This window comes from bacterium, from assembly GCA_019695305.1.
GTDB lineage: Bacteria > UBA10199 > UBA10199 > UBA10199 > JAIBAG01 > JAIBAG01.
Window position 1 is genome coordinate 1 of record JAIBAG010000011.1, and the last position, 57,671, is coordinate 57,671.

56 protein-coding genes (1 of these 56 running past the window's edge) are annotated in these 57,671 nt (G+C 40.2%); 25 read left to right on the plus strand and 31 right to left on the minus strand.

The features are described from left to right. Window positions 1–209 precede the first annotated feature (209 nt). On the plus strand, window positions 210–362 hold the full coding sequence (locus K1X76_06535; protein MBX7148727.1) for a hypothetical protein: 153 nt from the start codon (window positions 210–212) through the stop codon (window positions 360–362). A 394-nt stretch (window positions 363–756) separates the two neighbouring features. Next, complete coding sequence (locus K1X76_06540; GenBank protein MBX7148728.1) at window positions 757–1,704, plus strand: prolyl oligopeptidase family serine peptidase; 948 nt, start codon at window positions 757–759, stop codon at window positions 1,702–1,704. A gap of 620 nt (window positions 1,705–2,324) precedes the next feature. Here the strand turns inward: K1X76_06540 and K1X76_06545 are convergent. Further along, window positions 2,325–2,645, minus strand: a complete 321-nt coding sequence (locus K1X76_06545) for a hypothetical protein (protein MBX7148729.1) — start codon at window positions 2,643–2,645, stop codon at window positions 2,325–2,327. A gap of 399 nt (window positions 2,646–3,044) precedes the next feature. Here K1X76_06545 and K1X76_06550 point away from each other — a divergent pair, with 399 nt between their 5' ends. The 3 genes from K1X76_06550 (at window position 3,045) to K1X76_06560 (ending at window position 5,170) form a co-directional block, all read left to right on the plus strand. Beyond that, entirely contained in the window at window positions 3,045–3,296 is a 252-nt protein-coding gene (locus tag K1X76_06550; GenBank protein ID MBX7148730.1) for a hypothetical protein, read from the plus strand. Window positions 3,297–3,544: 248 nt separating this feature from the next. Continuing rightward, entirely contained in the window at window positions 3,545–4,198 is a 654-nt protein-coding gene (locus K1X76_06555) for a hypothetical protein (GenBank protein ID MBX7148731.1), read from the plus strand. 546 nt (window positions 4,199–4,744) lie between these two features. Next, entirely contained in the window at window positions 4,745–5,170 is a 426-nt protein-coding gene (locus K1X76_06560; GenBank protein ID MBX7148732.1) for a hypothetical protein, read from the plus strand. Window positions 5,171–5,248: 78 nt separating this feature from the next. Here the strand turns inward: K1X76_06560 and K1X76_06565 are convergent, their stop codons facing one another. From K1X76_06565 to K1X76_06580, 4 genes are all read right to left on the minus strand, one after another. Beyond that, window positions 5,249–5,608, minus strand: coding sequence for a hypothetical protein (locus K1X76_06565; GenBank protein MBX7148733.1), 360 nt, complete (start codon window positions 5,606–5,608; stop codon window positions 5,249–5,251). A gap of 225 nt (window positions 5,609–5,833) precedes the next feature. Then, on the minus strand, window positions 5,834–6,418 hold the full coding sequence (locus K1X76_06570; protein MBX7148734.1) for a hypothetical protein: 585 nt from the start codon (window positions 6,416–6,418) through the stop codon (window positions 5,834–5,836). 47 nt (window positions 6,419–6,465) lie between these two features. Then, a complete protein-coding gene (locus K1X76_06575) occupies window positions 6,466–7,845 on the minus strand; it encodes a DUF4263 domain-containing protein (GenBank protein MBX7148735.1) in 1,380 nt (459 codons plus the stop codon). A gap of 24 nt (window positions 7,846–7,869) precedes the next feature. Continuing rightward, window positions 7,870–8,307, minus strand: coding sequence for a hypothetical protein (locus K1X76_06580; GenBank protein MBX7148736.1), 438 nt, complete (start codon window positions 8,305–8,307; stop codon window positions 7,870–7,872). 528 nt (window positions 8,308–8,835) lie between these two features. Between K1X76_06580 and K1X76_06585 the strand changes: the two genes are divergently transcribed. Further along, window positions 8,836–9,783, plus strand: coding sequence for a hypothetical protein (locus tag K1X76_06585; protein MBX7148737.1), 948 nt, complete (start codon window positions 8,836–8,838; stop codon window positions 9,781–9,783). Between the two features lie 149 nt (window positions 9,784–9,932). Here K1X76_06585 and K1X76_06590 read toward each other — a convergent pair whose 3' ends face one another. Continuing rightward, window positions 9,933–11,864: a hypothetical protein gene (locus tag K1X76_06590; GenBank protein ID MBX7148738.1), complete on the minus strand. Its 1,932-nt coding sequence runs from the start codon at window positions 11,862–11,864 to the stop codon at window positions 9,933–9,935. Window positions 11,865–11,984: 120 nt separating this feature from the next. Here K1X76_06590 and K1X76_06595 point away from each other — a divergent pair, with 120 nt between their 5' ends. The 4 genes from K1X76_06595 to K1X76_06610 are packed head-to-tail and all read left to right on the plus strand — an operon-like array spanning window position 11,985 to window position 14,811. Next, window positions 11,985–12,758, plus strand: coding sequence for an SDR family NAD(P)-dependent oxidoreductase (locus tag K1X76_06595; GenBank protein MBX7148739.1), 774 nt, complete (start codon window positions 11,985–11,987; stop codon window positions 12,756–12,758). A 36-nt stretch (window positions 12,759–12,794) separates the two neighbouring features. Then, window positions 12,795–13,520 carry a hypothetical protein gene (locus K1X76_06600; protein MBX7148740.1) on the plus strand — a complete coding sequence of 242 codons (726 nt, stop codon included), beginning with the start codon at window positions 12,795–12,797 and terminating at the stop codon, window positions 13,518–13,520. 3 nt (window positions 13,521–13,523) lie between these two features. Continuing rightward, complete coding sequence (locus K1X76_06605; protein ID MBX7148741.1) at window positions 13,524–13,910, plus strand: hypothetical protein; 387 nt, start codon at window positions 13,524–13,526, stop codon at window positions 13,908–13,910. Beyond that, the gene (locus K1X76_06610; protein MBX7148742.1) at window positions 13,891–14,811 is read left to right on the plus strand and encodes a hypothetical protein; all 921 of its coding nucleotides are present in this window, start codon (window positions 13,891–13,893) and stop codon (window positions 14,809–14,811) included. Before K1X76_06605 ends, K1X76_06610 begins: the two co-directional genes overlap by 20 nt. 49 nt (window positions 14,812–14,860) lie before the next feature. On the opposite strand, the gene K1X76_06615 is transcribed toward K1X76_06610, so the two are convergent. From K1X76_06615 to K1X76_06640, 6 genes are all read right to left on the minus strand, one after another. Continuing rightward, a complete protein-coding gene (locus K1X76_06615) occupies window positions 14,861–16,279 on the minus strand; it encodes a phosphoglucomutase/phosphomannomutase family protein (protein ID MBX7148743.1) in 1,419 nt (472 codons plus the stop codon). Window positions 16,280–16,389: 110 nt separating this feature from the next. Then, window positions 16,390–16,764, minus strand: coding sequence for a hypothetical protein (locus tag K1X76_06620; protein MBX7148744.1), 375 nt, complete (start codon window positions 16,762–16,764; stop codon window positions 16,390–16,392). A 115-nt stretch (window positions 16,765–16,879) separates the two neighbouring features. Next, entirely contained in the window at window positions 16,880–18,775 is a 1,896-nt protein-coding gene (locus K1X76_06625) for a hypothetical protein (GenBank protein MBX7148745.1), read from the minus strand. Between the two features lie 126 nt (window positions 18,776–18,901). Beyond that, window positions 18,902–20,746, minus strand: coding sequence for a carboxypeptidase-like regulatory domain-containing protein (locus K1X76_06630; GenBank protein MBX7148746.1), 1,845 nt, complete (start codon window positions 20,744–20,746; stop codon window positions 18,902–18,904). A gap of 180 nt (window positions 20,747–20,926) precedes the next feature. Next, on the minus strand, window positions 20,927–21,718 hold the full coding sequence (locus K1X76_06635) for an alpha/beta hydrolase (protein ID MBX7148747.1): 792 nt from the start codon (window positions 21,716–21,718) through the stop codon (window positions 20,927–20,929). Further along, window positions 21,715–22,098: a hypothetical protein gene (locus K1X76_06640; protein ID MBX7148748.1), complete on the minus strand. Its 384-nt coding sequence runs from the start codon at window positions 22,096–22,098 to the stop codon at window positions 21,715–21,717. Before K1X76_06640 ends, K1X76_06635 begins: the two co-directional genes overlap by 4 nt. Window positions 22,099–22,250: 152 nt before the next feature. Between K1X76_06640 and K1X76_06645 the strand changes: the two genes are divergently transcribed. Next, window positions 22,251–22,706: a hypothetical protein gene (locus K1X76_06645; GenBank protein MBX7148749.1), complete on the plus strand. Its 456-nt coding sequence runs from the start codon at window positions 22,251–22,253 to the stop codon at window positions 22,704–22,706. Between the two features lie 224 nt (window positions 22,707–22,930). Here the strand turns inward: K1X76_06645 and K1X76_06650 are convergent, their stop codons facing one another. Both K1X76_06650 and K1X76_06655 read right to left on the minus strand, forming a co-directional pair. Next, the gene (locus K1X76_06650; protein MBX7148750.1) at window positions 22,931–23,185 is read right to left on the minus strand and encodes a hypothetical protein; all 255 of its coding nucleotides are present in this window, start codon (window positions 23,183–23,185) and stop codon (window positions 22,931–22,933) included. A 153-nt stretch (window positions 23,186–23,338) separates the two neighbouring features. After that, window positions 23,339–25,045, minus strand: a complete 1,707-nt coding sequence (locus K1X76_06655; protein ID MBX7148751.1) for a hypothetical protein — start codon at window positions 25,043–25,045, stop codon at window positions 23,339–23,341. Between the two features lie 226 nt (window positions 25,046–25,271). On the opposite strand from K1X76_06655, the gene K1X76_06660 reads away from it, so the two are divergent. Together K1X76_06660 and ychF are read left to right on the plus strand one after the other, a co-directional pair. Beyond that, on the plus strand, window positions 25,272–26,933 hold the full coding sequence (locus K1X76_06660; GenBank protein ID MBX7148752.1) for a ribonuclease J: 1,662 nt from the start codon (window positions 25,272–25,274) through the stop codon (window positions 26,931–26,933). Between the two features lie 90 nt (window positions 26,934–27,023). Beyond that, entirely contained in the window at window positions 27,024–28,118 is a 1,095-nt protein-coding gene (gene ychF / locus K1X76_06665) for a redox-regulated ATPase YchF (GenBank protein MBX7148753.1), read from the plus strand. A gap of 24 nt (window positions 28,119–28,142) precedes the next feature. On the opposite strand, the gene yjjJ is transcribed toward ychF, so the two are convergent. Continuing rightward, entirely contained in the window at window positions 28,143–29,507 is a 1,365-nt protein-coding gene (yjjJ, locus tag K1X76_06670) for a type II toxin-antitoxin system HipA family toxin YjjJ (GenBank protein ID MBX7148754.1), read from the minus strand. A gap of 293 nt (window positions 29,508–29,800) precedes the next feature. Between yjjJ and K1X76_06675 the strand changes: the two genes are divergently transcribed. Next, window positions 29,801–30,772, plus strand: coding sequence for a hypothetical protein (locus tag K1X76_06675; GenBank protein MBX7148755.1), 972 nt, complete (start codon window positions 29,801–29,803; stop codon window positions 30,770–30,772). 11 nt (window positions 30,773–30,783) lie between these two features. On the opposite strand, the gene uvrA is transcribed toward K1X76_06675, so the two are convergent. Further along, window positions 30,784–33,606: an excinuclease ABC subunit UvrA gene (uvrA, locus tag K1X76_06680; protein ID MBX7148756.1), complete on the minus strand. Its 2,823-nt coding sequence runs from the start codon at window positions 33,604–33,606 to the stop codon at window positions 30,784–30,786. A 29-nt stretch (window positions 33,607–33,635) separates the two neighbouring features. Further along, on the minus strand, window positions 33,636–34,211 hold the full coding sequence (locus K1X76_06685; GenBank protein MBX7148757.1) for a hypothetical protein: 576 nt from the start codon (window positions 34,209–34,211) through the stop codon (window positions 33,636–33,638). Window positions 34,212–34,385: 174 nt separating this feature from the next. Here K1X76_06685 and K1X76_06690 point away from each other — a divergent pair, with 174 nt between their 5' ends. Both K1X76_06690 and K1X76_06695 read left to right on the plus strand, forming a co-directional pair. Beyond that, window positions 34,386–34,835 (plus strand): hypothetical protein, encoded by a 450-nt coding sequence (locus K1X76_06690; GenBank protein ID MBX7148758.1) that lies wholly within the window; start codon window positions 34,386–34,388, stop codon window positions 34,833–34,835. 3 nt (window positions 34,836–34,838) lie between these two features. Further along, entirely contained in the window at window positions 34,839–35,432 is a 594-nt protein-coding gene (locus K1X76_06695; GenBank protein MBX7148759.1) for a hypothetical protein, read from the plus strand. A gap of 4 nt (window positions 35,433–35,436) precedes the next feature. Here the strand turns inward: K1X76_06695 and K1X76_06700 are convergent, their stop codons facing one another. Beyond that, entirely contained in the window at window positions 35,437–35,928 is a 492-nt protein-coding gene (locus tag K1X76_06700; GenBank protein ID MBX7148760.1) for a hypothetical protein, read from the minus strand. Window positions 35,929–36,533: 605 nt separating this feature from the next. On the opposite strand from K1X76_06700, the gene K1X76_06705 reads away from it, so the two are divergent. Further along, on the plus strand, window positions 36,534–38,156 hold the full coding sequence (locus K1X76_06705) for a VWA domain-containing protein (GenBank protein MBX7148761.1): 1,623 nt from the start codon (window positions 36,534–36,536) through the stop codon (window positions 38,154–38,156). Between the two features lie 134 nt (window positions 38,157–38,290). After that, window positions 38,291–38,863, plus strand: coding sequence for a transcriptional repressor LexA (gene lexA / locus K1X76_06710; GenBank protein MBX7148762.1), 573 nt, complete (start codon window positions 38,291–38,293; stop codon window positions 38,861–38,863). Here the strand turns inward: lexA and K1X76_06715 are convergent, their stop codons facing one another. Next, the gene (locus K1X76_06715; GenBank protein ID MBX7148763.1) at window positions 38,864–39,916 is read right to left on the minus strand and encodes a hypothetical protein; all 1,053 of its coding nucleotides are present in this window, start codon (window positions 39,914–39,916) and stop codon (window positions 38,864–38,866) included. A 123-nt stretch (window positions 39,917–40,039) separates the two neighbouring features. On the opposite strand from K1X76_06715, the gene K1X76_06720 reads away from it, so the two are divergent. Then, window positions 40,040–41,611: an FMN-binding glutamate synthase family protein gene (locus tag K1X76_06720; protein ID MBX7148764.1), complete on the plus strand. Its 1,572-nt coding sequence runs from the start codon at window positions 40,040–40,042 to the stop codon at window positions 41,609–41,611. 15 nt (window positions 41,612–41,626) lie between these two features. Here the strand turns inward: K1X76_06720 and K1X76_06725 are convergent, their stop codons facing one another. Beyond that, on the minus strand, window positions 41,627–42,430 hold the full coding sequence (locus tag K1X76_06725) for a DUF4412 domain-containing protein (GenBank protein MBX7148765.1): 804 nt from the start codon (window positions 42,428–42,430) through the stop codon (window positions 41,627–41,629). A gap of 41 nt (window positions 42,431–42,471) precedes the next feature. Further along, the gene (locus K1X76_06730) at window positions 42,472–46,719 is read right to left on the minus strand and encodes a hypothetical protein (protein MBX7148766.1); all 4,248 of its coding nucleotides are present in this window, start codon (window positions 46,717–46,719) and stop codon (window positions 42,472–42,474) included. 324 nt (window positions 46,720–47,043) lie between these two features. On the opposite strand from K1X76_06730, the gene K1X76_06735 reads away from it, so the two are divergent. Next, the gene (locus tag K1X76_06735) at window positions 47,044–47,472 is read left to right on the plus strand and encodes a DoxX family protein (protein MBX7148767.1); all 429 of its coding nucleotides are present in this window, start codon (window positions 47,044–47,046) and stop codon (window positions 47,470–47,472) included. Window positions 47,473–47,586: 114 nt separating this feature from the next. Here the strand turns inward: K1X76_06735 and K1X76_06740 are convergent, their stop codons facing one another. Beyond that, window positions 47,587–48,204, minus strand: coding sequence for a TetR/AcrR family transcriptional regulator (locus K1X76_06740; protein ID MBX7148768.1), 618 nt, complete (start codon window positions 48,202–48,204; stop codon window positions 47,587–47,589). A 263-nt stretch (window positions 48,205–48,467) separates the two neighbouring features. Here K1X76_06740 and K1X76_06745 point away from each other — a divergent pair, with 263 nt between their 5' ends. Together K1X76_06745 and K1X76_06750 are read left to right on the plus strand one after the other, a co-directional pair. Continuing rightward, window positions 48,468–49,478, plus strand: a complete 1,011-nt coding sequence (locus tag K1X76_06745) for a putative zinc-binding metallopeptidase (protein ID MBX7148769.1) — start codon at window positions 48,468–48,470, stop codon at window positions 49,476–49,478. A gap of 6 nt (window positions 49,479–49,484) precedes the next feature. After that, the gene (locus K1X76_06750; protein MBX7148770.1) at window positions 49,485–49,862 is read left to right on the plus strand and encodes a hypothetical protein; all 378 of its coding nucleotides are present in this window, start codon (window positions 49,485–49,487) and stop codon (window positions 49,860–49,862) included. A 76-nt stretch (window positions 49,863–49,938) separates the two neighbouring features. On the opposite strand, the gene K1X76_06755 is transcribed toward K1X76_06750, so the two are convergent. Both K1X76_06755 and K1X76_06760 read right to left on the minus strand, forming a co-directional pair. Next, on the minus strand, window positions 49,939–50,274 hold the full coding sequence (locus tag K1X76_06755; GenBank protein ID MBX7148771.1) for an SH3 domain-containing protein: 336 nt from the start codon (window positions 50,272–50,274) through the stop codon (window positions 49,939–49,941). Between the two features lie 23 nt (window positions 50,275–50,297). Further along, complete coding sequence (locus tag K1X76_06760; protein ID MBX7148772.1) at window positions 50,298–51,137, minus strand: N-acetylmuramoyl-L-alanine amidase; 840 nt, start codon at window positions 51,135–51,137, stop codon at window positions 50,298–50,300. A gap of 20 nt (window positions 51,138–51,157) precedes the next feature. Here K1X76_06760 and K1X76_06765 point away from each other — a divergent pair, with 20 nt between their 5' ends. Further along, window positions 51,158–52,183, plus strand: coding sequence for a hypothetical protein (locus K1X76_06765; GenBank protein MBX7148773.1), 1,026 nt, complete (start codon window positions 51,158–51,160; stop codon window positions 52,181–52,183). Here the strand turns inward: K1X76_06765 and K1X76_06770 are convergent. Genes K1X76_06770 through K1X76_06785 form a run of 4 tightly spaced genes read right to left on the minus strand, consistent with a single transcriptional unit; the run spans window position 52,180 to window position 54,553 of the window. Continuing rightward, entirely contained in the window at window positions 52,180–53,043 is an 864-nt protein-coding gene (locus K1X76_06770; protein MBX7148774.1) for an alpha/beta hydrolase, read from the minus strand. The genes K1X76_06765 and K1X76_06770 overlap by 4 nt on opposite strands. Beyond that, window positions 53,040–53,348 (minus strand): hypothetical protein, encoded by a 309-nt coding sequence (locus K1X76_06775; protein MBX7148775.1) that lies wholly within the window; start codon window positions 53,346–53,348, stop codon window positions 53,040–53,042. The genes K1X76_06770 and K1X76_06775 overlap by 4 nt, the downstream gene beginning before the upstream one ends. Next, window positions 53,345–54,115 carry an exodeoxyribonuclease III gene (gene xth, locus K1X76_06780; protein ID MBX7148776.1) on the minus strand — a complete coding sequence of 257 codons (771 nt, stop codon included), beginning with the start codon at window positions 54,113–54,115 and terminating at the stop codon, window positions 53,345–53,347. The genes K1X76_06775 and xth overlap by 4 nt, the downstream gene beginning before the upstream one ends. Before the next feature lie 18 nt (window positions 54,116–54,133). Continuing rightward, a complete protein-coding gene (locus K1X76_06785; protein ID MBX7148777.1) occupies window positions 54,134–54,553 on the minus strand; it encodes a peptide chain release factor-like protein in 420 nt (139 codons plus the stop codon). A gap of 98 nt (window positions 54,554–54,651) precedes the next feature. Between K1X76_06785 and K1X76_06790 the strand changes: the two genes are divergently transcribed. Together K1X76_06790 and K1X76_06795 are read left to right on the plus strand one after the other, a co-directional pair. Beyond that, window positions 54,652–54,966, plus strand: a complete 315-nt coding sequence (locus tag K1X76_06790) for a hypothetical protein (protein MBX7148778.1) — start codon at window positions 54,652–54,654, stop codon at window positions 54,964–54,966. 128 nt (window positions 54,967–55,094) lie between these two features. Next, window positions 55,095–55,247, plus strand: coding sequence for a hypothetical protein (locus K1X76_06795; protein ID MBX7148779.1), 153 nt, complete (start codon window positions 55,095–55,097; stop codon window positions 55,245–55,247). A 1-nt stretch (window position 55,248) separates the two neighbouring features. Here K1X76_06795 and nth read toward each other — a convergent pair whose 3' ends face one another. The 3 genes from nth to K1X76_06810 form a co-directional block, all read right to left on the minus strand. Continuing rightward, complete coding sequence (nth, locus tag K1X76_06800; GenBank protein ID MBX7148780.1) at window positions 55,249–55,875, minus strand: endonuclease III; 627 nt, start codon at window positions 55,873–55,875, stop codon at window positions 55,249–55,251. Window positions 55,876–55,880: 5 nt separating this feature from the next. Continuing rightward, window positions 55,881–56,822, minus strand: a complete 942-nt coding sequence (locus K1X76_06805; protein MBX7148781.1) for a M48 family metallopeptidase — start codon at window positions 56,820–56,822, stop codon at window positions 55,881–55,883. 222 nt (window positions 56,823–57,044) lie between these two features. Continuing rightward, a protein-coding gene (locus K1X76_06810; protein ID MBX7148782.1) for an acyl-CoA dehydrogenase crosses the window boundary here: on the minus strand, window positions 57,045–57,671 show its end. 1,110 nt of this gene lie beyond the right edge of the window; only the last 627 of its 1,737 coding nucleotides appear in the window; its start codon lies off the right edge, out of view — the gene reads right to left on this strand; the stop codon is at window positions 57,045–57,047.

Below are 57,671 nucleotides of genomic sequence, written 5' to 3' on the forward strand. Positions count from 1 at the left end.
GGCCCCTAGCCTTTAAAATCGCGATCGTTTCTCGTTCAATTAAAGTAAATTGATAGTAGTTTTTACCCATATCCACTCAGAATACTCATCTATTCTAAGTGGTGCACTTGCTTATTGAACCCAGGAAGTCCAAAAATAAGATTAATGAGTCGGATTTTGAGACTCTGTGAGACTGGCAGCGGGGTTAAAGAGCAGCACTTGGGTAGCAAATGGTTCGCCTCATATCTAAAAAGATTCTTAATACAACCATGAATGGAGAAGAAGATCAGAAAGATCCTAAAATGAGCCAAGCACAAGACTTAGGAAGCAGATGGTTTAACGTGCATCTCAAAAAATTAAGGGAAAACCTGATGAAAAAGTAAAATTATTTTATTATTTATCAGTGGCTTCCGCGCGTGCCTGGCACCGGGGTTCTTTACAGATTATTAATGATCAGTTCGAAACTCCCTTTCGGGCAATAAAAAACCCCTTGATTTCTCAAGGGGTTAATCGATGCGTCCCTTACTCGAGGATTTTAGAACTGAGTGCTTGGCCCTGAGCCTGTCGAAGGGTTTGGCGATAGCGGCTTAAACAATCTACTGAATCAACTAAAACAAATAATAAAGGTTTTTTAGACTCTATTTTAAATGAGCGTTTCAATTGTTGTGAAAAGCTAAATAATTGATATTGGTATGTAAATTGACCTTTGACTTTTTTTATTTTAAAAAAGCTCTCTAAGAAAAGGAGATAATTATGAGTAGAATTTCAAACGAAAGAATGTCCAAAGCTATGAAACAGTTGGAATCTATTTCCAAAGAGGATCACGAAAAAGTTATGGCTCTGGCTAATATTGTTAAGCCCTTAAGAAGCGTTCTTCACAAAACTCCTGATGATTACGACATGAAAGGCTGGGAAGACATTTATTTCCAGTCCGATGACGGAATCCCCTTAGAAGGCTGGTATATCAGCGCAACAGGCGGAGAAAGTGATAAATTAATTATTTTCAATCATGCTCTACCTATGTGTCGTGCTGGTTTTCCTGGTCACCTTGGAGAGCCTTGGAGTCAGTTCGATGCCGTCGAAATCGACTTTGTGATTCAAATGAAACATTTTGCTGATGCTGGTTATAATGTTCTGGCTTATGACATTAGAAACCACGGAAATAGTGGCGCTGCCAATGGTGGGCTCTCTGGTATCGGCCAATGGGAGTGGAGAGACTGCGTCGGTGTAAAAAAATATGTCGATTCGCACCCACGATTATCAAAAATGAAAGTGGGTCTATATAGTCAATGTATGGGCGGCAACTCTCAATATGAGGCTATTTCACGAAAACCTGATCTCTTTGAAAATGTCTCTTGTATGTGCAGTCCAATGGTTGTTTCAATGTCAGCTATTTATTCGGCGTTTTCAGAGCTATACGGAGTGAGTCAGTATCAAGAATTAATTGATTTAGAGTTATTGAAAATGGGAGCCTTTGTCGCTGATGAAATGACACCTCATAAAGCGGCTCCAAATGTAAAAATGCCAGTTCTAATGGTACAAGTTTACGATGATGAGTGGACAAGAAATCCCGAAGATGCCCAAAAGACTTTTGATCTACTTGGAAGCGAAGAAAAAGAATTGTTATGGATAAGAGACACGACAAAAAGATTTAAAGATGGATACAATTATTTTGGAAGACACCCAGAAAAGATTCTTCCGTTTTTCGATAAATATATGAAGTGAGTATGAGCTGACACAAGCTCAACTTCAATATTGATTCAGCTACCATGTATTTTTACAGATTATTAATGATCAGTTCGAAACTCCCTTTCGGGCAATAAAAAACCCCTTGATTTCTCAAGGGGTTAATCGATGCGTCCCTTGCTCGAGGATTTTCGAACCGAATGTTTGAGATTAGCAGCTTAAACTTACAGACCGCTTCACAGCATACCATTCGATAAAGTCCTGATGTTTTGCAAAAAATTGGTAACATTATAAAATGATTTTAAATTAGCTAACCAATTGTATTTAATTGGTTATTTAAGATATTTTATCTTTTAACAACCTCGGTGCCAGGCACGCGCAAAACCCCATGATAATCAAATGGATTAGAGTCCGAAAATGAGACTCTTGAGTCCGATTTTGAGACTGTTACGGCACTATTGTGAGACTCTCCAATTTTATTTATCAATCATTTCAACAATTTAGACTTCCACGCGTGCCTGGCACCGGGGCTATAAACCTGTTTCATGAGTGGGAATTTGTCAAGAATTGAGAGTCAACTTCAGCAACAATACCTACCCCAATAGAGCAAGGAAAAACCTGATGGAAAAATAAAGTTAGTTTGTTTTTTACGATGGGTTCTACGCGTGCCTGGCACCGGGGCTACTGAGTGTATCAAGAACAGATTGAATGGTATCAAAAGGTTCGTCTTTATCTGTTAGCTGAATACAATTTACATCTTCCCATTTATAGGGCAATTTTAAAACGGTGCTCTTTTTAATATCGATAATAAAATCTTTACGATCACACATAAACTTCACAAGTTCATTGTTACATTGAAACACCACAATAAAACTTCCAAAGGCACTTTTATGATACTCATGAGCCGCTAAATCCCACTTAGACGCGTGATTCTTTTTGAGAAAGTTATAGAGCTTTTCAATTTGGGTGTCTTTATGCATAGGGAAAAATTTTAGATAAAGGGGGCTAAAAAAGAAAGTCTTTATTTATGCCTAACCCAGCATTTCCCGGCGCCAGGCACAGGTATATTCTCAGTTTAGTGAATACCATCATGAATGGAGAAGAAGATCAGAAAGATACAAACTGAGCCAAGAACAACATATGGGAAGCAGATGATTTGTCGCATATTTAAAAAAATAAGGGAAAACCTGATGAAAAAATAAAATTAGTTTGTTGTTTTACGAGGGCTTCGACGCGTGCCTGGCACCGGGGTTCAAGAGTTGACCCCGTTAACTTGGACTTTGTCCAATAAGTTAACAGCGTCCCTCATTCTTCTTGGAGTTACCCCCTCCGAATATAAAAATCTAAAGGGATTACAGCGAGAAAATCTGCGCGATCACATGACTGATTTGGAACTTATTTTTACTACGTTAGGCGAAGCCTCAACAACAGCCATTGCTCGCACCGATGATGCGGTGGGTTTTGAACAAAATAAATCAGCTGCAGTTCGAGGTGGACGTGTTGCCGGCAACGCCAGAAAAGAGTTGGAAACCCAAACGGGTAAAAATGTGGTAACAAAACAGAATTACCTGGGGTTGAAAGCAAAACCGGTTTTATTAAAGGAAGCTTTAAAGAAGAAAACTAAAAAGTAGTGAGACTGGCACCGGGGCTATTTAAAACGGTTATATGCGCGTTAGGCACCAGGACTAAGGACCATGTACCTCAATCTGGCAGTTTTACCCCCCAGTTTTAAAGCCCTCATCTTTTCACTTACATACAAACTACCTGAAATTATTAGCCTTATTATTCGTGGTAACTGGCCTTTGTTTTGCAAAATAAACAGCTGACAAGGGCTAGTTTTATACCAACAACCTTAGAAACTAAAAGAAAGCGATTTTTTATGAAAAATTTTATCCACTCATTAATAATGGCCACATTTATTTTTGGTATGTCCAATCAATCCATGGCTGGCTCGCAAAATGAAACTCCAAAAATGATCAAAACCCAAGGTTTTAGAACAACAGTCCCGGCAATTAATGGGGCTGAGCTAAGTCTTTATACCAACAATAAAAAGGTAAGTTGTGAGTGCGCCTATGCTATTGAAAGAACTTTTGAATGTGTAGTGGATGGTAGCAAATTTAATGATTTTAATAATACCTTTGGTTCAGATGTTATTAGTGGGAATCAAAATGAAAGCTTTAACAGCGCAGCAGAAGGTGGCTTTTCTTCTGTTACACTTGAATACAAAAAAGATGCAACATGGTTTGCAGTTCCTTGGGCAGGCCCTTTTTTGTATGAATATGGTCCTCAAAAACTGGAACATTTTACAATCGCTGGTTCGTGCAGCGATATTGGCTTAAGAGTTGATAACCAAGCCACTGGTTCCACTTGCGAATCGTGTCATACATCATGTGTTGCAAACAGCCCCGATAAAAAAGCTTATCAAAATGCCATGCAAGACTGCATAGCGCGTTACACTCAATTTTGTAATGCAGGCACCATTAAAATAAATACTGAATTTCAGGACAAAGTAAATAGTTGCTCGGAAGAATAAACGTGTGACAAGCAGGTACTACGCGTGCCCAAACCTGCTTGGCAGAGGGGCTATTTTTTTATCTGCGCCAACACGTATGGTTAAACAATAACAGATTCAAATAAAGGGTTAGTTTTGTCCCAGGTTTGAGCTTCTTCTAAGGTAGGTTTACGCAGCTCTCCTGTGGTAATCCATTGTGTTACCTAAGCATTAAGGGTCAACTCTTGAAACTTGAAAATCAATGGGCCTAGTAGCGAGGTAAACCTGTCCGCTGTCACGACCTGACCCCAATAATTACACGCCACACACCAGCTACCTGGCTTTGTCTACCAACCCCCAAAAACGAATGAAAATTTATACGGAGTATGTGACCACAACCGCTCCCCATGAAGCCGATGAAAAAGACCCAAAGATGAGTAATGAATTGGGAATAGGAAGCGATGCTTTCCTCGCCAAACTCAACAAAATCAAAAACAAAATGAAGCGAAAATTGAAGTAAAACTATTTAGTTTTCATGTGGTTCCACGCGTGCCTGGCACCGGGGTTTTTACCCTTTCAAAAACAATAATGCTTATTAACTGGAAGTTTGCCCGTAAAATGAACAAGCTTAAAAAAAGAAGAGGTCACTTTTGGCTAGACCGGTATAAATGTATTCCCGTTGAAAGCGATGAGTATTGTTTAGCACTGATGCGTTATATTAATCGCAACCCACTAAGAGCAAAAATGATTACTGAATGTGGCGAGTGGAAATGGAGTGGGTATCATTATTATGCAAACGGAGAACCCAATGATCTCATTACTCCACATACTTGCTACTTGGGTTTGTCGCGTGATCCCGAAAAAAGAAAAAAGGAATATACCAGCTTCGTTAATACAACCATGAATGGAGAAGAAGATCAGAAAGATCCTAAAATGAGCCAAGCACAAGACTTAGGAAGCAGATGGTTTAACGTGCATCTCAAAAAATTAAGGGAAAACCTGATGAAAAAATAAAATTATTTTATTATTTATCAGTGGCTTCCGCGCGTGCCTGGCACCGGAGCTATCCGCGCGTGCCTGGCACCGGGGCTATCATTGCTCTTGAATTAATCTAGTAATCTTTTTACTCAAAAAAGAAATCGCTACTATCCCGAGAAAAAAAGAAATCACAAACAGCGGCAAAGTAAGAGCTACAACTCCAATATCACCGGGATCGTCACAAACGTAGCCAAACATGAGGATTTGGCAGTCTATATTTAAACGTGCGGAAGCAACACAAGAGCCAAAATTAATAAGAAAATAAATTAAGAGAGAAAATTTTAAAAAGTTTTTAGAAATTACCTTATGCAAAAGCCATATACAAATTACAGCCAAGAGTGGACCAATAAATCCAAATAAGTAGTAGTGGATAAAATCGTTATACCAATAGCTTTGGCAAAGAAATTGAGTCATTAGGTTTTATAGTAACACGCTATTTATTCAATTAAAATCATTTAGTTTTCCAAGCTTCAAAAGCTACCCTCGTTACCCTTCAAAAAATTAAGGGAAAACCTGATGAAAAAATAAAATTATTTTATTATTTATCAGTGGTTTCCGCGCGTGCCTGGCACCGGGGCTATATCAGTGGCTTCCGCGCGTGCCTGGCACCGGAGCTATGGCACCGGAGCTAGTTACTTTTTATTCAGAATATACGTGAGTTCTTCTAGGCCATTGCATATTATATCCATGAAATCTTTTATTGATCTTATATAAATATGAGAAATTTTTTTCTAAAAAATTTAGATTAAATTCATCAGGAATAACTTCTAACCAATTACTAATAGAATTAATAAATTGTCCTAACTCATAATATATAATCTTTTGATCACATTTTCCGTCTAAAATTTCACTAGCAATTAGATTTAAAATTTGGGCCATTCTGTCAGTAGCACCTTGATCAATAGGACCTTCTGCAAATAAAGAAGAAAAAGGAAGTTCATGTATATCCATCCCCTCAGCATGCATAAAATGGCCATGTGAAGCTCCGCTTGACTCGGAACTTCCTTGAAATATTTTTTTCCATTCTTCTATGTCTTCTTTTTTCAACGAAGAGTAGAATAAATCGATTAGCTTTAAGCTGTTCTCCAATTTTCTTTGACCTTGTGCAGTAACATAAGTCTTATAGGCAATTATTGCTCCAATTATCAACAAGCTCGTTTTAAGCCAATCTTGTTCTATCAAAGATTTTAAATTAGAAAAAAAATTAATAAAAAAATGACACATAATCATCTTAACAAACTGAAGATGTCTTCGCCGATCAAATTAAAATGTTATTCAGAATTAATATTCTTTATATAGTCATCCGCAATTTGCAAAATTTCATCAAAAGTAAGAATTTCAATATTTTGTAAGCTATTTCTTAACTTTGTAAAATCCCGTTGTAATACACTCACCCGTTTTTTATCCAAGTCTCTTGAGGCCAGTTTAGCATGTGATGATATTATAATAATTCCACGTGGATGATACAGATTTTCTTCTTCGGTTGATTGAGTAATTTTTGAATTATCTTCTGGATTTTGGAAACGACGCTGAACAATAGCATCCATGTAGTTCATAGTTTGGATTATCGACCTGCTTAGTTCCGAAGAAAAACTGAAATTTTTATGAGATTCATCCCAACATACTGCATTTTTTAAATGTGTTTTAATTTCTATAATATCCAAACCATTATAGTGATTAATCCCTATAAAATCCGGATATTTTTTATCACTATGAATATTTACCAACTCTATTTTTGGATAAATTTTTTTATAAGAAAACACTAAATAAAGCAGATATCGTTCAAAATATTTCTGCCATATATTTTCTAATTGTTTAATTTCATTTGGGGTATCTGATATCTCTGCAATTATTTTTCTCGCCTTTTTGGATTTTATATCATTTTTCCCCAGCGCTAATATTTTTCGCCCCAAACGAATAATATCTCTCAATTTTTCTTTAATAAAATATTCATCAAGGGACTTAAGAAATTCTTTCGGAAAAACTTCATCTCTTATCATTTTTTCGGCAAGCCTAGACAAGTTTTGAATATCATTTTCATCTATATATTTCTCATAATCCTTTCTTCTTTTTTTAGTCTTTAAATTAAAGCGCTCAATTAGAAAAGAAAAATCACCCTTATCTGTAGTCGTAACCTCTTTAGGAATGTTATTTGTATATCTTACTTTTAATTTATTAATTAAATATGTCTCTAGCCTATTCTTGCTTGACTTGCCTTTAAAATAAACTTCTTTACTGTCATTAATAAGATTAAGGATAATTTCTTCTTGTATAACTAAAAATCCTCTTTTTGCATAACGTCTTATTTCAGATCCTATTTTAGTAATTTTTATTTTATGAAAAATTTCATCATTTATACTCAAAACTCTTTTGATATAATCAAAATATTTAAAGTCATAATTGATTCCTCGCTTTGCATATATCAGTTTTAATAGATCTATTTCTGAATCAATCTCAAAAGTTGGCCTATTATTTCTTTTTTCATATTTATTATCTGCCCTATTAAAGAAAATAATATTTAATATATACTTATTATTTTCTTTAATAAGAAGATCACCTGCGGGGCAAGAAATTCTATCCGATTTAAAAACTATGCTTGGCCAGCTTAGCCCTTCAAAAAATTTCCATATCTCATCTGATTGGCCTGGCATAGTCATTCATCTTTATTAAAAAAATTATTTATTACGTACATTAAGTTCGTTTAAAATTTCTTTTTTAACTTCCTTTATTAACATGAGTACTTCATTTTCGTCTTGATATTCTTTATTACTTCGCCAATTTTCTTCCCCTCCACCGGACATAATAATGCCTCTTACAATTTTCAAATCTTTCCACTGATCAATTTGATACGAATACCTACCATTATACTTAAAAAGACCATGGTCGATATAGTTTCGTCTTTTATGAATCGTGGCAATAGCTAATTCTTTTAAATGATTAATCGCATCAAATTCTCTTTTATAATCATGAATAAATATGCGTGCAATACATTCACCAGCTCCTCCAGAAGAAAGAACACATTCTAATAAATTTTCTTTAACCCATTTATGGATAGTTGCAATATATCCATCCCTCTCAAGGGCATCTATTTCTTGAAAATTATCATCAGTCATTTTTATTTATCCTTGGAAACAATCTATTCAAACTCCCAAAACCTCATCCCCCACAAACCTTACAAGCCACACCCCCACGCCGATAAGCTTCACTCCGCGAAATAACAATACAATTCCGTGTGCATTTTTGTCCCCAATGGCAACTGAGTTTATGCACTTTTCCATTACTCACATTAAAATAAACCTGTGTATCGGTTTGCGCGGGAATTGCCGTAAAAAACGTGGCTAATAAAACCCAAACAAATATAATTTTGCGAGCATGGTTTAGCATGTTGCCCCTCACCCCAAAGCTCTAACCTGCCCTCCAAAAATATCAATGTAAAATTAGTAGAAATCTCTTTTATTTTTAAGCAGTTGGATAATTTTTTATCCTAGAGGATTATACTTACTCAAAGGGGCTTGAATGGCACTTATACCAACATATCCATTTACATTTTTACTGTAATTTCAAATAACTACTTTATGCATTTAAAAGCTATTCCCTTATACCGGGGTTCTCACCCGCAGCCCATTACAAATTTATTTTGCATGCTTGGCAACGTAAAGGAAACACGGCTTACAGCATGCCTGGCTTATCTTATTGCTTTGTACCCTAAACACATTGGCAAACTGTTTACACCACCTCAAGAAACCATTCAAAAAATTAGTGTAGAAATTAAAGAAAACGAAACCGATCGATACGACATTGTAATAGAAACCAATTTTTCTCTTATTATTTTAGAAGCTAAACTTGGCCTTAACCAATTGAGCCAACAAATTACGCGTTACATTAAAAATTTAAAAAGTAAGAAAAAAATTATTTTATACCTTTTAGATAGCGGCTCACACGGCGCTAATACTTGGATTAGACATCTCCCTAAAAAAACAAAGCAACTGTCAATACTGTGGAGCGATGTACATGCTTATCTTGTAGATTTTTTAAAAACAAAAACTGCAAAACAAAACACCATTGGCTGGGCTTTAGCACAAGAATTTTTAAAACATTTGGAGGCAAACGCTATGACAGCACAAAATACAAAAGAAGTTTACGTAAGAGATATTAGTGGAGAATCTATTTCGATGCTTTTTAAAGATAGAATCTACCGTTGCCAACCCCAATTTTATGCCTCGGCCTTGGGTAACCGTTACTTTGCCCCTTACTTTACAACCAATGCCCCTCAAGATTTTTCTAAAAATTCGTTAATTAGAATTGAAAAAGGTATTTCATGGATGTTTCCCATTAAAGAAATGCAAAAAATTAGAACAAAAGATGTTAAAAGCTTTTTAAAAGAACAAAAACATCCACATTATAATGAGGTTGGTAAAAAAGCCGTAAAAGGTCACGCCTACGAAGATATTCTTGTGTTTATATTAGGAGAACCTTTTTTAGTGTTCCCTACACCCATTCCAAAAAATAAGCTTAAAATTAAAGGCGCTATGGGATCACGTACTTTTACTTTTGAAACGCTCTTTGGTGCCGCTAGACGCGGGGAATAGGAGAGCATTATTATTTGCACGCTTCAAGAGTTGCCCTGTTCACTATATTATTGGAATGGGTATTTTAAATTTAATTGGAATTTGGGTGTGGACAATAGTGCTGTATATTCTGCTGCAAGCTGTAGAGGTGGAATAATATTTAAAGTTTCTTATCTTACCCGTAAAGCAACACCGCACCCGGTTTGCCATTGGGTAGGGTCCATAAAATTAAAACCGGCACTGCATTCAACACTTAGGGCTTTGTAGTTTGTGCCAAATGTAATTTCGTCCATAACCATAAAACGCGCTGCATCGGCAATATCAATAGAAATTGAAGGCCCATTTAATAAATAAAAGCCACCTGCATCATGAAATGCATGCGAATAATAACCGCCTTTTATATCAAAACCTAAATCTAAGGGAGATTTATCATCTTTAGCAGGATTATACTGATGAAACGATAAATCCACTCCAGTACTCAACATACCTTCTACTTTATGATTTAATTTTGGACCACTGCTATAAAGCCTATAGGCCATTTTTAAATCTAACAAAGGTCTATCTAGCTTTGTATCGTAAGAACCGCCCACGTAAAACATTCCTTCATGCTTGGTACTTTGGCCCTCTACCTCTTCCTCTTGAGAAGCACTGGTATCAATATCCAAAACACTTTTTAAGTGCTTTGCCAAACTAGCATCGGTAGTACTTCTAATAATTTCTAATAAAGCAGATTCAACGTAGTTTTTTGCCCCTTGTGCAATTTGGGGATCAGCCATCAATTCTTCTAAAAACAAAACCCAGGTAGCATCGGCCTCACCTTTTAAAAAACTTTCGCTCACCATGGTACAAAAATTGCCAACAACTGTGTAAAAATTATTATAGCCGCTCTCATCCTGATTATTTTGAGCACTCGCTTTAACCCACTTTTTTAAAACATCTCTTACTTGGGGATTACTAGAGGTAAGAGCTGGCTTAAAGGATAAAGGATTTAAATTTTTCCATCGGTTATCTACCGCTGGCGCCTCAACACGGGCTAAAGCCAAAATAACTTCTTCTGAAAATATCCCCCTTACGCGAGAGGTATTATCCAAAATTTTTTCCGCTGCTTTTTCCTGCCACACCGGAGGAAGCTGCGGAAAAATTTGCACTAATAATTGAGTTTTTGCCTCAACATCATCGTAGTCTAAAAATTGTAGTAACAAAAATAAATGAATGGGTTTTAAAGGATCGGTTTTAATGGTTTCTAGGGAATACTTTGAGGGAACATCATTGTAATCTAAATTACACACGTCCATCAGACGCGTAAGCACAGCGGCATCTTCTTCTAAATTGCATCCCTCCATCCATTGTTCTAAAGCCGGCATCAACTTTTCGGGTGTAAAAAGTCCATTTATTAAATCTGTAGCAATGCTCTTACTTAAAAGAAAATCGTTTAGAATTGAATCAAGAATATTTAAATAGTTATCGTCTCCTCCTGTTGTATAATAATGGTTTTCGGCTACATATTCTTGCTCGGTAAAACAAGCATAGGGAATGTCTTGTTTTAATACTTTTAACTTTTCTTTTTCTTCTTCTGTTAACGGTACTTCACCGGCATATATTTCTCTGTGATGCAAATCTCGGTAAAGAGCTAAATTGGGCTCTCTATCACAATGAAAATGATAAGCCCCATAAGCCAAACTACTGGTTGATTCCGATGCAAATCTTAAGGTGTCTGGGTTTTTAAAATCGTCTATGGCATGATTAAGCTCGTGATCAACCGTATCAAGAGCTCCACCCATAAGTAAGGTGTCGTAAGGCAAATGAATGGTGTTTTCTTGTGGTGAATAATACGCATGCGCCGATTGCGGGTTATAAATACGGCCGTCGTTAATAACATCACTAGCTTCTAAACTAAATTTGAGGGGCCTTTCTTTGCCTACACCGGTAAATAATTTTTTAAACTGGGCGGGGTCATGAACTTGAAAGCGCGCTAAACACACGGCAATGGTGGCCAGGAGATTGTAATTAGCCTGGTCATCTTTATCTTCTACATGCACCACCTGATCACCCACGGTAAGGGTGTCGTGCTCCACGTCTATTTTATACGGCTTCACTTCCATGACTTATATTATCGTCTAAAGAGGATCAAAAGTTGTGAAAGAGATAGTTTAATTTAATAATAATATCAATATGTTATGAAAATTCTGGCCTGTTTTTGGTTTATCCTATAAAAACCCCCTATGTCTAAAACCATTATCATCACGGGGGCGTCCACCGGCATTGGGCGCGATATGGCGCTGCAATATGCACAGCAGGGTTATCATGTGGGGCTTATTGCACGCAGGCTCGATTTGCTGGAAAACCTACGCGACGATATTAAAACTGTTTCTCCTGGCTCTAAGGTAGTGCTGGCCAATTGCGATGTGGCCGATTTTACTCAGGCCCAGCAAATTGTGCGACAAATGATTACCGAGCTGGATAATAGAATTGATATTTTTATTGCCAACGCCGGCATTGGCATTCCTACTCCCGCTTTTAAAAATAATTGGGCCGAAATTAAACGCACGCTCGATATAAATGTTTATGGCGCTATTGCTACAATAGAAGCCGCTAAAGAAGTGATGCTGGCACAAAAAAGCGGACATTTGGTGGGCATTACCTCGGTTGCGGCCATGCGTGGATTACCCGGCAGCTCGGCTTACTGTACCAGTAAAATTGCCCTGTCCACGTATCTGGAATCAATCCGGATTGATCTTAAACCTTATGGCATTTCTGTTACCGCCATTCATCCTGGGTTTATTGATACACCCATGACTAAAAAGAATAAATTTCACATGCCGTTTTTACTCACAAGCCCCGAAAGCGCTCAAAAAATTATTAAAGCCATTAGCCGCGGTAAAAAACGCTACTATTTCCCCTGGCCCATGGCCCTTCTTTATAAAATGGTGCGCATTTTACCCGACTGCTGGAGCGATTTCTTTTTAGGCTTGGCCGCGCCTAAGATTAAAAGATAATCTTGCCAAAATTGTCTCATTTGCTACAAAACCTTCATGTTTAAAAAGTCCCTCTTTTTAGTTCTTTTATTCACCCTCTTTAACGTCCCGGCTCATGCCTACAACACATTTCATCCAGAAGCCGATGCCGATTTAGAAAAAGATGGAGTTTGGGTACGCACCTTTTTTAAAAAGGAAGAAACTGCCGCTCTTACGGTGTTTAGAGCCTACATCCCTTACACCCCCGATAAAGCCTGGGAAGTACTCACCGATACCAACACCTGGAAAAGCCGCCACAACGATTTTAAAGACGCCTTTACCCTTACCAAAAGCGAAGCCGAACTCGTGGCCGCTAAAAACCCGGTCAATGTAAAAGATTTTTATTCTCTGGTGGGAACCCCCGTGCATCCTTCGCACTTAAACCGCCAAAAAGGCGGCAACTGGACTAGCTATGTTTTTCAGCGCTTTAATTTTCCGTGGCCTTTAACCGACCGTTGGGCCGTAGTAGAAATAAGAAACGACGAAACCAATGCCGGTAAAGGTGAATATAAATACGAATACAAAACCCGCGGCGGCAATTTTAAATGGCTTAAAGGGTATTGGGCTTTAATGCCCCACCCCACTAAAAAAGGATGGACCGAGTTTAGAGGCGAGTATAAATCGGACCCCGGAATTGACGTGCCCCATTTTTTGGCTAAATCGGTGGTTAAATCGTCCATTAAAAATAATGTAAAGGAAGACAGTGCGGAGTTAGCAAAACGCTACGGACCGCCTGCCCAGTAAATTATGAAAAAATATTTTTTAATGGTTATTGTTTTGGCCCTACCGGCTCTTGCGTTTGCGCAAACCGGCCGTTTTCAAAATAAAGTACGGCTCGACCGCGAGTTAGAAAAAATAGATGCCGTTGTTGATAACATCCCCATTTTTAGAGAACGCCTTCCTATACAGCACACTCTTTTAGGCCCCCTTCATGCCGAAGATGCTTTTACCAAAAGCAAAGACGCCATTTTACGCTCGTTGCGCGTTGATGCTTACAAGGTAAATGCCAATGCCATCTCCGAATTTAAATGCAAAAAAATAGCTAAATCTATTTTACAAGCCTGCCAAGGATTTGCCGTGCATGTAGACGAAAACACTTTAAAGGCCTATTTGGATGAAACATCCGGTCAATGAACTAATTGATTCTGCGTTTTACCCGTTTGAATTTTATAAACAGGCTCTTCCACGTATTTTTTTTCCACAAAATATCCGTTTACTGCAAAAACAGGTTATCGCAAAAAATCTTTTTGTACTTACCGCCGATAACCAAAAAAAATGGTTTGAACTATTTGATGCCAAAAATATGCAGGCCGATATTCCTTTTACCTTTTACTGGCCACATTGTGTGTTGGCATTTTTGCAAACCATAAAAGCTTTGGGGGCACACTATAAAAATATTTTACACTTAAAATGCAGCATTAACTTTTTGGCACGCAACCCCAAAAGCATGCAATTGGGCGCCTTACATGGCATTAAAACTTCGTTTAACTCTATTATCCCCTTAAGCAGTAGTAAGGCCGTTTTTACCGGAAACACCTTAGTGCTGGGTCCTTACAAAAAACGTGTGGCCCAATTAACCGATACTATTTTGGTTAAAAATATTTCTACCAGCGACATGAAAAAAATAGGCTTGTCGCCCTTGTGTAAAAAACCAAAAAACCTAGATGATTATTTAACCAAACGCACACCCACGTTTACGCAAAATAAAATGAATTATCGCGAGCACACTTTGTTTTTTCCTATGGATATGGGCCTTAAGTTTGGTGATATTTCCGGCGATTTAAACCCTATTCATTTAACCACCTTTTCGGCACGGCTTTTTGGTTATAAAAAACCGTTTATTCAGGGTTTGTGCACAGCCAATGCCGTTATCAAAAAGTTTTTTGTGGATGAATCGGAAGATCTTAAAAAAATGGATATAACTTTTGTAAAACCCATTTTTTTAGGGGAAAAAGTTTTTTTACGTTTTAATAAAAAAAATTACGAAATAGTGGGAAAAAACGATGAGCTGCTCGCGTTTGGGGAACGGGGATAACGCCCCCGCCATTCTGGCTCCCCCTCTTAGTAAGAGGGGGTAGGGGGAGTTACTCTCCATTCACAACCTGGCGACCCACACCCAGCAACGCTTGCACATTCTCTTTTTTATTCGTCTCGGCATAAATACGAATAAGAGGTTCTGTGCCGGATGAACGCAACAACAACCACGAACCGTCTTCTAAAATAAATTTATAACCATCGGCCAAATTCACATCTTTCACTTTAAGCCCACAAATTGACTGGGGTTTAAAAGAGGCCAGGCGGCTTCTTACTCCATCCATTTGTTCGGCTTTACCGTGCCAATCGTAACGGTCGTAATAATAAGTTCCAGCTACTTTTTGCAAATCGTTTACAAGCTCGGTAAGCTTTTTCTTGCGCACAGCCATCATGTTTAAAAGCATCAGTCCATTTAATACACCGTCACGTTCGTGAACATGGTCTCTAAAACTAATTCCACCCGATTCTTCACCACCAATCAGCGCATTTTTTTGGGCCAAAATTTTACAGATATGTTTAAAGCCAACAGGAGTTTCTATACAATTAATGCCGTATTTTTCGCACAAACGATTAATCATCTGCGAGGTAGAAAGTGATTTTACTACATCACCCTTTAACTTTTTATCCTCTACATAATGCTGGAGCAAAAGAGCAAAAATTTGGTGTGAATTGACGAAATTTCCGTTTTCATCCACCGCTCCAATACGGTCGGCATCGCCATCGGTGGCAAGCGCCAACGCAAACTTTTCTTTTTTCATGCGACTGAGAAGTTCGCTTAAGTTTTTATCGATAGGTTCGGGATTAACACCCACTGTACCCAGAACTTCATCACCATTCATCTCTTGCGACTGCTCGCCAATCACACAACCTACATAACCGGCCCCCGCACCATGCATGGCATCGTATAAAATTTTATAAGGAGAAGCAGCGATGGCTTTTAAATCAAGAAGCGATTTAATTTGATTAACGTATTCTTTTTTAGGATCAAAAAAAGTAATTTGCTTAGAAGACATGGCCACAGCAAAGGGAGTTTTTTCAATCTGACGGCCAGCTTTTTCATTCACCGCTAATTGCGCTTCTATAAAATTGGTATATTCGGGAGAGGCCGACCCACCAAAATCTTCCTTAAATTTAATTCCATTCCAGTTCCAGGGATTATGGGAAGCCGTAATCATAATACCGCAAAAGGCGTCAGATACTTTGGTCATCCACGACACACAGGGAGTGGGACAATAATGACTGGATAAATTCACCGTAAATCCATTACCGGCAAGTACTGAAGCCACCAGCTCGGCCGATTCGCGCGATTTATTGCGGCGATCAAAACCGACAATCACTTTCTTTTGATTGGGAAACTTGGCAATACGCCAATCGCAAAAGGCCTGAATTACCTTCTCGATATTGGCAGGGATAAAATCGTCGTCAATAACAGCTCTCCAGCCGTCGGTTCCAAACTTAATAGGGGGCATAATGTCTCCTTAACAAAAGCTACTCATAAAAAAAATTGAAGGGCTATTCAAGGATGAAATTCTTGGGGGCAAGCCCCCGAGTTTCTTAGGTATCAAACTTTTAAGAAATATTATTGGATGCGTTCTTTTCTTAAAATAGTAGTTTTCATTTCTTTGCCGTTAGGACGTTTGATATATACTTTTTTACCTTCATCCTTAATCCAGATTTTGTCATGAATAACAAAATCGGTAGGGTCTTTGTTAAAAATACCATCCCAGTATCGTGTCACATACAGCATATCACCCTTTTTAAAGGTAAATATATATGCCGAAGGCGAATAATTATCGCGGGTTTCAATCTGATACTGATTCACACGAGTTATGGTAGTGCCATTAGGAGTTTTATCCTGAATATATTCAATATTGAGAAGAGTGGCTTCTTGGTAAGAAGCCGCTTTTACCGTAAGGGGAAGCAATAAAATGAAGATGACAAATAAATATTTCATCCCTCTTAATTGATACAATAAGTCCTTTTGTTCAAATTAAGAGAAAATCATTTTAAAACTTAAAATTACAAAGGGGCCTATAAGGCCCCTTGTAAAAATTATTTGTCAGGCTCCATTATTGAACAACCCTATACTGAAGACTCACTATTTTTTGAGCCCTATTGACGGTAAGATTAATAGAGTGGGATGTTTTGAGCTCTTGAAAAGCTTTTAGTACATTTTTCATCTCTTTAAGCGGAATACCGTTGGCATGCGTGATTACATCGTTATTGGAGAGTCCCAAAGCCTCCAACTCGGGACGAATACGATCTATCTTGTAACCAAGCGTTCCATCACTAAGCCTATATTTTAAAACATGGGCCAATTTATTAAATTGGCCAGGGTTTTTAATGTAATAGCGAGGTAAATCATTATCTACAGTATAATTATTATTATCGGTCTCATGAACCAGATCATTCACGTTTGGAGGCGGAGGGGGCATCTGTCCGCAGGGCATACTTTCTAAAACATAAGCCGCACCACCGTATCCGATAGTGCCTGATGTTGTTAAAGCCATACATCCGCTACTCACTACTGTATGACATATATCTCCATCTCTAACTATGCCGCCACTTACCGAAAAACCACAAGCAGGGCCTAACAATTCACCATTTACTTCAAGCACGTTCATGTCGGATGAAGCAAGAAAATAGCTAGCTTCACGAGTTGATGAAGGAAAGCCGTTTTGTGTAATATTAAAAACAAAAATTCCGGATGGAACAGACGTATATGTATTTAGCGAATTATCTAGTGATGGATCAATGTAAGGAGCCCCTACTATCAGCAAGGTGTCACCATTCATATCTGTCATGGTAGCCATGCCCTGACTCAGTCCAGTTGTATTTAAACTACCAGGCAAATACTGGGGAACATCTGTTTGTAAACTGCCAGTTTCAGTAAGAGTCTCACCATCCACATATTTAATCCGAGCTCCAATGGGATTTGAAATAAGAAACCTATCATCACTACCTCTGCTAGCAGCAGATATGCGAAAAGCAAAATCAGTACTACCAGAAATACTGGCCGAGGGCTGATAGGGGTTATTTATGTCACGCGGTAATAATGGTAATTCAAAAAACTGAACCGATTCATCGTGTGCCCCAATAGTTAAGGCCAGGTAATGATTATTAGCAGCCATCTGATACCCACAAAAACCGTTCAAATTACCGCGTTGACAAGGATCAAGGGTAATGTCAGCGCTACTCAAAAAATCCAGAGTGCCACTAAAAGGGAGACCTGATGAAAAAAGTACTGATGGTAATCCCATACTAGATGATACAACTAAATCATCATTACCATCTTGATTAAGATCGTGGAGTAAAAGGCTTTCTGCAGTAAAAGTATTAGTATCCTCACCATTTATTACCAAATCGGCATTGGAACAATCGAGTGTGCCTCCGCTAATTGCCTGATCGGCTAAAACCTGTGCATTGTAGCAACATGTTTGTCCACTTGAATTGTTATGATAACCGCTAGCAACACAGGTTAGGTTGCCAAGTTGCATCATATTACTTACTCCAATTTCAGCATTTAAATCGCTATCAATAGATTTAAACAAAGCATCATTGGCAGCAACATCGGATTGGTTTAAATCAAAAAAAAGAGCTTCAATTTTATCGTTATTATTAGGATTTTGAGATGACCAAGCAACACCATGAGGAGTAACTCGGGTGAAATAACCTGCAAAGTCTGTATGATCTCTAAAAACAACTGTTGGCTCTTTGCATTTCAAAATTATCCCATCACAGTTATTATCTAAGTCATCCGTACAAATATCCGGTTCGCCAGGGCCCCAAATTTGGTCGTTGGTATCATCACAATCACCACTATCGATAGTAAATCCATCACCATCGTGATCAACCATTGGGTCTAAACCGGCGTTAGGATCCTTGCCGCTGTTTTTTCCATCAGCACATGCTACCGCAATAGTGCACGCTAAAAATAACACCACAAAACGCCATGATTTATTCATGATTTTTATCCTTGATAATACGAAATAGCTGCGACCCTTGTTTCTTACTTATTCAAAAGAATAATACAAAGCCAATCAATAAATAGGGCTTTATTCAAAAAATGCTCTCAAACTGTTATCGCACTTTTACTGGCTAACAGTAATGATGCTCCCCATTTTCACATTATTATTGGGGTTTGGATCGGTATAAACAATCGTATCTGCCGATGTTGTATAAGGCGGTAACAGGGCAACACTTCCCATGACATAAACATTACCCAAAGGAACCGCTAACGAGATACTATTGCTACTGTTAAAAGTATAACTGGCCCCAGGCGCCAGATTCAGCTTAAGACTATACCCTCCAAATCCAACATCATCGTTACCAATACTGGCAGCTGTGTCTTTTGAAAGCCACAGTTGAAAAGCTATTGTTCCCGAATAAGCATCCGGACCATTATTTTTAATCACAAAACTTCTATTAACCACATCACCATATTTAACGGCCATGGGGGTTGCGGTTAAACTCGTTACTTCAATATCGGTGGTGGCAGAAAAATGTTCGTCGGCGGGCACATAAAGATGCTCATCATCTAACATAAAATTTAAATCGAGCCTGTCTTCATTTCCATCCAAAAAGGGCAACATGATATCTTGATAAGCCGATAACCAGTAAAGATAGGTTTCATCGTTATAAGTCACTGCTACCATATATTTATCATAAAATTTATAACCGTATGTATTTTCACCAACAAGCCCGTTGGGAATTTCATAATCTCCGTTCGCATCGCTTGCACCTTCGGCATATAAATCGGTTTCGTACAGAGTGCGCCAGTAGTGAGGGCTACGATATACACTTACCTGGGCATTGTTTACAGGAGAACCATTTGCATCAGTTACATGCACATTTATTGAATCTGGCTCCCAGCTTAAAAACCATTCGTAAGCATGCGGATGAGGAATTTTAGCCTCACACGCCTTAATAATTTCTTGAGTAATAGGTTCCCAGTTTGCCCCATAGGTATTACTTACTCCCATATAACCTTTAGATTGCATAGCCCAGAGAGCTCCCGGGTATACCTCGTTACTCGTAATTTGGGACACATACATATCAACACCACCAAAAATATGACCTATTTCGTGAGTTAAAACTATTGCAGTAGAACTTGCATCAGTAAAACTAACACTTTTAATCATGATACCCCCATTGCCCGCATGCGGAGAACCGGCGTAGCGTGTATCAAAATTAATGGTAATATCTTCATCTTCAGGGGTTTCAGAGGGTAATGTTGTATGAGGCTCGGGCATACTTTTAAACTGTACATCGATAATTTGAAAATTAAAAACATAGGGCAAAAGTTCTCCGTTATTATAATTTTTTTCTACATTTTCCAGCTGCTCAAAAATATTATTGATAATATCATCCTCAGTAAAGCCCTGTGATACAGCAAAATCACGTGTGGCCGCTTCTACAATAACCAATACTTTTGGTGTTACTTCGTAAGCAGAAGTAGAAGGAGTAGGTGTTTCCACGTTACCATTGGGAGTGGGATCGATGCAGTCGGGAATACCATCGTTATCGGCATCCACATCAGCCACACCACAGCCGCAAACTCCAGGAGATGTTTTTTGGGGATCGTTGTCGCAGGCCTCCCGGCATGAATAAACCCCATCATGATCGGCATCCACATCAGCCACACCACAGCCGCAAACTCCAGGAGATGTTTTTTGGGGATCGTTGTCGCATGTTTCACGGCACGCAAAAACACTATCATGATCGGCATCAATATCGGCCACCCCACAACCACAAACACCAGGGGAGTTTTTTTTAGGATCGTTGTCGCAGGTCTCTTTACAATCGGGATAACCGTCTCTATCGGTATCGGGGCTCGACCATGTACATTTTATAGGCTTACTGCGGGCCGCCTGTGCCAAGTTGCTTACGCCAAAAAATGAAATCAGAAAAAAAATTATTAAATAATACCGAACCATATTTCCCCCTTGTCTGTCATTCTACAATCCCGCTCTTTGGGATTAGGGGTAATAATGGCAAGTGGCGTGCCAATTTTAGTTTTTTATAATTATATGAAAAGTAATGTTTTTGATAAGTGGCTTCTGATGCTGTTGGGCTATTTTGACACAAGTGAACAATTTTGACCCACAAACAAATCGCTACCTCGTCCAATTGTTCAGCGTATTCCACATCAATCCTGTAACATCATCCCATGGTAAATTGTTGTGATCGTAACCCTCAAGAACAAGCAGTTTTTTAGGCCCATTGTACGACTCGTATAATTTTTTCCCCAAATCAAAAGGTATAATTGAATCTTGAGAACCATGAACTATTAAAAGAGGAACGGATATTTTTTTGAGACGTTCAAGGCTTTGGTAAGTATCCGGAAGTAACAGCCTAACAGGAAGCCACGGATAGTGATAATGAGCAGCATCAATAAGCGAACTAAAAGGTGATACTAAAATGAGATGTTGTGGCAACAGAGCCTCGGCTACTCCACAAGCAACCCCTGTTCCAATAGATTCACCCAAATAAGTAAATGGCAATTGTGGATAGCGCTCTTTTAACGCCCTAACATCTTCAATGGCCGACTTAATAAGGGTATCTTCACTTGGCTTACCTACTCTTTGTCCATAAGCAGGATATTCATGCAAATATACCACCGTATTGTCATCCATAAAGCCCATAGCCATGTAAAAGCGATCGGCAGCCGTACCAGCATTACCATGAAAAATAATGATCAATTTTTTTGGATTTATGGGAATTCTTAAATACCCTCGGGTGTCCCAAGCCTTAAAACCACGACTTTGAATAAATTGTTGAACATTGGCCTTGGTTATTTGTGGGAAATAAATGAGACGTCGTAACAAGGGAGCTAATATCATCAATAACATACCTATCAGAATAATACCGACACCAATTTTTGGTAACCAAGAAAACCTCCAGTTCATTTAAGCTTTTCCTTACGCATGACCGTGGTTTTCATTTCTTTGCCGTTGGGTCGTTTGATGTAAATCTTTTTACCGCTTTCCCTCACCCAAATTTTATCGTTAATCACAAATTCGGTGGGATCTTTTTTAAAAATGCCGTCCCAGTAACGGGTCACATACAGAACATCTCCCTTTTTAAACGTAAAAAAATAAGCCGAAGGTGAATAGTTATCGCGCGTTTCAATCTGATACTCATTCACACGTGTGATGGTAGTGCCATTGGGGGTTTTATCCTGAACATATTCTATATTCATCAACAAAGCCTCTTCATATCGTGATCTATCACCGGCCTGCCCGGTAAATGCCACCAACATCAACAACATAAAAAAAAATTGTTTCATTACTATCTTCATTTGAAAAATCTATAAAAAGCGGTTAGAGTTTTCAACTTAATAGAAAATTATTTTCAGTTAATTTCATGAACAGTCTTATCAAATTCATTTTTCTGTTTATTTTCATAACCCTAGTTCCTGTATGGGTTCTAGCCAAATCGATGGAGCAAACCTTTTACGAAAGCGCTCCCGATTGCCTATCCCCCACACAATGGTCCAAAAATCCTCCTGCAACCGAATTAGTATTGGCAGCCAAAGCCACTTTCACCAAAGTACAAGATGGCCACACTCTGACATGGGAACAAAGTTCGTGTTCACAAGACTGGTTCATGACAATCAATTTTTCCTTCGACTTTAATGGCAAGATTAAAGTGTATACAATAACCCTGACACTTCCTCCTGGAACCAGCCCTCATGGTTTAAAGCTGATAAAAACAGAGCACTACGATGCCAATGGTAAAAAACTGGATACAATCGATAAAATTTTGGATTTAAAAACAGGGGCCGAAATAAGGGACGATGAAAAACAAAAATACCCCCATCCAGGCATTTCATTTTTCAACCCGCCTTTCTTTAAAACAGTAGAGGATTTACCGTTTAAAAATTTGCTGCATTAACGCACGCGTTATTTAAAATTGGCTTAGGGCTGCGGCTCATGCAATGAGAGACCTAACAACTTCATTTCGACGAGGATTTCTTTGTATAAAACATCAATAACATCACGGTGTGCTGAGATTGAAAAAAGATAGGTGTCTAATATTTTAGCCAGCACTCCCTAACGAGCCACAAACTGTATTTTTCTTACTTCATTATGATCATAACTCGTACTTAAGAGTGCCCGCTATTTTTTGCCGGTTATCAGCATTTTAGCCCCCACAGCAAGACCGCCTATGGTAACAGCCAAAAGAATAACAAAAACCCGGCCTACCACCACATAAGTGGCCAAACTTGCAATGGCACCAATAATACCAACAACCATTCCGGCCAAACCCATTTTTCGGTTTAAATCGGCAGCGCCCGGTGCCTGTGGGTTATGAAGTGCTTCCTGGTTTTTTTTAAGATTTTTCTGAAATTCTTCTTTAAAATTTTCAAGCACAAAAACTCCTTTTCTTAAAATAGAATAGAGATATTTAAATATGTTGGTACTTATAACCAAAGATCATCATATTGTAATCAGTATTCAAAAACTCTATTGTGAAAGAGTGAGGTTTGCATCACGGGAATACCAACAATAGGCCTGGAAAATAAATTAGAACTCAAAGAAAAGAGTTGTTTTAGCAGCAATGGCCGGTTCGGCGTTATCGAAAAGAACAGGATCGATGATACCAGCGGCGTTGGTGGCCACGTCATCGTTTTTAATATCAAACACGCCACCCGGTAAAAAGAAACCTACCGTGGTTTTCCAATGCATAAATTCAAAAAATTTGGCTTCTACCGAAGCATCAATTTCAAACCCATACCATTGCGAACGATTCACAATGTGCGACAAACCCGGTGTTCCGGCAATTTCGGCAAAGTCTAAATCGATCACACGCGAAGGTGCTAGCGCGGTAATTCCTTTAATGCCCACTTTAAAATCTTCGGCCCAAGGAACGCCGCTGGTAATATCAAACTGGTGTTTGTATTCCAGGGTAAAGTAAATGGCATTGTTAATGTAATTGGGGGTTACAGGTTTACGACCCAGCTCGGTTTCACCACCCACACGAATACCAGGAGAGGTACCCATGGGCACATCAAACATCATAAGAGCAATATCGTAATCGGGTCTAAAACCAAATTGGGTAATCCGTTGCGATAACGGTGAAGAATCGCCCTGAGAAAAACCGGCCTGAAAATTAATTTCGCCACCAAAAGGATATTTAGCCTGAGCTTCCAACGCGGCCATAAAAACCGAAATATCGTTTTGAGTTCCTGTTTGCGGTAAGGTGATGGGATTTTCCAGAGGGTTTTGTAAAGCAGGATCATCTAACTGAATGGCATCAATAGCAATACCTGGCGCCATTTTGCCGCCAATATAAACAGCTTCAAGCCCTACACTATAATATTTGGCAAATTTAGCCTTGGTATACCCGTCGATGATATATAAAAAGGTATCACCATCTATACCACTGGCCACTTCATTGCCGTTGGCATCTAATGCCGTGGTGGTAGTGGCTCCATCGTTACCATCTCTAAATCTAAAAGCCGTAAATGTTCCTAATTCAAAATTTTCACGTTGGTACAAAAGAATAATGCCGGTTTGCATGGCATCGTTCCAGTTACTGCCCACACCCGTATCAAGCCCTCCCACCGACGGATCACGCGTGGCTTCAAAAGCAAAATCGAACACACCACCAAAGGTTAACTGACCACCTAAAAGAGGTAGACCTGCTAAATACAGCACGCGATCGTAAACATCTCCAAAATCACCTTCCATGCCTTCGCCATCGTTGGTTAAAATACCCAAACCAAAATGAGACGCTTGACGACCAATACGCAACTTACCTCCAGAGGTAAGAACATCCACATAAACCTGACGTACGTTAATGTTACCGCCTGACGAACCGGTGTTTGAACCGGCTGTTCCGCCAACCACGCCAAAGGGGCCGTTAGCAGCCGGCAACGCCAATGTACCAGTAATAGGATTTGAAATAGAAATCGAATTCACATCGCTCTGGCCAAAAAGCAAATTATCGAGCATGTCAATTTCGCCGTGAAATGAGATGTGATCGTTTAATTTTAAAGTAGGCTGTAAACGGAAACGCTGTTGAGCAAAAGCGATAGTACCAAAACGATCGTTATCATTAAAGCGTGAATCGCCGGTAATAACACCGGGATTAGGACGTTGCAAATCTAAATCGTGTGTATATTCAAAACGCAAACGATAATAGCCGTGTGCCGAAAAATCGATAGCGTGCGCTAAAGAGCTCATTCCCAAAGCGGCTATTAAACCTGCATAAAAAGCTATTTTTTTCAAACCTACCTCGTAGTGTGGATGGACAACAAAACTATTGATATTTCTTGCAAAATTGGCCAAAAACAAAGCTTAGAAATATTGGTTGCAATCTAGCATACAGGCAAACCTGCTTCAACACGAAAATCCAGATTCCTGGCGTTTTTGGCGTACTGCATCAATAAAGTTGGAATCGTGCTCACGTGTATCGGTTGCCCTCAATAAAAGTTGCGTATTTTTTTAAATAAAAATGAAAGAATTTATTAAAATAACCCCTTTAGGTGGTGTTGGCGAAGTTGGAGCTTTAAACTGCATGGTTTATGAAACCGAAGATGAGGCCATTGTGGTGGATTGCGGTAGCATGTTCCCCGATCAAGACACTTTAGGCGTGGATATGATTATTCCCGACTTTACCTACCTTAAAAAAATCGAACATAAGCTTAAAGGCCTGGTTTTAACCCATGGGCACGAAGACCATATCGGCTCTACCGCTTTTTTACTGAAAGAAATGGATATTCCCGTCTATGGGGCGCCCTTTACGCTGGAGCTAATCAAAAACAAATTAGAAGAATTACCGCCCCCCTCTACCCCCAAACTCCATCTTTTTAAACCGGGTGAGACTGTTAAGGTGGGTTCGTTTGAAATTGATACTATTTTTGTAAATCACAGCATTATCGATGCCTCGGCCTTGGTGATTACCACCCCCTATGGGCCCATTGTGCATTTAACAGATTGGAAGATTGATGAGACCCCTTATGACGGCCCGGTGATTGATCTTAAAAAATTTGCCAAAGTAGCCAAAAAAGGGGTTTTGGCCCTTCTCTGTGACTCGACAAATGCCACCAGCCGTGGCTCCACATTATCTGAAACCCAGGTAGTTAATCGGGTAAAAAAGATTATTGCGGCGCATAAAGGACGCGTACTTGTCACCCTCTTTTCCTCTAACATTCAACGAGTGCAAGGACTTGCCGATATCGCTAAAAAAACTGGACGTACTCTGGCGCTTTTAGGACGCAGCATGAAGGAAAACACCGAAATTGCCCGCATGCTGGGGCAGCTGTCGTTTGAGGGGATTAAGGTAGTGGATATTGAAGATACCGACCAGTTGCCCGATGATGAAGTGATGGTTCTAGTAACAGGCACGCAGGGCGAACATCGCTCGGCCCTCTCGCGTATTGCTCATAATAATTTTAAACCGTTTAAAATTAAAGAAGGCGATTTGGTTCTTTTTTCGTCCAAAATGATACCCGGAAACGAAAAAAATATTTCAACCGTCATCAACAACCTGTGCAAACAAAAAGCCAAGGTTTTATATGAATCGGCCTACGATATTCATACCTCGGGGCATGCCCACCAGGACGAATTAAAACGCATTTACAAAATTTTAAAACCGCAATATTACCTGCCCATCCACGGCGACTACCGGCATTTGGTTAAACACGGCGAGCTGGCGGTGGATTGGGGCCATAAAAAAGAGAAGGTGATTATCACCGAAAATGGCAACCCCATTGTGTTTAACAAAAAAGGTTTTGAACGGGCCGAAAAAGAAACAACAGGCCGTGTTTTTGTGGATGGCACCGGCGTGGGGGATGTAGCTAGCCTCGTTTTACGCGACAGATTTCATCTGTCGGATACAGGGGTGGTGGTATGCATCCTGTCGATCGACCGCCAGAACGGAAATATCTTAAACGGCCCGGATTTGATTGCACGTGGCGTAATTGAAGAAAGTGAACAAGAAACACTGTTTAACGATGCTAAAAAAGAAGTACTCAGTGTGGTTGAAAGTTTTAACACCGAAACCCGCACCGATATGGCCGAAATGCAGGAAGAAGTGCGGGTTACGTTACGACGTTTTTTTAACCGGAATATTGGGCGCAAACCCATGGTGATTCCGGTGATACAAGAAGTGTAAAAACAGTGAATGGTGGATAGTGAATGGTGAATGGTAAAAGAAGAAATTCTTTCTATCCACTATCCACCATCAACCATCCACTTCTTTAAAATGGGATTTAATTGTGGAATTGTAGGTTTACCGAATGTGGGAAAGTCGACTATCTTTAACGCACTCACCAATGCAGGCGCACAAGCGGCCAACTATCCATTTTGCACCATTGAGCCCAATGTGGGTGTTGTTCCTTTAAATGATGTAAGACTAAAGAAGATTGCCGCTATTTTTAAACCCGAAAAAATCATCCCTACCTCTGTTGAATTTGTAGACATTGCAGGCTTGGTAGCCGGCGCCAGCAAAGGCGAAGGCTTGGGCAATAAATTTTTGGGCCATATTAAAAGTGTAGATGCCATTGCCCATGTAGTGCGCTGTTTTGAAAATGCCGATGTAGTGCATGTGCATGGCGGGGTCGATCCTGTACGCGATATTGAAGTGATTAATACCGAGCTTATTTTGGCCGACATGCAAACCGTAAGCGGGCGCTTAGACCGTAATCAAAAATTGGTGAAGGGCAATAATAAAGAAGCCATTGCCGTGCAGCCGGTTTTGGAAAAATTAAGTAAAGGCTTAAACGAAGGCAAATCGGCTCGGGCGTTAGGTTTAACGCTAGAGGAAAAGAAACTGGTGGCTGATCTTTTTCTCATCACCATCAAACCCGTTCTCTACGTATGTAATGTAGACGAAGCCGATATGACCACCGAAAATGACGCCGTTAAAAAAGTACGCGAATTTGCCAAAACTGAAGGGGCCGATGTGGTCACCATTTGCGGCACCATTGAAGCCGAAATTTCGCAAATGAACGAAGAAGAAAAAGCTACGTTCTTAAAAGATTATGGACTTACCGAATCGGGCCTCGATCGCTTGGCACACGCCGGTTATCATCTGCTCCATCTCATCACCTATTTTACTGCTGGTCCCAAAGAAGTACGTGCCTGGACCATTCCCAATGGCTTTTTAGCCCCCCAAGCCGCCGGGATAATTCACAGTGATTTTGAACGCGGTTTTATTAAAGCCGATTGTTATGCCTTTGATGATCTTATAACACACGGCTCGGAAGAAGCCCTTAAAGCAAAAGGTTTACTGCGCTCGGAAGGCAAGGAATACCTTGTAAAAGACGGCGATATGATGAATTTTAGGTTTAATGTGTAAGCTCTACAAAATTCAAAAACCAACTTAACTTGCAACTTTAATTTTACCCAGCTCCAAAAGTTTTTGACTATTTCCCGCAACAACTTCTTTAAATTTTTTTGAAATTTCAGGATGGTTTTCTACCTGCTCCCAAAAAAACTGGGCTGCTTTTAAAGCTTCTTTCCATACTTTAATTTCCAAAGACTTTGGCGGATCCGGTGTAAAATCCCTGTTTATCAATTGATTGTTCAGAGGCGCGTACGACATAGGGAGCATATCATAAACCGGAGCGAGTCCGGCTAACTTCTCCCCTTCACATAAAAAAGAAATATTGCCGGCATGCATATCGTTGTTGCCAATAAGCTTGCCAAAAACTTCAAGCCAAATAATTTCATCATATAAACTAGCATCCATTATTTTTTGGCTTAACAAAGCTTGTGCCGTAGCCATCCAAGTTGAATGCAAACAACCATGCTCCATAGCCAGCGCCTTGAGTGAAATTAACCCCAAACGTCCTCCGGAATAATTTTCGTAAGGCATGCGGTCAAAACGCTCTACTTCCAGAAAAACACGCCCTCCTCCTCTTATTAAACAAGATTGTAGCGGATTCTTTCCAATCTTTTTTAAAACTTGATGGGCTATATGTTCACAAATAAGAAGATCGGCCACACGCAGACCTACTGATTCATCAACGGGGGGAGAAAACTTCACCATCACCGGCATAAGCTGACTACTGGTTTTACGAATAGAAAGAAATTTGGCCTGCTCACCACCGGCCGAAGATCCGGGATTGCCTTGTGATAAAACTTTATCGGCCACAGCAGGATAATGGGTGTTGCGGTTATTTTCATCGACAATATCCGTTCTTTCAACTTGATGTTGAAGATGCAAGTTATAAGCCTCATCGCCAATAATGAAGTTACCAATCAAGTCCCAACCATAACGACAAAAATAAGTAAGACAATGGTCATCGGTCCACAGGGAAATATCCGTTGGAAATTCAGAATGAAATTTAGGAACCAATCTTCCTAAAAAACCAGAAGGACAGGCATCCAATAAAAAGTAAGGAAGATTTTTATACACCCGACTCTTAAATAAATTTCCGTGAGACTCCAGATAAAAACCTTGAGGGGCAAGAGGGTGAAGAGTAGCCTCAACACTTTGATTTCCTTCTTTATCCACAACAAATAAAGGAACAGATAATATCTCTCCATAATTCCAAGTCCCTTTACGATAAATGGCATAAAGCGTGTTGATACCTTTCCCTATACGCAAAATATCTTTTGAATTCTGTGCCAGAAGCTTAGAAAAAGTAGGCTGACTAATATTTAAAACAGCACACAAATCTTTTGCTTTTGAAGGACCTGTTTTTGATAGGTATTTGACTAGTTTTTCAAATAATTCCTGCATACCAATAGAATAGATAATAGAATATAAAAAAACAATATATATTATATAGTTAAACTAGTTTATTGTATTATTTAGAATAGTATTAGTAATAAAGTGACAAATAGACATCAAAAAAAATTATTTATTAGTATTTTCATATACTTAGACTTTTTTTGTTTGGGTGGAATAACTTACTTCTCAGCTACTCCTATGGCCTCTATGAAGCAACTTTTTAAAGCTTTGGACGATAATATCTGTGCTGGGCAAGCAAACTATAAAAAAACTATTTTAAAATTATTTTCAACGAGGGCAATATGAAATCTGATAATATCAACACCTTTACCATCAACAACACTACTTATCACCATATTGATAACAATAATGGTCAATTTAGCAATGGTGATGCTGAATTTAATCAAGATAGAAATGGTGACTATAAAATTTCAGGAAAGCTTTTTATTGATGATGGAGATGGAGTTTTTAATCCCAAAGCAGATAAAAAAATGTCTCGCTCTGAAGTAGATCAATTTGTAAAAGATATTTTTGCTACTATCCCTAATAAACAATACTCCTCATTATGGTTTGGCTATATTGCCGATTATTTGGATGATCGCTCTCAGGTTTTAGCTTTAGCTAAAGAAATACTAGCACAAGGCAACAATCCCAATCCTGTCGACCAAGAACAATTAGCGAACCTTTTAGACACGATTCATTTTCATGACGATTTAGGCTTTGGACTGGGTTATGCGGGCATTAGTTCACGGAAAGATAATGCTTATTACATAGACAACGATCCAGAATTAAAACAAGTTGCTTCCGTCATCTATCTTAGCTATGCCCGCCATCAAATCAATTTGGCAGCAGAACATTTAGAAAGTGACGGTTTCTCCGTAGCCGTCGATAACCTCATTAAGAAAGCAGAAGAATATGCAATAAAAGCGGGACAACCAGATTTAGTAAAAGCTGAAGTCATTCACCATGAAGCTCTTAAAGCCGCCTATACTAAAGCCTATCAACAGCTTGTTTCCCAAGGTTTTGATTTACTTAAATCAGACCACGATCAAAGAGCCGCTTATAACTATAGACAAAGTAAGAAGCTTGAAACCCCCCGAGAACTGGAAAGAGCCGAGGTTCAAGATGTCATCAATGATTATTTAGGGGCTGTTAAAAGATATGCTGAGTTGGCGGGACTTCCAGAGGGAGACCTCACTCATGTTCTCGCTCAGGCGCAAGCACATGTTGTTGCCTATAAAGAGGCTGTTGTACCCAAAGAAGCTCTTTACTAGAGATAAGAGGTTTATCGACACAGAGTTTTCTTGAGATATTTGCCCGTATAGGATGCTTTGATACGAGAAACTTCTTCGGGCGTGCCGGTAGCGATAATTTGCCCACCACCCGTGCCCCCTTCCGGGCCAAGGTCGATCAAGTGATCGCAGCTTTTAATCACATCGAGATTGTGCTCGATCACAATTACCGTATTTCCACCATCGACTAACTCATTGAGTACTTCAAGCAGCTTGGCAATATCTTCAAAATGAAGCCCGGTTGTAGGTTCATCTAAAATATAAATAGTTTTACCCGTCGACCGTTTGGACAATTCTTTGGCTAGTTTAATACGTTGTGCTTCCCCACCGGATAGGGTTGTGGCCGCTTGGCCTAGCTCGATGTAATCAAGCCCCACACGTTTGAGTGTTTCCAGTTTGCTGGCTATCGACGGGATATTTTTTAAAAAATCATAAGCCTCACCCACCGTCATATCCAAAATATCCGAAATACTTTTCCCTTTATAAGTAATTTCTAAAGTTTCGCGATTATAACGCTTGCCCTGACAGGCCTCACATTCCACATACACATCCGGCAAAAAGTGCATTTCAATGCGGATAATCCCGTCGCCTTCGCAAGCCTCGCAACGCCCGCCTTTAACATTAAAAGAATAACGCCCGGGCTTGTAACCACGTGCTTTCGATTCGGGAAGTTCGCTGAAAAGATCACGGATGGGAGAAAAGAGTTGTGTGTAGGTTGCCGGATTGGAGCGCGGTGTACGGCCAATAGGCGATTGATCGATGTTGATCACTTTATCGATAAATTCCAAACCTTCCACTTTATCGTGCGGGCCGGCCACCACGCGCGAACCAAACAGATGCTGGGCTAAAACAGGATAGAGCGTATCATTAACCAGCGAAGATTTTCCCGAGCCCGAAACACCAGTAATACCGGTAAGAGTTCCCAAAGGAAAACTAACCGAAACCTCTTTTAAATTATGACAACGCGCCCCTCTTAACACCAATTGACGCAGGCTGGATGGACGACGTTTGGACGGAACAGGAATACATTTTTTACCGGAGAGATATTTGCCCGTTTCCGATTTGCTATTTTTCATCAGCTCGCTAGGCGTACCCTGCGCCACAATATACCCACCCTGCACACCAGCACCGGGGCCCATGTCGATAATATAATCCGATTCGCGCATGGTATCTTCGTCGTGTTCCACAACGAGAACGGTATTACCCAAATCACGCAGTTTTTTGAGTGTGGCGAGCAAGCGATCATTATCGCGCTGATGAAGGCCGATAGACGGCTCATCTAAAATATAGAGCACACCCACCAAGGCCGACCCAATTTGCGTGGCCAAACGGATGCGTTGAGCTTCACCACCCGAGAGTGTGGCCGAAGTACGTTCGAGTGTAAGATAATCTAAACCCACGTCTACAAGAAAACCCAAACGTTCATCAATTTCTTTTAAAATTCTCTTCGCAATGGTTTCTTCTTTTTTTGTAAATTTAATATTTTTAAAAAACACCAAGGCTTCACGCGTGGATAATAGTGTCACATCGTAAATTGATTTACCCGCCACTTTAATACTTAAAACCTCGGGCTTTAAGCGGCTACCATTGCACGCCGCACAGGGCTGGATGTTCATGTACTTTTCCAGCTCTTCACGCATCCAGTCCGAATCACTCTCACGATAACGACGAGAAAGACTGGGAATCACCCCTTCAAAAGGCGCTTCGTAAAAACGTTTTCCTTCGCCACGGTCTACCGCAAAGCGAATATCCTCAGCACCCGACCCATGCAGAATAATATTCTGCAAATGCTTGGATAATTTTTTAAACGGTGTGGCTAAATCAAATTTGTAATGTTTGGCCAGTGAATCGAGCAGATTGTGATAGTAAAGAGACGTTTTACCCGACCACGGAGCAATCGCTCCTTCGCGGAGCGATAAATTAGGATTAGGAATAATCTGTTCTTCATCAAAAAAGTTTTTAGTACCAATGCCATCACACGTGGCACAAGCCCCTTGCGGGCTGTTAAACGAAAACGTACGTGGTTCAATGGGCGGGTAACTTACACCACAGGTAATACAGGCATTTTTGGAGCTAAATAAAATTTCTTCTTTGGTATCGAGCCGCTCTACTTTTAACAAACTTTCGCCATGCTTGAGTGCTGTTTCAATAGAATCGGCAAGACGCGTAGCAATATCCTTTTTTACAACAAGGCGATCGATAAAAAGATCGATGGAATGTTTTTTATTTTTATCCAGTTTGATGTCATCTTCCAACTCATGCACCTGGCCATCAATTTTAACGCGCGCAAAACCATCTTTTTTGAGCTGCGCTAATTCCTTTTGGTATTCGCCTTTGCGTTCTTTCACAACAGGCGCCAAAAGATGAATTTTTGTTCCGTCGGGCCACGAGAGGATCTGGTCCACCATCTGCGTTACCGTTTGCGCGGCAATAGGATTACCACATTGATGACAATAGGCTTTACCAACACGCGCAAAAAGCAAACGTAAATAATCGTAAATTTCGGTAACAGTGCCCACGGTAGAGCGCGGGTTATGCGAACCTGCTTTTTGTTCAATAGAAATAGCCGGAGATAAACCTTCAATCACATCTACATCGGGTTTTCCCATTTGATCGAGAAATTGCCGAGCATAGGCCGAGAGCGATTCTACATAACGGCGCTGGCCTTCGGCATAAATGGTATCAAAGGCAAGCGAGCTTTTGCCCGAGCCTGAAAGTCCGGTGATGATGACGAGTTGATTGCGCGGTATTTTAACGTCGATATTTTTAAGATTATGCTGACGCGCCCCTTTAACCAGGATGTGTTGCGGTTCCATAGGGGAATGCAATTAGTCTATTTTTTTATTTATGGAAAGGGTTTTGGTGGACGCGTTCTGTACGCTACATCAATAGCAAGCCCTGATACCCATGTCGGAACATCTGAATTATCAAACAAGTAAAATTGATCAAAACCATTCTGACGCCATTCGACATAAGGCCCGATTTTTACGCGCATATGTGGTATTTTTTTAGGATCTATATAGGCTTGCAACGAAACAAGAGAACTTACACCCAAAGAACCGGGAAAAAGCTTTAAATTGGTCCCAGCCGAAAAATCGATACCTGCAGAATTTGTTATGGGAAAAACGAAGTCAGAAAAATGTCCGATATTAGTTACAGGATTTTTTTGTATGGCACAAATACCTCTTGTTACTTTAATACTTTGCCCAAACTGCATGTGCTCTCTAAAAAGACGAGGCCACACCATAAAATCTAGCTTGGCCGCAACACCAGTATCCACACAATAATCACCAGTATCAGAAATACCTTGCCTTACAATACCACCCACACTCAATACCGGCGCACATTGTTTAGGTTTAAAATCAGGCAAAACCTGCACTTCGTTAGTTGCATTGGAAATTTTATCAGCAAGTGTTGTCATTGTTTTTATTATCGACAACAGCATACAAAAGTAGCGTAAATACCTGTAAAATATGCAAAAACTGATAACAACTTGTTATCAGTTTTTGCAACCCCCCGCATTATTGAGCGCATCTTTACTTAAAAAATAACCGATAACTTATGTGATGATTTTAAACCTTAAGAAGGAGCTTTTATGTCAGGTTATGATTTTACTTTGCCGGAAGGCGCAGATTTAGCAAAGGCTGTAGTAGAAGCTTTTTCGGATAATGCCGGATTAACCAAGGATGAACTTATCGATTTAGGCCTTCGCGATAAAAGAGCTGATATTTTAATTGATGTTTTTCATAACGGAGAAAAACCTGGCGTTATTACTAATGAAGAAAAAGGAGATTTAGACAAAATCTTTGGCCGGGAATTTGTAGGGGGACTTGCATCAATGGTCAATGTTCAAGATTCTGCCACCAGTTCGTATGGTAGCAATAGCTATTCAGGCTCTCAATATGATTTTAGCCAGATGCGAAAAGTAGGCATTGAACAATGCCAAAAATCTTGGGCTGGCGTGTACAGTCGTTTTGGAGGGTGCGCTGGCAATTTTCACGCTGTTAGCGATGAGAAATATCAATTTGATGTTTATTATTATTAAAACATGCACGCACCTGAAATAAAAGCGGATAGTTTTGAATCAAGAATGGATCAATTACAAACAGCATTAGAATCAGCATTAGTAGATACAGGGATCACAAGAACAATGCATGACCCGGACAAATCAAACTATAGTGCCGCCACTGATTATATACTGCAACTAACAGATGCTTCTTACCTGCCAGAATTTACAAATACGGCTAATTTAGCCCAGTGGAAAAAGGTTGCAGAGCTTTACGTGAGACGCGATCTAGCAGGCTATTTCAAAAGTAATTATGATACAGATACTCATAACAAAATGTCTGACGCTTTACTTAAGTTAACGCAAAGATTTTTTAAATTTTTTCCTAATGAGAGTACATCTCTATTATTGGGGTGTTTTTATAACGAAAGTTTAGATAACGCCAAAAAAGCACTCTATCTTGACTACCTTGTAGATCTCACAAAAAATCCTGATTTTGATAAAGAGAAATTTAAGGAAAATTTAACAACTATCTTGGATATCGTTCGCCCAAATTATCAAACTCAATATAGTGATTCCGTTGAAAGTGTATTAAAAGAATTAGAGCAGAGATTTGTCGAATTATACCCTGATTAGAAAACTACTCATTCACCGAAACCACTTTTAACTCGGGGCAGAGGGCTTTTAAGAAATAACGCCCGTCTTTTTCAAAGGTAAACGAAAGTTCGGTAAGTACCTTACCTACCGGGCGGTTGGTTTGATCTTCTTCTACAAGCTCACCATTTTGATTAATGTTAAAACGCACCATCAGCAATAAACTGCCCTGACGCAAATCGAGCCTGCCACCGCCTATATTGCCGCTTACAAATTTGTGCGGCGATACGTAGGTAGAAAGCGAACCGTTGTAATTGGAATAAGCTTGATGAAGCAGCGCAATATTGGGACGCAATGACGCAGAATTTTTAATGGTAGTGCATGTAGAAAAAGTATTCATGTCGCGCCCCATGCGCTGGCTGTAATTGAAATCAACAACAAGCGTATAATCCTTGGCTAGGTTAAAAGCGCGTGGTGCTTCTTTTTTTAAATCGGTATTGTGTGATTGGAGGGTGAGCCCCAGTTGTAAGCCTTGCATAATTTTTTAAACTTCCCCTAACCTCTTGACGGCACTTTCATCCCACCCTTAAGTAAAAAGTGTAACAATTGGGGTGTTTTTGTACAATGTTTTTTAAGCCGCCAACTCATTATTTTAGAAGAAAACGGGTGGCCCCCGGGTAAGGGCCACCCGCTTGGTCCAAAAACCTATCCAAAAACCACTCCTTCAAAACAAGGACACAACGGTTTTGGGACAAATTAGAGACCAATTGACCTAGGTTTAGACCAGTGCTGGTCTTTTAATGGGTATGGAGGGAGTTTTTAAAGATCAAAAAATTCTATTGTTAGATGAAAGCAAGGGGGGTGCCATTTAGTACAAACACACACATGAAACCTAACCCTATAATAAGTTATTGTTATTACATTTATTTTTAATGCACCCCAAAATAGACCCTCTGTTTATTTTCAAACATGCGTCACAAAATCTGGGTCAAATCGATACAAAGATCAACGTGACTAGGATAAAAATGTCAGAAAAATAAATCTCCCTTCTCCAAGCCTCCGTTCCCCCTGCCCTGGAGGCTTTTTATGAAAAAATACAATTCTACTTCTTTATTTATGGCAACCCTTTTTGCTGTGATTGTTATGGGCTATGCGCTGATGTACTGCGCTCAAAAACCAAGCCCCCGCCAAGACGAAACACCCGTTTCGTTTGAAGATACAATAGAGGGAAACCCTTATCCTGCAGCACCCCCTCATGCATACGAGATGAAAAACATGCAGGTTGGTGGATCGCTGGGCATTACAGGATATATCCAAACACCCCCTCGCTTTAACCCCAATTTTAATACTGAAACATACGACAAAATTACCGACAATGGCTTTTTAGCTCCTAGTGCCCATCCCCTCTCCACGTTCTCAATCGATGTAGACACCGCCTCTTACTCCAATTTTAGACGCTTTATTCAAGACGGCACCCTCCCGCCGGTAGATGCGGTGCGCATTGAAGAAATGATCAATTACTTTAGTTATAGCTATCCCGAACCTAGCGGAAAGGACCCCTTTGGTGTGCATACCGAAATGACGCAAGCCCCCTGGGATAACACGCACGCTTTACTGAAGGTAGGCCTTAAGGCACGCGACACCGAACAGAAAAACCGCAAAACTGCGAACCTGGTATTTTTAGTGGATGTATCGGGCTCCATGCAAGATGCCAATAAATTACCCCTCTTAAAACAGGGGCTAAAAATGATGGTTCAAAATTTAAACGCAGGCGACCGCGTGGCCATTGCCGTGTATGCTGGGGCTTCGGGTTTAGCGCTGGATTCCACCAGCAATAAAAAGAAAATTTTAGAAGCGATTGATAACCTAGAAGCCGGCGGTTCCACCAACGGTGCCCAAGGTATTGAACTAGCCTATCAGGTGGCTAAAAGAAATTTTATAGCAAACGGCATTAACCGCGTGGTGCTGGCTACTGATGGCGATTTTAATGTGGGAGTTACCAGCACGGGCGAGCTGGAACGCCTGATTACCGAAAAAGCCAAAACCGGCGTGTTTTTAAGTGTGCTGGGTTTTGGTGGTGGTAATTATAAAGATGCTACCTTGGAAAAGTTGGCCGATAAGGGCAATGGAAACTATGCCTATATCGATACGCTCTCGGAGGCTAGAAAAGTGCTGGTGGAAGAAATGGGGTCAACTCTTGAAACTGTAGCCAAGGACGTAAAAATCCAGATTGAATTTAACCCGCAAAAAGTAGCCGCGTATCGTTTAATTGGCTACGAAAACCGCCTCTTAAAAGATGAGGATTTTAACAACGATAAAATTGACGCGGGTGAAATGGGTGCAGGGCATACGGTAACAGCGCTTTATGAAATTGTGCCCGTAGGTGTAAAAATCGAGCTCCCCGGCGTGGACCCGTTAAAATATTCTCAGGTAGAACAAAAAACCGACACTGTCGGCGAATGGGCGACATTAAAGGTGCGTTATAAAGAACCTAAAGCCTCTACGAGCCAACTCTTAAGCCAAACGGTAGAAGGCACTCCGTCCGATTTTAGTATCGCTTCGGCCGATCTCCACTTTGCCGCCAGTGTGGCAGGTCTTGGGATGCTAGTGCGCGATTCCGAATTTAAAGGGTCCACGACATATGACAAGGTTATGAACTGGGCTAACTTGGGTTTGGGTGAAGATGCTAACGGTTATCGCCACGAGTTTGTAAGCCTGGTGGCTAAAACCCGGGATTTGGCTAAGGATAAAATTGCTTATCGCTAATCGTGTATCGCAGATCGCGTCAGACTCATATAATTTGTTTGCGATGAGCGATCTGCGAAAAGCGATCCGCCACCTTCTCTTTTTTCTTGACTTGTGAACGATCGTTCACGCATGCTCAGAGCATGAGACTCAACATGCAAACCGAAGAAATTCGTTCGTGCCTGTGGCGTTTTTTCCGTCGCGAAGGCCGACTTCCCTCTTACTCCGAAATCTGCCGTTTATTTGGATTTGCTTCCAAAAACGCGGCCTCCCGCCTAGTGGATCGCTTGGTAGAAGAAGGGATGATTGAAAAAACCGAAATGGGCAAGCTTATACCCAAACAACTGTCCGTTCCGCTGCGCGTGTTGGGTACGGTTGCTGCCGGTATCCCGCACGATGCCGAAGAACAGCATTTTGATACGCTCTCGCTGGATAACTTTTTGGTAGATGATCCTTTTGAAACTTTTTTACTCCGCGTCACTGGTGATTCCATGATTGATGAAGGCATTAAACCCGGCGATTTGGTGGTGATTGATCGCAAACGCAAGGCGCATCATGGCGATGTGGTATTGGCGCAAATTGATGGCGCGTGGACGCTGAAATATTTTGAAAAAAATGGTAACGAAGTACGCTTAGTAGCCGCTAATACCAAATATGCACCCTTGTATCCCAAAGAAGAACTTATTTTAGGCGGTGTGGTAAATGGGGTTGTAAGAAAATATAACTAATTATTTATTAGGCCAATGCGGGGGCAAAGTTTTGCCTTCGGCAGAGGTATAATGCGGCTTCCCCCCCTTGGGAATTAACGGCGAAAAAGGAGCATGATCGGAATACATTTTGCCTGCAGCAAATTCTACGCGGCCGTCTTTACGAATAATTAAATTTTCACTATCACAACCCTCGGCACCCCGCTTAAAAGATGATTCTACCTTATTGGGCCAATGCACTTTTACACCCATTAATTCATCCTCATCTATTAAAAATTCAATCATGCCTTTTAATTGTTGATCGTAGGGTTGGCAACTTCCTTTTAAATTAGCAAAGTAAGAGCGCGCTAAAGTTTCCAAGGCAAAAAAAGCTGTGTAAAAATTATAGGCCCTAGCAATAATTTTTTTTAGATCAATAATTTTAATGCGGTCGGTAAGACGACCCGGATTTTGAGGGTCCAAAATTTTTTTGTGCATGAGATGCAGTTCATCATCTTCTAGAGCATAATCGGAATGAGTAATAGAATTACGCAACGTACTAAAATAAAACTCATCAAAAATATTTCCAACCTCGGGGATATCAGCCTTTTGGGCCAAACGTTTTATTTCGGTAATCTTATTAAACGAACTAGCTTTGAGTGTTGGCGGCTTAAAATTTTTCCCCTTTTTGTACTCGGGTACTTTTACCAGTTTTTTTTCAAATTCAGGGAAAGGATACAAGGTATAACTCATCCCTAAACGCACGCGTAAAATATTGGCCAGCACATGGTAGGGAGCATTCATTTCGGTAAGATGAATGTAAGAAAGTAGATGCAGGCGCAAATGTGTTTTATCGGGATCTTTAAACATGGTTTTAGGAAGTGTGAGCCTATTTAATCCCATTAAATCTTCCAGCATGTCACGTGCTTCAAATAACGGATCGGCGCCCGTTCGTTCTACCTGCCCTAAACGCAACAAAGCAAAAGCATAATGCGCCAAATCCACATTTTTAATGTTAAAAAGTTGAACTAAAATCTTAAAATAACGATCATAGTCATCGTCATCGGAAATGGTATTGTCGTTTTTAGGAGACACGATTTTTCCATTTTAACACTATTCATGATGTTGGCAACTTCTCGTTTATAGTAAGATTTTTTTAAAAAAATGATCGCCCCAAACTGATATGCCATGTTATGATATATGACTTAAGGGGTTAGCATGCGTAAACGATTTGTTCGTCTTTCCATCGAAATTTTACTCGCCATTGGGCTTATCTCACTTGTTTGGCATCCCATTTTATACAGTCTCATTGTTTTACTTCCTATTATTGGTCTTGGTGTTTACGATATGTTTCAGAAAAAGCATACCGTTCTGCGTAATTTTCCGGTGATTGGCCATTTTAGATATTTGCTCGAAGAAATCCGTCCCGAAATTCAGCAATACTTTATTGAGTCAAACGCCAGCGGCCGGCCGTTTAGCCGCGAAATGAGATCGGTAGTTTATCAACGTGCTAAAAAAGTAAATGATACAGTTTCCTTTGGTACTCAGTTTAACGTTTACGAAGAAGGTTACGAATGGATTAACCATTCCATTTCGCCAAAACCCGTTCATAAAGATGCGCGTATTTCAATTGGAAGCCAACAGTGCAAACAACTGTATGCGGCCTCCATACTGAATATATCGGGCATGAGTTACGGTTCTTTATCTAAAAATGCCATCATTGCTCTTAACAGAGGAGCCAAAAGCGGTGGTTTTTACCACAACACCGGTGAAGGCGGACTTTCATCCTATCATTTAGAAAACGATGCCGACTTGGTGTGGCAAATTGGAACGGGTTACTTTGGATGCCGCAACAACGACGGCAGTTTTAATATTGAAAATTTTGCCCAAAAAGCCTGCCTAAATCCGGTAAAAATGATTGAAATAAAATTATCACAGGGCGCCAAACCCGGACACGGTGGCATTTTGCCAGCAGCTAAGCTTACTCCCGAAATTGCCACCATACGCGGCGTACCAATGGGACAAGATGTCATTAGCCCTCCCAAACACAGCGCCTTTACAACCCCTATTGAGTTGCTCAATTTTGTCAAACTCCTGCGTGATCACTCGGGAGGAAAACCTGTTGGATTTAAATTGTGCGTGGGTAAAAGGCGTGAATTTTTATCTCTTGTAAAAGCCATGCTACAAACAGAAATTGTACCCGACTTTATTACCGTTGACGGCGGCGAAGGTGGTACGGGGGCCGCTCCTCTATCCTATGCTAACTCTATTGGAACTCCATTAAATGACGGGCTTAGCTTTGTGCATGATGTGTTAACAGGAACCAATTTACGCCCGCATATCCGTATTATTGCCAGTGGCAAAGTCATTACCGGCTTTGATATTGCCACTAAACTGGCCTTGGGCGCCGATATTGTCAATTCTGCCCGCGGGATGATGTTTGCCCTGGGTTGCATTCAGGCCTTGCGGTGTAACACCAATCAATGCCCAACGGGTGTAGCCACACAAGATCCAGAACTTACAAAAGGTTTGGATATTTTAGATAAAAGTGAACACATCACCAATTACCACCGGGCCACTGTAAAAGAATTTTTTGAAATTTTAGGAACAGCAGGATTTGAACATCCCAGCGAATTATCGCGACAAGACATCATGCGCCGCATAAGCGCCACCGAAGTGATGAGCTATGAGCATATCTACCCTTCCCTTGAACCCGGAAGTCTTCTGGAAAATAAAATACCTGTTTCTATGGAACTGGACTGGAAATTTTCTAAAGCCGAAAAATTTTAGCCAAATTAATTTCAATTACATGTCTAAATCGCCTATGGGGTTGGCCTGAGCTTTAGTGTAACCAGCGGGGATTTCAAACTGAGTAGATGGAATGCTTTGCTTTTGAATAGAAGTAATTTGTGTTTCTGCTGTAGTTTTGCCGTTTTCAAAAGCAAGCGTTTTAACCGGAAAACCTTGGTACGATTCGTTTGAAACAAGACCTGGGCCAACAAAATCGGTAAAGCCTCCCAAATTCATGTCTTTTAAAAAGTCTTTCATGAACTTTACATAATCAGCAATTACAGCCGTTTCACTAACACCCACACCACTTGTACCCACATCAATAGTCCAAATTTCATTTACTTTAATCCCGTTTCTAGAGCCTTCATAAACATCGGCTGTCCAGTTACCTAAAACTTCCTTACGGCCGGCCTTGGTATAGGTCATTTTGGGTGGCGCCTGGTTGGGAAGTGGAATATTATTTTCGGCCATGGCTTTTTCCATTTGAGCCCGCTCTGCTACAGACATTTTGGCCATTTTATCCTGCATCATCTTCATGGCCTCGTTCATTTTGGCAGTCATAGCCGTCATGGTATTTTTATCAAGCTCCACATAGGTTTTATCGGCATTGTTTAAAATCCATAACACGCCCTTATCTTTTCTAAAAATAACAACGGTATCCCCGTTTGTTTCGGCACGCATTCCCACATTATCTAAATAAATACGCGACTCGATACCTTTGGAGCCCACTGTACTTTCGGTACTGGCCAGCATCACTCCGGCCAAGGCATTGGTACAAAATAAAAAAGTAAGAAAAAAATAAAAAAGGCGCATGGCCATGTTGATATTCCAAAATACGCGAAAGTCAAGAGGGAGATAAGCTACTGAGGCCTGCTTTCGAGACTTAAATTTGAAACAGAAGCTTGGTTTTGTTCGTCGTAAGCCCTACCGCTAATGGCTATACGGCTAAAACGTAAGCCATCGGCATTAACAACTACTGCACCGCTTAAATTCAGTTTATTACGATGTGGACCGTGGTCGTTTACCTGAAGCGATAAACCATTTACCACAAGCGTATTGCTACGCTCAAGCACTCCATCCTCAAACTGCAGGTTACCGGTAGCATTGGTAAAACGAACTTCCGAGTAGCCGGCACCCGTGGGTGTAGTCACATAAAAAACACCATGGCCATCTTGTAAATTAATAGCAGTTTGGTCGAGAACTAACTTTTCAATAAAAAGAGGAAGGCTTCCATGATTAGCTCCTATAGCCAAATCGCCCGAAGTAATTTGTTGAGTATTATCAAAATGCGACGTGAATTCCGATTCGCCATGGTTGCTTGAAATATGCATTCCCACTTCGCCTGCCACATGAAGCAACAAAGGCGCTTGCCCCATAGGCTCAAAATGAAAGTGATTGCCGGTAAATACCAAATGTCCGGCACCCGAAAAATCAACCCGGTTTAATACAAGTTTAGGATTTAATTTTTGCATCACGGGCGTTGCCGCCAGGCGCAGGGTGATGGGTTTTTGCATGTGCCAATCAAACTCACCTTCAATATCCATACTGGGCACCATCTCGGCCGACTCCTCCAGCCGTACAAAGGCATGATTAAGGCTTGAATTTTCAAACTCCATATCGGGCGTAAAAGTGGCGCGCGGAAAATATAAACTGGGAGAACTTACTTCCCAGGTTCCTTTCTTAAAAATTGTAAATACCATGGGGGATTTACGGTGTTCAGCAAAACCATCCCCAAATTCATCGTTTGCATCTCCATACACATTCTCTAGAGAAATTTCGGCTTTTAAATGAACAGGTGAATTTTCCATTTCTAGATGAGCTTCTTTGTTTCCTTTGGAAAAATCTAATGATCCACGTGCTAAATTAAAATCGAAATCGGTTACAAGCGTAGTATTTTCACCTGTGTCACACTCGGATTTTATAATTTGAAGCGTATTAATTTTTATATCACGCGCCTCGCTAATATTAACATGCCCGCCTTTGGCGCTGCCCATAATACTGGCTCTTCTAAAGGTAAAACCATCAATGCTGATAGTAGATTCATTATCGGTTCCGGTGAGAGTTAACGTTCCATGATCACCATCCTCCAGAATGATGTCAAAAGCGGGTGTATTATCGTTACCTAAGGGGGCACTCATATGCAGCTTACCTATAGTTGCCATTTTTAGCTCAATACTGCCATCGGCTAAAGAAATTTTACCGGTAATAGAATTATTGGCATCCATCGCATCGTGTGGACTGTTGCCATGAGCACATCCAAATTCAAAAAAGGCACCACCGTACTTAAAACGCGCACCTTCATCTAATTGTAACGAATTAATATTGATAACCGCATGCCCCCAATTAAGAGGCGATTCTTTTTTATCTTCCTCACTATTACGATTTGTTAGAGGGTTTCCCATGGCTACTAAGGCCATAAAGAAAAATTGCAGCCAGCCCTTAGTACTGTCGTTTAAAAAATCGGGGTCTAGTTTAGATTCTTCCAACAAATGTGCCACCACGCTATCGGGAAGAGGCAGCATTTTAAACAGTAACCGGGTAATTTTTAAATCGCTCTCTTTGGTTTGATACATATTAATTGGCCGTCTTCCATCCGATGGATCTACCAAATCGAGTCTAAAGCTTCCGGTATCGTGATCAAAATAAATACCACGCACGGCTTTAACAGCTCCAAATAAAAGAGGGCGGGTAAAATAAAAATGAAATTGCATCAATTTACCGTTATGAACTCTAATATCTAAAACTGGTTCGCAACCGGCAGGTACTGTAAGAGCGCCAAGTCTTTTGCGCGTAAACGAAAAACCAGTCAGTGTAAATGAGCCATCACGAATATGTTGCGATACATCAAGCATCATACGGGCTTTTTCTTCATCTAAACCGTAGTCCGATAAAAACACATCCCAATCGTTTAAACTTTGCTCAGCTTCACGAACAATATAAGGAGACGCAGGCTGAACTTCTAATGGGTCTGTATTATCTTCGGGCTCCAAAATGTCTTCTTGTTCTTCGGGTGTTTCTGTATAACCCGCAGGACTTGCCTTTACATCCATTTCAATTTTTATTTTACCCTCCTCCTGCCATAAACGGTTAAGCGACAAACTCATGTTGTTGATAGACGTATAGCCGGCATGTGAACTACCTTCCAAAATGTCACCATGCATGGGTGGTTCAAGCACGCCTTCAAAGCGGGCTTTCAGTGTAAAATCATCTTGCATGGCCACCCAAGCTGGGAAAAATGGCAAATTGCTATTGGGCGATAACAAATTCCCCTTTAAAACAAGAGGTCCACGGAGTTCTTTTTTTGTTAAATCAAAAATGGGAGAACCCACTACTCGTCCGTTAAACACAAAACTTTTTGTATTTCCATTTGACTGCAAAGAAAAATTAATATTGCGGAGAGGTAAATTAAGATTTTTAAATTGTAGAGTTTGATGCTTGATATCGTAGACCACGGTTCCTTGATAACGAATGGTTTCGTCAAACAGGAGAGAATTTTTGGATTCAATTTTAAAAACACCATGAATAGTGGTGGTTACATCATCTTTTTCTTTTTTGGAATGCCCCGTCACTTCTTCCAAAGTTACCCAAACATCTTTTAAAATTTCAAGCCGCATCCCTTTTAGCGTAAAATCAATATCTTGTTCGGATAAATTTACAGAAGCGCTAGCCAAGCGTGGTATAGTTTCATCACGCCCTTGGCTTAAGGCCTGAACCGTTAAACGAGATTCATCACCGTTTACGGCAAAAACTCCACCCCCGGTAATAAAATGAGGACTTTTCCCATACAAACTAAGACTACCCTCAAAGGTAAAAAGAATTTTTGAAAAAATACTACCGGCATCCCAAGCATTATTTTCTAAGACAATATTTTTCCAGTATAGCTGTCCATAAGTATCAAACGGAAAATCGAGCGGAACTTCATCAAAATAGAATTCACACCACCCGCCAAAATTTATTTGATCGTCACTCATCAGGCGTGTATCGATATGACCATTAATGATTTTGCCATTCCAGTTTATAGCAATAGGGACCGATGCCTCAATTTCAACACTCCCACACGATGAGGTTAAAAGCTTAAATCGCCCGTCTTCGGTTGCTAGCCGTGAAATAAGACTAGAAGAGTCTACGTTAACATCAGCCTTCACATGACGACTCCACAAGCCTATGCGGTAACAAGAAGGAAGAAGTTGGTTAATTAAGCCTTGTCCACCACCTAGACTCCCTTCGCGGTAAGCATCTTCCCAAAAATCTACATCTGTAGTGGTATCGGATAATCCTGCTTTAGCAATTTGACCCAAAACTCCATGGCCCTTTAAAAACATGGAAAGATCTAGAGAAAGAGTTTGAGGAAAATAAGACCCAAAAAGGGGATTAATATTGGGTTTAATGATAAGTTTTATGCGTCCATCCACCACCACAAGCGATTCAAGCTGTAATAGACGTGTGAATCGTTTAGTTAAATCTTGAAAAAGTAATAACGAATCATGTGGAATAAAATTATTACCAAAAATAGCTTCCAATACGTCGGCGCTATCAACTGACACGTATGTATTTTCAAAAGTAACCAATGTAGTTTTTGTAGCCGATTGTAAATGCCCGCCTGTAATTTGGGCATGTAAACACACCCGTGACTTTTGATCGTACTCCACCGATACCAAACCGCCCGCATATGGAATATCGGCTCGTTCGGGACCATCGGGCACCATTTCGGCATACACTTCGGCCTCATCTACCCCCAAACGCACGGGGTAATCGTTAGGGTTGTAGGGCTGGGTAGAAGGCAATATTTGATAGGAAGGGGTTAATGAACTTAATTGCCAGCTCCCCTCCCATTGTGAAAAATTGATACCGTCATCAAGAGTTGGATAGTGAGCTTTAATCTCATCTTCATTTTGAACAAGCCACCAACCTAAAAATTGTTCTACACGCGGGGGAGTAACGTACATGTCGTGAAAAGTGGAAAGCCAAGAACTAGAAAAGTCTTCGTAGGTAACACCCGCCACTCTAAAAGGCGAATTCTGATTAAGCGGATGTTCGTAATCGGCTAGCTGTAACGGTGTGTTGGGCGTTGGATCGGTTAAAACCCAGTCCCCTGTTCGTTCTACCATTGGATCCTCCCTCCATGGTTAAAAGCGCACATTGGTTCACAGTCTGAAACAGTTTCTATTTTCTTGGATAGGAATTGACGTAGTGGATTGTCTGATGAGATTTGTGGATAAGTCAATATCTAGTTGATTTTTATAAGTTTTTTATACGGTGCGTCATGCGTCAAGACGCGGAAATCATAGGATTTTACCTCATTCAAAAAAAATTAAACTTTTTAAAAAGAAAAAAACACCGTTTTTGGTTTCGTGCTTTCTGTCTAGTAAACCTTATGATATGAATCATGAAATTGTATTTTTCACTATTTTAAAAACTAAAGGGAGGCTTTTATGAAAGGAATTCGCGAACAATTAGCGCCGCTGGCTTTAACCATTTTACGTGCTTATACCGGCATTGTAATGGCCGTTCATGGTTATCAAAAATTTCAAAATTTGGACGCTACCATTGGCGTGTTTACACAGTTAGGAATGCCCATGCCCGATAAATTAGTATGGCTTGCCATAGCCGGCGAATTTTTGGGTGGCCTTGGTTTAATTGTTGGTCTTCTTACTCCGCTGGCAGCCTTTGGTGTTTTTGCCACCATGTTTGTGGCGGTATCGCAGGTACACTTTAAAAACGGCTTACTCTCTTCGAACAACGGTTACGAATACCCTATGACACTCATGTGGATTGCCTTCTTTTTTATCATGAACGGTGCGGGGAAATACAGCTTAGACGCCTTGTTCTGTAAAAAGAAACAAAGCGGAATTGAAATATAAAACAAAAAAGTTTTAGTACTGCGTTATTTAACTTGTTATTTTTGATGCTGTACAAGTGTTTGTAATCAAATTAATTTTATTAGATTTACTTTAATGAATTAATTTGAACAAACACTAGTGAAAGTTTTCGGGTAAGCTCAGAGTTTTTTCGGCGAGCGCTTCCAACAACACTTCGGGTTGGTGGATAGAATAGCTAAATTGATCGATTAAAGCTTCAATGACAGGTTCCATTTCGGGCGTTTCGCCGCGCACCCACGAAACCAGAGTTTCCTTTACCGATCCCAAAAAGCAACGGGCCGTTACAAGAGGCTTTAAGGGACGATAAATCCCATTTTGAACACCCGCTTCAAGCCAACTTGCTATCCGCTTTACTACTTCATCTTCAAATTGTTTAATTTGTGCCTGAAACTCTTCATCTATTGTGTGTGAAGCAAATAAAAGCAGTTGAATCAACAAGGCATCGCGGGTTAAAGCGGCCACCACAGGGCTTGCTTTTTCACGTTTTGTACCTTCTCCTTCAAACGCTTTTAATCCCGTTATAACATCCGTAAAAAGTCGGTTTAACAGTAAGGCCAAAACATCTTTTTTACTCTTAAAATACAAATAAAACGTGCCACGAGCTACACCAGCTTCGTCTATAATTTGCGATACCGATGTTTTATCGTAACCTTCGCGATGAAACACTTGGATGGCGGCGTTTAAAATAAGTTGTTCGCGTTTTTTGCGGTTCATGTTTAAAACTTAACAAGGGCTTGCTTAAATAAATTCACTCCACCTGCAAATGCCTTTATTTAACCCAATCCCTTGCCAGTGAGCTGACATGGGTACTAGGGAGGATGACCAAAAATGTCAACACTTTCGTAATAAAAAAATGAGGGTAAAAAAAATATTTTTTACCCTTGCCTCTAGCCCCTATCCTCGCTAAGCGAGAGAAGCCTCTTATGGGAAAATTAATTTCCATAAAAGGCTAAAAAATTACATCATTTTAAGGTTTTATGGCCACAGTAACCAAATTAAGCCCCTTAACTAACGACGAGTTATTAAATCTCCGTTTTTGTGAGCTCGATTTAAGCCTAGAACCCTTAGCCCCGGCTATTAACCAATTAGGAGAAGAGCTTAGCCTTAAGCAAATTAACTTTATCCCCTCCTGCTTTTTGGCAGACGAATGGTTTGTGCCCACCGATGCCACTAATATTGGAATTCCTTTTTATTTGGTGCATCCGCGTCTTATCAAACTCGAAGAAGACATGATGGCTGATGTAGAAGGCGGCACTTTGGATGAATGTATGCGTATTTTACGACACGAGGCAGGCCACGCCATAGCCCATGCCTATGGGCTTACCAAAACAAAGGCTTATCAAAAAGTTTTTGGCAAACCGTCTGAAGAAACTCCCGATTCATACCGTCCCCGCTTTTACAGCAAAAATTATGTGCGTAATTTGGATAATTTTTATGCCCAATGCGACCCCGACGAAGACTTTGCCGAAACCTTTGCTGTATGGCTTAATCCCTCTTCAAACTACAAAAAACATTATTCGCGCTGGGGCGCCTTAAAAAAACTGGAATGTGTTGAAAGTTTAATGGCAGGCATTACCGGTACACCACCGCTAACCACGCGCACCGAGTATAATTACTCGATTCAAAAACTAAAAACGCGTCTTAAAAATCATTACATTAAAAAGAGACGCGACTATGCCGAAGATTATCCCGATTTTTTTGATCAAGATTTAAAAAAGATTTTTACAGCCGACAAAAAAGAAGGAAGCAAAAAGGCCTCTGTATTCATTAGCCGCCACAAAAAAGAAATGATGACCAAAGTATCACTTTGGTCGGGTGAAAAAAAATATAGTCTCGATCAACTCATTCACAATCTGCAGGCTCGTGCTAATACTTTGGGGTTACTCGTTTACAAAACGGAAACCGAAACACTTATTGATCTTGTTTCTCTCTTAACATCCATGGCAGTTAGCCGAAGACTAACCGGTAAATTAAAGCAAAGAGTGTAATTTTTTATGAAAAAAATAATGATCGCCCTATTTTTATTAATTCCCTTTTATGCTCATTCGGCTTTACCGCCGCTTACTGATAAGCAATTAGACTCACTCTCTAACACAGTGGTAAAAGCCACGGTCACAAGCAATAAAGTAGCCGGTCCAACCCAAGAAATAGGCTGCACAAAAAGAACATTATACACACTCACATTAAAAGTGAGTGACACCATAAAAGGAAAAGCACCAACCACCCAAACCATTACCTACACCGGTATAGAGCTAAAGGAAATGTGTACAGGCCCTTCTGTTGGCCTTCATTTACAGGGCGAAACGGGGATTTTTTATTTAAAATGTGATGAAAAAGAATGTGGAATTATTGATGTTAGGGATAATCCATAAAAAAATATTTATTCTGACAGAGACATAACACGTAAAGGAAATAATCATCTGCCTCACTTTGATAAGCCTTTTTATTTTACTGGCAATCCCCCGATCCTTTTAAATACTTACAATTCACCCAACCCGTTATTTTGTTATAGGTCACCCTACACCATCCGCTGCCGCACTCTTTGGGTTTGGGACTAGCTGGGTCGTCTGGACATTCTAAATTGTTACTATTGGCTACTCCCTTGGCATGCGGCGGAATAGTTCCTACAATTTTATAACTTATTCCTGCTCCCTCGCGGATATTAAGAACATCGTTATCCGCCACACCTTTTACCTCCCAGCAATCCGGCCCGTCGGCCGTGGCATGGGCATAAACCGGGACAAACAATATACTCACCACCATTCCCAAAATATTTTTTCTCATAATAGCAGTGTTTCCTGTTTTTTTTAAAATTGCAACCCCTTCACCACGTCCATCCCATACTTTCCGGGACATAAGGTTTTATCGTTTTTTGCATCAATCTGCTGATGGCCTTTAATAGCCGTCACATGTAAATTTTCCCTTAATACCTTTACCACCAAACCCAGGCTCCTTTTTTGTTCCAATGTTAAATCTTTAATGTCATGATTTCCCAATAGCGCAATACCAATAGAACTTTGATTGGCACTTTTAGCCTGCCATACACGCTCGCTTAAATAGTTAAGCTTAATTACCGTTCCGTTTTGTAAAATAAGATAATGATACGAAATATACGGAGCCCCTTTATTATCTAAATACCCCGAATGAACATGCAGCTTGTAAATTTGGGGCACACTATCACTCACTGTGTGGTGAATAACAAGATGATGAATACCGGCCATAGGCCTAAAACCCCAATAACGTCCGGCAACAGGTGTTAATTGATGCAAAACTAAATCGTGACGACCCAAAAATGAAATGTGATTAATAACAAGAAGCTTATTCATTTTATCGTCTATGGTTTGGTCCATACTCTTCATTCGCTTTTCTAAAATAGGATAAATACGAGAATAAAGACGGTTTAAACGTTCTTCAATTTCTGGTGGAGTATGATTAAAATTTCCTTTCAGGTTTATTAATTCTGTTTTAATCTCCAACCACTCGGGCATGAAGGGTTTTAATTTTTCCTCCACTCCCGAAAATTGAATAAGGTCTTCTACCTCCTCAATGCGGGCGCTAATAATGGGGGCAGAACCCGGTATTTCCTGCGCCCACACAGAAAAAGCCGGTATTATAAAAAGTAAAAATATATATTGCTTGAATTTCATTTTACACCCACAATAACCCGATGTCCGATAAACCCCACATAGCCATTGTATTATCCGACCCAGGCGCTGTTCAGGCTGTTTTACCTGTTTATCAGCATCTTAACAATCTCGATCGCTTTAACTTTACCTTTTTTCTATCAGGCTGGGCCCGCGAGCACACCTCACAAATTGACTCGCCCATTGTATCATTAGGTTTGCGTTTAAAACCCATAGAGGTTATTGAAAAACTTGAAAACCTAAAACCGGCACTTTTATTAACAGGCACCAGCAGTCATTACGAGTTTGAACAAGTATTTCGCAATACGGCTTCTAACCTTAATATTCCAAGCCTTGTTGTGATAGACCAGTGGAGTAATCTAGACCGCCGTTTTACCAATGCCTCGCGCGAGCTTTTTGAAATGACCGATTATATTTGTGTGATGGACGAAGCCACCCACAAAAGTTTTACCCGCGAAGGGTTTAACCCCAAGCGCATTATTATTACTGGACAACCCTATTTTGAAAAGCTGGCAAGCCTTAAAAAGCAAACTTCTGCATCCAATGGTGTGTTATTTTTATCGCAGCCTGTAGAATACTTATTTGTAAATACCGGCATTCCCTTTCCCGAACGTCATCCTTTTTTGGATATTCTGGAAAGTCTTAAAAAAGTTTTTCCAACCGACAGTATTTATTTTAAACAACATCCCTTAGAAAAATGCGATGACGATTTTTTAAATGAACTGAAAGAAATTAAAGTACTAGAGGCCGAACGCGCGGTGTACAGTGTTTGGGGTTTGGCCAATACTGTAGTGGGTTATAATTCTACCTCGTTATTGGATGCCTTGGCTGTGGGCAAAAAAGTGGTGAGCATTGAACTTGTACCCTATGGTAAAAGTTTGGAACGTGCCTTCGATTTATTTGGTATTACTCGTATACCAATATCTAATAAAGAATTGTTGGAAAAAACTCTTGAAAATACGCCGCCGCCGCATGAGCATCCCTTTCAATCTCATATTGGCGCCACCCTACGCATTGCCGATTTAGCCATTAAAATGATTGAAAATTAGAGTAAAAAATTTTTAATTGCATTCGCAAATTCCTGCGGTTTTTCGTGATGAATCATGTGCCCACAGTTTTGAAACGTAATTTTTTGAGAATTTTTTGGAAAATATGACAGGCGCCTTTCCACTTCTTTTAAAACATCTTCAGGATTCCCCAACCATTTCCCCATTTCAGTATCTTGGGCCACAGCAAGCAAACAAGAAGCGGTGATTTTTTGCCAGAACGGAATAATATTATGCATCTGAAACAAATAAGGATTTTTGCCCTTATGCTTAGGGTCGGCGGCAATCTGATAACCCGCGCGCACCTTTTTGCTCATATGACGCGCCAAAAAAAGAGCGTATTCGTGCTTTAATTTAGGATTGGCCTTTACAAAGCGTTCGGCAATTTCTTTGATGGTTTTGTACGCTTTAAAAGGATGAATTTCTTCTTCCAGCCATGTGCGCATGCGCTCTGGACCTAACTCTCCGGGCATGTCCATAATGCCGTATGCTTCGGAATTAATAAAATGACGAATCCTTTCCGGAAAAGTACCCGCATAAATAGACACCATATTCCCACCCATAGAGTGGCCGACGATATCGACGGGTTCATTAGGAGAAAAGTGATTTAAGAGCGCATGCACGTCGCCAATATATTCGTAGAAAAAATACCCCAGCTTATTTTTGGTATGTTGCGAATGGCCAAACCCACGCAAATCGGGTGCTATGCAGTAAAAATCTTTCTCTAAATGCTCGCATAAAAAATTGAAAGTGGATCCCATTTCCATCCAGCCATGGATTAAGAATAATTTCGGCTTTTTGGGAGAACCCCAGGTGGCAATGCGATGCTTAAGGCCATTGAGTTTTATGTTAATGTGTTTCATTTTTGAGAGCCTGGCCACATATTTTCAATTTCTTGAGCCTGTAATGACTCAGTAAATCTTTCCCATAAAATACCATTCACGTCTTTTTCGGCATCAAATGCTTTTGCCTCATCATCTTCCCAGCCCACATGTCGGAGGGTACCAGGATTTTCAGCTTTCCGGATAGAAAAATTAAGAGTGTTGGTACGCCAAAGTGCATATTCATTCTCAATAACAACAGTTGGTTCACACTCTAAACGCTTAGAATAATCTTGAACGGATATTTCAATATCTTTGACCGAAAGAGCAATATGAAATTTTTTCATGTCTTTAACTCAATCCCCACCGGACAATGATCCGACCCCATCACATTAGCACGAATACAGGCACTTTTAACACAAGCTTGCATGTTTCCCGACACGCAAAAGTAATCAATACGCCACCCTACGTTCCGGGATCTCGCCTGCATCCTATAACTCCACCAGGTGTAATTTTTAGGTTCCTTATTGAACATGCGAAACGTATCTACAAAATTAGCCGCTAAAATATTATCAAAACCTGCACGCTCCTCATCGGTAAATCCGGCATTAAAACGATTGGTTTTGGGATTAGCCAAATCAATTTCGGTATGAGCCACATTGAGATCGCCGCAAAAAATAACAGGCTTTTTCTTTTCCAGATTTTTTACAAAGTTAAGAAAAGCGATGTCCCACTGAACACGGTACTTTAAACGGGCTAGCTCCTCCTGTGAATTGGGCGTGTAAACATTCACAAGATAATAATCTTTAAATTCCAGCGTCAGCACACGCCCTTCCTGATCGTGCTCGGCAATACCCATGTCGTAAATAACATTAAGAGGATCAACGCGTGTAAAAATAGCAGTACCCGAATATCCCTTACGCGCCTTGGAACTATTCCAGAAAGCGGCATAACTGTTTAAATGAGGCGCTTCTTTGGGCAAATCAATCTGACTTTGCTCGGCTTTGGTTTCTTGCAAACAAAGGATATCAGGATTTTCATCCCTTACATAATCGTTAAAACCCTTGCCGCAAATAGCACGGATACCGTTGACGTTCCAAGAGATGAGCTTCATGGGCAAAAATCTAGTGAATTAATAATCGGATGTAAACGATTTACTGCGGTTATTTTTCTTAGCAGACTGATGTTTTTTGCCAGCCAGCATCTTTTCCTTAGCTCTTTTACTTCTTTTTCGCTTTTGCCGGCGGATTTTTTCGCGTTCGGCCACAATTTTTGCTTTTTTGCCCAAAACAATGGCTTCTAAACGCTCCACCAAGAGCCTTCGGGCCAAAAAACGGTTAAGAGCTTGAGAACGCGACTCGGCACATTTGATACGAATGCCCGAAGAAGGATGAAAAAGGCTTACCGCCACCGATGTTTTGTTGATTTTTTGACCGCCAGGCCCTCCACTGCGCACAAAATCCTCTTCAAAATCAGATTCATGCAGATTAAGCACTACCATCCGGCGTTTTAAATCATCTAACTTGGCCTGTGATACCCCAAAATCGGTCATAAAAGTCTTCTACACCATTCACCATCCACTATCCACCATCCACTTTTATTTAAAAAAGAATAATTGGTGTCGGATAATGTTTTTGATAAACAAGAACAATGAAAATACTTTTTACTCTCTTCTTTTTTCTTCTATCCACTGCCACTTTTGCCGCCGAATCTGTGGATAAAGGCTCTTGTTCGTATAATGGACATAAATTGTACGGAAAAATAAAAGTTGTTGATGCGTTCCCAGACATAAAAGTCCAGGTTGTTCAGGCATTCCCCGATGTTAAAGTTAAAACTGTGGATAACTTTCCGGATAAATGTGGAGAATGGCAAATGGTGCAAGATTTTCCAGACACTAAAGTGCAGTTTGTTGAATCTTTTCCCGATGTAAAAATACAATTTGTAAGTTCGTTTCCCGGATTTTAATCTTCTAAAAGAAATATTTTTTATTTTTAGAAAAAATCTCTTCCCTTTAAAAAAACTTTACGGTTACAATATTGAAAATTTCCGGTGAATGAAAACGGAACTAACCTCTAACTGGGTAAAATAAAAACATGGATCAAACATTTTTATACTTAATCCCCGTTGTTTTAGTAGCTTGGGCCGGTGCCAGCTTTATGCTGTATAAAACGGAAATTTCTAAATCTCCCATGGGACCTAAAGTGCGTAGGCGCCGTCGTAACCGCCGTATTTTGGAATTGGAATAGCTTAGTTTTTCTTCAAATAATCACAATCCTTTTGCAAAACACATACTTCGCATTGTGGGCTACGAGCATGACAAACTTCTCGCCCGTGAGTAATTAAAAGATTAGTCACTTTTTTCCAGTTTTTAGAAGAAGTGGCAGCCATTAAATCTTGTTCTATTTTAAGTGGATCGGCATGATGAGTAAGCCCCAAGCGTTGTGATACACGAGCAACATGTGTATCCACACAAACCCCTACATTTATTTGAAAAGCTTCCGATAACACAACATTGCCAGTTTTACGTCCTACCCCGCGTAAAGTAACAAGTTCTTCCATGGTTTGCGGCACACGTCCGCCAAAATCTTTCACCAATTTCTGGGCACATTCCTTAATATTGCGTGCTTTATTTTTATAAAAACCTGAGGATCTTATCAGTTTTTCAATATCAGAAAGAGACGCTGCGGCAAGTTTTGCCGCCGTCCCAAACTTTTTAAAAAGTGCCGGTGTTAACGCATTAATTTGCTTATCGGTAGATTGGGCCGAAAGGATAGTAGCAATTAATAAATGAAACGGATCACTATATTGAAGCGCTGTTTTGGCATGCGGGTATTCTCTTTGAAGTATTGTAAGAATTTTTTCCAATTTGGACATACCCATTACTTTTTGACACCTTCAATTATTTTTTGATTGTTTTGAATATCGTGTGCCTCGGCAAGCCAGCCTTCTAAATTAGAAGCCCGTTCTCCATTTGAAGGATGCGACGAAAAGAAATTATAATCTTTACCATCTTTACGCGAAGCTGCACGTTTCCATACGTCAATAGCCGCTTCGGGTTTATAGCCCGCTTTAGTCATGTAATAAAAACCCACTTGATCGGCTTCTCGCTCAAACTTACGTGAATAACTGGGCATAGTAAGATTAACTCCCAAGCTCACCATTTGATCAAAACCTTGCTGCCATTCACCACCTACCGTTTGCCCTACGGCCACACTGGCAATGGCACCCAAAATACCAAAGCTTTGCATGGTAGACGCACGGCGCGTGACATGGCGCTGGGTAGCGTGAGCTATTTCGTGACCTAGTACAGCGGCCAGTTCATCATCATTAGCCGGATTAATAAGCCCCTTGTCTTTAGAAAAAAGTCCCGTAAACACGCCAATTTTTCCTCCTGGTAAACAGTAAGCATTCACCACATCGGGTTTATCGTAAATATGGACTTCGTAAGGGAAATTAGGCTTATCGGAAACAGTAGCAATTTTTTTAACAATATTTTCAATGCGCGTTTTAACTGCAGCATATTCGGGTGGGTCAATAGCCACCTTTTTACGCTTAAATTCCTTCATCTGCTGCTCCTGCACCATTTCACCAATTTTAATATCGGTATCTACAGCATATAAATTGTACCCGTTGGTTTTATAATTGGTAAGACGAACGCCTTCTTTATTTTTAATTTTTTTACGGTTTTCTTGCGATTGTTGGTTAGTAACAGATCCGTTTTGATCGGAATAACTATAACTATTTTGAGGACGGGGGCCTTCGCCGCAGGAGATAAAGCCAAAACTAACGAGAACGCTTAAGCATAAAAATTTCTTTTTCACGCAAACCTCCAAGGTTATTAATCAAAACCTGGTTGTATTTATTTTTTTGAAAAAATGAAGCCCTACCTTAAAGCCTTCACTCCACAAGCACAATACGCTGTCTTCACAGAAATGGTGAAGGCGTCATCTTATAAATAGGCCTCTTTTTTTCAAAAAAATAAATACAACCAGGTTTTGATTACACCCAGGGTTAAAATTTTCACATTATTTTTTAAAAAGGAATCAAAACTCCACATCCATAGGAATTTTAGATCCATTGATAATGGATTTGGCACGCGCACGTACTAAAGGTAAAAATTCATCTACAAAAAAGAGTGCGGTTTGAATTTTAGCCGTATACGCGGGGCCCGTTTTTTTAAGACATACCACGGCCTGACGAAGCAACACATAGGTTACCACCACATGCCCGCAAATTTCCAAAAAGGGTGTAGCTCCCAATTGTGGCGTAATACGGTCGCCTCCCATACCCCATTCGGCAAATTTCATCACAACCGAACCCAAGGTATCGTTAGCCTCTTTTAAAGCCTTGCCTGCTTTTTCAAGTTCGGGAGTTGTAGAGAGTGATGAGGCAAAAGCAGATATTTCTTCGTAGAGTTCGCGAAACATCTCGCCATTTTTAGATGGCAATTTGCGCGCCAATAAATCGAGGGCCTGAATCCCATTGGTACCTTCGTATAACGAGGCAATTTTTGCATCGCGCATGTATTGCTCAATGGGATATTCGCTAATATAACCATAACCGCCATACACCTGCATGGCTATTTCGGTAGCTTTAAAGCCCATATCGGACGAATAGGCTTTGTAAACAGGCGTAAGGAGATCAATGCGGTTTTGCGCCTTAGCTTTTTG

Excerpts from the sequence above, each read along its gene's own strand:
- K1X76_06535 (MBX7148727.1), top strand. The coding sequence starts at position 210 with ATGGTTCGCCTCATATCTAAAAAGATTCTTAATACAACCATGAATGGA.
- K1X76_06570 (MBX7148734.1), bottom strand. The coding sequence starts at position 6,418 with ATGTGTCATTTTTTTATTAATTTTTTTTCTAATTTAAAATCTTTGATA.
- K1X76_06695 (MBX7148759.1), top strand. The coding sequence starts at position 34,839 with ATGCACGCACCTGAAATAAAAGCGGATAGTTTTGAATCAAGAATGGAT.
- K1X76_06640 (MBX7148748.1), bottom strand. The coding sequence starts at position 22,098 with ATGAAACAATTTTTTTTTATGTTGTTGATGTTGGTGGCATTTACCGGG.
- K1X76_06580 (MBX7148736.1), bottom strand. The coding sequence starts at position 8,307 with ATGACTGATGATAATTTTCAAGAAATAGATGCCCTTGAGAGGGATGGA.
- uvrA (MBX7148756.1), bottom strand. The coding sequence starts at position 33,606 with ATGGAACCGCAACACATCCTGGTTAAAGGGGCGCGTCAGCATAATCTT.
- K1X76_06770 (MBX7148774.1), bottom strand. The coding sequence starts at position 53,043 with ATGAAACACATTAACATAAAACTCAATGGCCTTAAGCATCGCATTGCC.
- ychF (MBX7148753.1), top strand. The coding sequence starts at position 27,024 with ATGGGATTTAATTGTGGAATTGTAGGTTTACCGAATGTGGGAAAGTCG.
- K1X76_06745 (MBX7148769.1), top strand. The coding sequence starts at position 48,468 with ATGGCCACAGTAACCAAATTAAGCCCCTTAACTAACGACGAGTTATTA.
- K1X76_06750 (MBX7148770.1), top strand. The coding sequence starts at position 49,485 with ATGAAAAAAATAATGATCGCCCTATTTTTATTAATTCCCTTTTATGCT.
- K1X76_06765 (MBX7148773.1), top strand. The coding sequence starts at position 51,158 with ATGTCCGATAAACCCCACATAGCCATTGTATTATCCGACCCAGGCGCT.
- K1X76_06720 (MBX7148764.1), top strand. The coding sequence starts at position 40,040 with ATGCGTAAACGATTTGTTCGTCTTTCCATCGAAATTTTACTCGCCATT.
- K1X76_06555 (MBX7148731.1), top strand. The coding sequence starts at position 3,545 with ATGAAAAATTTTATCCACTCATTAATAATGGCCACATTTATTTTTGGT.
- K1X76_06685 (MBX7148757.1), bottom strand. The coding sequence starts at position 34,211 with ATGACAACACTTGCTGATAAAATTTCCAATGCAACTAACGAAGTGCAG.
- K1X76_06625 (MBX7148745.1), bottom strand. The coding sequence starts at position 18,775 with ATGAATAAATCATGGCGTTTTGTGGTGTTATTTTTAGCGTGCACTATT.
- lexA (MBX7148762.1), top strand. The coding sequence starts at position 38,291 with ATGCAAACCGAAGAAATTCGTTCGTGCCTGTGGCGTTTTTTCCGTCGC.
- K1X76_06730 (MBX7148766.1), bottom strand. The coding sequence starts at position 46,719 with ATGGTAGAACGAACAGGGGACTGGGTTTTAACCGATCCAACGCCCAAC.
- K1X76_06760 (MBX7148772.1), bottom strand. The coding sequence starts at position 51,137 with ATGAAATTCAAGCAATATATATTTTTACTTTTTATAATACCGGCTTTT.
- K1X76_06590 (MBX7148738.1), bottom strand. The coding sequence starts at position 11,864 with ATGGAAGTGAAGCCGTATAAAATAGACGTGGAGCACGACACCCTTACC.
- K1X76_06700 (MBX7148760.1), bottom strand. The coding sequence starts at position 35,928 with ATGCAAGGCTTACAACTGGGGCTCACCCTCCAATCACACAATACCGAT.
- K1X76_06675 (MBX7148755.1), top strand. The coding sequence starts at position 29,801 with ATGAAATCTGATAATATCAACACCTTTACCATCAACAACACTACTTAT.
- K1X76_06565 (MBX7148733.1), bottom strand. The coding sequence starts at position 5,608 with ATGACTCAATTTCTTTGCCAAAGCTATTGGTATAACGATTTTATCCAC.
- K1X76_06585 (MBX7148737.1), top strand. The coding sequence starts at position 8,836 with ATGCTTGGCAACGTAAAGGAAACACGGCTTACAGCATGCCTGGCTTAT.
- K1X76_06595 (MBX7148739.1), top strand. The coding sequence starts at position 11,985 with ATGTCTAAAACCATTATCATCACGGGGGCGTCCACCGGCATTGGGCGC.
- K1X76_06620 (MBX7148744.1), bottom strand. The coding sequence starts at position 16,764 with ATGAAATATTTATTTGTCATCTTCATTTTATTGCTTCCCCTTACGGTA.
- K1X76_06740 (MBX7148768.1), bottom strand. The coding sequence starts at position 48,204 with ATGAACCGCAAAAAACGCGAACAACTTATTTTAAACGCCGCCATCCAA.
- K1X76_06575 (MBX7148735.1), bottom strand. The coding sequence starts at position 7,845 with ATGCCAGGCCAATCAGATGAGATATGGAAATTTTTTGAAGGGCTAAGC.
- K1X76_06645 (MBX7148749.1), top strand. The coding sequence starts at position 22,251 with ATGGAGCAAACCTTTTACGAAAGCGCTCCCGATTGCCTATCCCCCACA.
- K1X76_06775 (MBX7148775.1), bottom strand. The coding sequence starts at position 53,348 with ATGAAAAAATTTCATATTGCTCTTTCGGTCAAAGATATTGAAATATCC.
- K1X76_06545 (MBX7148729.1), bottom strand. The coding sequence starts at position 2,645 with ATGCATAAAGACACCCAAATTGAAAAGCTCTATAACTTTCTCAAAAAG.
- K1X76_06785 (MBX7148777.1), bottom strand. The coding sequence starts at position 54,553 with ATGACCGATTTTGGGGTATCACAGGCCAAGTTAGATGATTTAAAACGC.
- K1X76_06755 (MBX7148771.1), bottom strand. The coding sequence starts at position 50,274 with ATGAGAAAAAATATTTTGGGAATGGTGGTGAGTATATTGTTTGTCCCG.
- K1X76_06540 (MBX7148728.1), top strand. The coding sequence starts at position 757 with ATGTCCAAAGCTATGAAACAGTTGGAATCTATTTCCAAAGAGGATCAC.
- xth (MBX7148776.1), bottom strand. The coding sequence starts at position 54,115 with ATGAAGCTCATCTCTTGGAACGTCAACGGTATCCGTGCTATTTGCGGC.
- yjjJ (MBX7148754.1), bottom strand. The coding sequence starts at position 29,507 with ATGCAGGAATTATTTGAAAAACTAGTCAAATACCTATCAAAAACAGGT.
- K1X76_06660 (MBX7148752.1), top strand. The coding sequence starts at position 25,272 with ATGAAAGAATTTATTAAAATAACCCCTTTAGGTGGTGTTGGCGAAGTT.
- K1X76_06705 (MBX7148761.1), top strand. The coding sequence starts at position 36,534 with ATGGGCTATGCGCTGATGTACTGCGCTCAAAAACCAAGCCCCCGCCAA.
- K1X76_06725 (MBX7148765.1), bottom strand. The coding sequence starts at position 42,430 with ATGGCCATGCGCCTTTTTTATTTTTTTCTTACTTTTTTATTTTGTACC.
- K1X76_06615 (MBX7148743.1), bottom strand. The coding sequence starts at position 16,279 with ATGCCCCCTATTAAGTTTGGAACCGACGGCTGGAGAGCTGTTATTGAC.
- nth (MBX7148780.1), bottom strand. The coding sequence starts at position 55,875 with ATGTCCAAATTGGAAAAAATTCTTACAATACTTCAAAGAGAATACCCG.
- K1X76_06630 (MBX7148746.1), bottom strand. The coding sequence starts at position 20,746 with ATGGTTCGGTATTATTTAATAATTTTTTTTCTGATTTCATTTTTTGGC.
- K1X76_06735 (MBX7148767.1), top strand. The coding sequence starts at position 47,044 with ATGAAAGGAATTCGCGAACAATTAGCGCCGCTGGCTTTAACCATTTTA.
- K1X76_06635 (MBX7148747.1), bottom strand. The coding sequence starts at position 21,718 with ATGAACTGGAGGTTTTCTTGGTTACCAAAAATTGGTGTCGGTATTATT.
- K1X76_06560 (MBX7148732.1), top strand. The coding sequence starts at position 4,745 with ATGCTTATTAACTGGAAGTTTGCCCGTAAAATGAACAAGCTTAAAAAA.
- K1X76_06610 (MBX7148742.1), top strand. The coding sequence starts at position 13,891 with ATGAAACATCCGGTCAATGAACTAATTGATTCTGCGTTTTACCCGTTT.
- K1X76_06795 (MBX7148779.1), top strand. The coding sequence starts at position 55,095 with ATGGATCAAACATTTTTATACTTAATCCCCGTTGTTTTAGTAGCTTGG.
- K1X76_06600 (MBX7148740.1), top strand. The coding sequence starts at position 12,795 with ATGTTTAAAAAGTCCCTCTTTTTAGTTCTTTTATTCACCCTCTTTAAC.
- K1X76_06790 (MBX7148778.1), top strand. The coding sequence starts at position 54,652 with ATGAAAATACTTTTTACTCTCTTCTTTTTTCTTCTATCCACTGCCACT.
- K1X76_06690 (MBX7148758.1), top strand. The coding sequence starts at position 34,386 with ATGTCAGGTTATGATTTTACTTTGCCGGAAGGCGCAGATTTAGCAAAG.
- K1X76_06605 (MBX7148741.1), top strand. The coding sequence starts at position 13,524 with ATGAAAAAATATTTTTTAATGGTTATTGTTTTGGCCCTACCGGCTCTT.
- K1X76_06550 (MBX7148730.1), top strand. The coding sequence starts at position 3,045 with ATGACTGATTTGGAACTTATTTTTACTACGTTAGGCGAAGCCTCAACA.